The sequence below is a fragment of the Rhodopila globiformis genome (genome assembly GCF_002937115.1).
Lineage (GTDB): Bacteria > Pseudomonadota > Alphaproteobacteria > Acetobacterales > Acetobacteraceae > Rhodopila > Rhodopila globiformis.
On record NZ_NHRY01000276.1, the window covers coordinates 1 to 57,671 of the forward strand.

Annotated in this window: 46 protein-coding genes and 2 pseudogenes (1 of these 48 running past the window's edge); 20 read left to right on the forward strand and 28 right to left on the reverse strand. The window is 67.2% G+C overall.

Annotation, left to right across the window (positions count from 1 at the left end; genetic code table 11):
* The 4 genes and pseudogenes from CCS01_RS31690 to CCS01_RS31705 form a co-directional block, all read right to left on the reverse strand.
* Positions 1-1,795 (reverse strand): annotated as a pseudogene (locus tag CCS01_RS31690) (hypothetical protein); the annotation flags it as partial.
* A gap of 1,005 nt (positions 1,796-2,800) precedes the next feature.
* The gene (locus CCS01_RS31695; protein WP_104523189.1) at positions 2,801-4,411 is read right to left on the reverse strand and encodes an efflux transporter outer membrane subunit; all 1,611 of its coding nucleotides are present in this window, start codon (positions 4,409-4,411) and stop codon (positions 2,801-2,803) included.
* On the reverse strand, positions 4,412-5,983 hold the full coding sequence (locus tag CCS01_RS31700; RefSeq protein ID WP_104523191.1) for a DHA2 family efflux MFS transporter permease subunit: 1,572 nt from the start codon (positions 5,981-5,983) through the stop codon (positions 4,412-4,414).
* Positions 5,980-7,194 carry an HlyD family secretion protein gene (locus CCS01_RS31705; RefSeq protein WP_239992473.1) on the reverse strand — a complete coding sequence of 405 codons (1,215 nt, stop codon included), beginning with the start codon at positions 7,192-7,194 and terminating at the stop codon, positions 5,980-5,982. Before CCS01_RS31705 ends, CCS01_RS31700 begins: the two co-directional genes overlap by 4 nt.
* 597 nt (positions 7,195-7,791) lie before the next feature.
* On the opposite strand from CCS01_RS31705, the gene CCS01_RS31710 reads away from it, so the two are divergent.
* Positions 7,792-8,871 (forward strand): calcium:proton antiporter, encoded by a 1,080-nt coding sequence (locus CCS01_RS31710; RefSeq protein ID WP_104523193.1) that lies wholly within the window; start codon positions 7,792-7,794, stop codon positions 8,869-8,871.
* Positions 8,872-8,996: 125 nt separating this feature from the next.
* Here the strand turns inward: CCS01_RS31710 and CCS01_RS34870 are convergent, their stop codons facing one another.
* The gene (locus tag CCS01_RS34870; protein ID WP_204848495.1) at positions 8,997-10,130 is read right to left on the reverse strand and encodes a carbonic anhydrase; all 1,134 of its coding nucleotides are present in this window, start codon (positions 10,128-10,130) and stop codon (positions 8,997-8,999) included.
* A gap of 351 nt (positions 10,131-10,481) precedes the next feature.
* Between CCS01_RS34870 and pdhA the strand changes: the two genes are divergently transcribed.
* From pdhA to lpdA, 5 genes are all read left to right on the forward strand, one after another.
* Complete coding sequence (gene pdhA / locus CCS01_RS31720) at positions 10,482-11,492, forward strand: pyruvate dehydrogenase (acetyl-transferring) E1 component subunit alpha (RefSeq protein WP_104523195.1); 1,011 nt, start codon at positions 10,482-10,484, stop codon at positions 11,490-11,492.
* Between the two features lie 3 nt (positions 11,493-11,495).
* Complete coding sequence (locus tag CCS01_RS31725; protein ID WP_104523197.1) at positions 11,496-12,878, forward strand: pyruvate dehydrogenase complex E1 component subunit beta; 1,383 nt, start codon at positions 11,496-11,498, stop codon at positions 12,876-12,878.
* Between the two features lie 15 nt (positions 12,879-12,893).
* Positions 12,894-14,237 (forward strand): pyruvate dehydrogenase complex dihydrolipoamide acetyltransferase, encoded by a 1,344-nt coding sequence (locus tag CCS01_RS31730; RefSeq protein WP_104523199.1) that lies wholly within the window; start codon positions 12,894-12,896, stop codon positions 14,235-14,237.
* A 75-nt stretch (positions 14,238-14,312) separates the two neighbouring features.
* Entirely contained in the window at positions 14,313-14,798 is a 486-nt protein-coding gene (locus tag CCS01_RS31735; protein ID WP_104523201.1) for a GNAT family N-acetyltransferase, read from the forward strand.
* Between the two features lie 4 nt (positions 14,799-14,802).
* The gene (lpdA, locus tag CCS01_RS31740) at positions 14,803-16,203 is read left to right on the forward strand and encodes a dihydrolipoyl dehydrogenase (RefSeq protein WP_104523203.1); all 1,401 of its coding nucleotides are present in this window, start codon (positions 14,803-14,805) and stop codon (positions 16,201-16,203) included.
* A 212-nt stretch (positions 16,204-16,415) separates the two neighbouring features.
* Here the strand turns inward: lpdA and argB are convergent, their stop codons facing one another.
* From argB to CCS01_RS31795, 11 genes and pseudogenes are all read right to left on the reverse strand, one after another.
* The gene (argB, locus tag CCS01_RS31745) at positions 16,416-17,327 is read right to left on the reverse strand and encodes an acetylglutamate kinase (protein ID WP_104523205.1); all 912 of its coding nucleotides are present in this window, start codon (positions 17,325-17,327) and stop codon (positions 16,416-16,418) included.
* A gap of 45 nt (positions 17,328-17,372) precedes the next feature.
* Positions 17,373-17,743: pseudogene (locus CCS01_RS31750) on the reverse strand (DUF5615 family PIN-like protein).
* Positions 17,740-17,970, reverse strand: a complete 231-nt coding sequence (locus tag CCS01_RS31755; RefSeq protein ID WP_104523207.1) for a DUF433 domain-containing protein — start codon at positions 17,968-17,970, stop codon at positions 17,740-17,742. The pseudogene CCS01_RS31750 and the gene CCS01_RS31755 overlap by 4 nt, the downstream one beginning before the upstream one ends.
* 57 nt (positions 17,971-18,027) lie before the next feature.
* The gene (gene hpaB / locus CCS01_RS31760) at positions 18,028-19,476 is read right to left on the reverse strand and encodes a 4-hydroxyphenylacetate 3-monooxygenase, oxygenase component (protein WP_104523209.1); all 1,449 of its coding nucleotides are present in this window, start codon (positions 19,474-19,476) and stop codon (positions 18,028-18,030) included.
* Positions 19,477-20,111: 635 nt separating this feature from the next.
* On the reverse strand, positions 20,112-22,223 hold the full coding sequence (locus tag CCS01_RS31765) for a hypothetical protein (protein WP_104523211.1): 2,112 nt from the start codon (positions 22,221-22,223) through the stop codon (positions 20,112-20,114).
* 36 nt (positions 22,224-22,259) lie between these two features.
* Positions 22,260-22,931 carry a ribosome biogenesis GTP-binding protein YihA/YsxC gene (yihA, locus tag CCS01_RS31770; RefSeq protein ID WP_239992474.1) on the reverse strand — a complete coding sequence of 224 codons (672 nt, stop codon included), beginning with the start codon at positions 22,929-22,931 and terminating at the stop codon, positions 22,260-22,262.
* Positions 22,928-24,685 carry a membrane protein insertase YidC gene (gene yidC, locus CCS01_RS31775; protein WP_104523215.1) on the reverse strand — a complete coding sequence of 586 codons (1,758 nt, stop codon included), beginning with the start codon at positions 24,683-24,685 and terminating at the stop codon, positions 22,928-22,930. Before yidC ends, yihA begins: the two co-directional genes overlap by 4 nt.
* Complete coding sequence (gene yidD / locus CCS01_RS31780; RefSeq protein ID WP_104523217.1) at positions 24,685-24,927, reverse strand: membrane protein insertion efficiency factor YidD; 243 nt, start codon at positions 24,925-24,927, stop codon at positions 24,685-24,687. Before yidD ends, yidC begins: the two co-directional genes overlap by 1 nt.
* On the reverse strand, positions 24,924-25,289 hold the full coding sequence (gene rnpA, locus CCS01_RS31785; RefSeq protein WP_104523305.1) for a ribonuclease P protein component: 366 nt from the start codon (positions 25,287-25,289) through the stop codon (positions 24,924-24,926). The genes yidD and rnpA overlap by 4 nt, the downstream gene beginning before the upstream one ends.
* A 29-nt stretch (positions 25,290-25,318) precedes the next feature.
* Positions 25,319-25,453 carry a 50S ribosomal protein L34 gene (rpmH, locus tag CCS01_RS31790; protein ID WP_104523219.1) on the reverse strand — a complete coding sequence of 45 codons (135 nt, stop codon included), beginning with the start codon at positions 25,451-25,453 and terminating at the stop codon, positions 25,319-25,321.
* A 114-nt stretch (positions 25,454-25,567) separates the two neighbouring features.
* Positions 25,568-26,611: an alpha/beta fold hydrolase gene (locus tag CCS01_RS31795; protein ID WP_104523221.1), complete on the reverse strand. Its 1,044-nt coding sequence runs from the start codon at positions 26,609-26,611 to the stop codon at positions 25,568-25,570.
* Positions 26,612-26,920: 309 nt separating this feature from the next.
* Here CCS01_RS31795 and CCS01_RS31800 point away from each other — a divergent pair, with 309 nt between their 5' ends.
* From CCS01_RS31800 to CCS01_RS31825, 6 genes are all read left to right on the forward strand, one after another.
* Positions 26,921-27,190, forward strand: coding sequence for a BrnT family toxin (locus CCS01_RS31800; protein ID WP_104523223.1), 270 nt, complete (start codon positions 26,921-26,923; stop codon positions 27,188-27,190).
* A 29-nt stretch (positions 27,191-27,219) separates the two neighbouring features.
* Positions 27,220-27,543, forward strand: coding sequence for a helix-turn-helix domain-containing protein (locus CCS01_RS31805; protein ID WP_239992475.1), 324 nt, complete (start codon positions 27,220-27,222; stop codon positions 27,541-27,543).
* A gap of 144 nt (positions 27,544-27,687) precedes the next feature.
* Positions 27,688-27,837: a FitA-like ribbon-helix-helix domain-containing protein gene (locus tag CCS01_RS34495; RefSeq protein ID WP_193540187.1), complete on the forward strand. Its 150-nt coding sequence runs from the start codon at positions 27,688-27,690 to the stop codon at positions 27,835-27,837.
* Positions 27,838-28,145: 308 nt separating this feature from the next.
* A complete protein-coding gene (locus CCS01_RS31815) occupies positions 28,146-28,568 on the forward strand; it encodes a type II toxin-antitoxin system VapC family toxin (RefSeq protein WP_104523225.1) in 423 nt (140 codons plus the stop codon).
* 209 nt (positions 28,569-28,777) lie between these two features.
* Complete coding sequence (locus CCS01_RS31820) at positions 28,778-29,026, forward strand: FitA-like ribbon-helix-helix domain-containing protein (protein ID WP_104523227.1); 249 nt, start codon at positions 28,778-28,780, stop codon at positions 29,024-29,026.
* Positions 29,026-29,445 (forward strand): PIN domain-containing protein, encoded by a 420-nt coding sequence (locus tag CCS01_RS31825; RefSeq protein ID WP_275112990.1) that lies wholly within the window; start codon positions 29,026-29,028, stop codon positions 29,443-29,445. Before CCS01_RS31820 ends, CCS01_RS31825 begins: the two co-directional genes overlap by 1 nt.
* 177 nt (positions 29,446-29,622) lie before the next feature.
* Here CCS01_RS31825 and cydC read toward each other — a convergent pair whose 3' ends face one another.
* From cydC to CCS01_RS34105, 3 genes are read right to left on the reverse strand one after another with little or no spacing between them, the layout of a single operon-like run.
* Positions 29,623-31,248 carry a thiol reductant ABC exporter subunit CydC gene (gene cydC / locus CCS01_RS31830; RefSeq protein ID WP_104523309.1) on the reverse strand — a complete coding sequence of 542 codons (1,626 nt, stop codon included), beginning with the start codon at positions 31,246-31,248 and terminating at the stop codon, positions 29,623-29,625.
* On the reverse strand, positions 31,248-32,945 hold the full coding sequence (cydD, locus tag CCS01_RS31835) for a thiol reductant ABC exporter subunit CydD (protein ID WP_104523231.1): 1,698 nt from the start codon (positions 32,943-32,945) through the stop codon (positions 31,248-31,250). Before cydD ends, cydC begins: the two co-directional genes overlap by 1 nt.
* Before the next feature lie 11 nt (positions 32,946-32,956).
* Positions 32,957-33,124, reverse strand: coding sequence for a hypothetical protein (locus CCS01_RS34105; RefSeq protein ID WP_158258721.1), 168 nt, complete (start codon positions 33,122-33,124; stop codon positions 32,957-32,959).
* 391 nt (positions 33,125-33,515) lie between these two features.
* On the opposite strand from CCS01_RS34105, the gene CCS01_RS31840 reads away from it, so the two are divergent.
* Positions 33,516-34,763, forward strand: a complete 1,248-nt coding sequence (locus CCS01_RS31840) for an ATP-binding protein (RefSeq protein WP_104523233.1) — start codon at positions 33,516-33,518, stop codon at positions 34,761-34,763.
* Here the strand turns inward: CCS01_RS31840 and CCS01_RS31845 are convergent.
* A complete protein-coding gene (locus CCS01_RS31845) occupies positions 34,715-35,461 on the reverse strand; it encodes an SDR family NAD(P)-dependent oxidoreductase (protein WP_104523235.1) in 747 nt (248 codons plus the stop codon). The genes CCS01_RS31840 and CCS01_RS31845 overlap by 49 nt on opposite strands.
* A gap of 69 nt (positions 35,462-35,530) precedes the next feature.
* Between CCS01_RS31845 and panC the strand changes: the two genes are divergently transcribed.
* Positions 35,531-36,367, forward strand: a complete 837-nt coding sequence (gene panC, locus CCS01_RS31850) for a pantoate--beta-alanine ligase (RefSeq protein WP_104523237.1) — start codon at positions 35,531-35,533, stop codon at positions 36,365-36,367.
* Between the two features lie 194 nt (positions 36,368-36,561).
* Here the strand turns inward: panC and cysE are convergent, their stop codons facing one another.
* The 3 genes from cysE to CCS01_RS31865 form a co-directional block, all read right to left on the reverse strand.
* On the reverse strand, positions 36,562-37,425 hold the full coding sequence (gene cysE, locus CCS01_RS31855; RefSeq protein ID WP_104523239.1) for a serine O-acetyltransferase: 864 nt from the start codon (positions 37,423-37,425) through the stop codon (positions 36,562-36,564).
* A gap of 148 nt (positions 37,426-37,573) precedes the next feature.
* The gene (locus tag CCS01_RS31860) at positions 37,574-38,617 is read right to left on the reverse strand and encodes a YihY/virulence factor BrkB family protein (RefSeq protein ID WP_158258722.1); all 1,044 of its coding nucleotides are present in this window, start codon (positions 38,615-38,617) and stop codon (positions 37,574-37,576) included.
* Positions 38,618-38,744: 127 nt separating this feature from the next.
* Positions 38,745-39,419, reverse strand: coding sequence for an SOS response-associated peptidase (locus tag CCS01_RS31865; RefSeq protein ID WP_104523243.1), 675 nt, complete (start codon positions 39,417-39,419; stop codon positions 38,745-38,747).
* Between the two features lie 213 nt (positions 39,420-39,632).
* Between CCS01_RS31865 and CCS01_RS31870 the strand changes: the two genes are divergently transcribed.
* The 3 genes from CCS01_RS31870 to CCS01_RS31880 all read left to right on the forward strand — a co-directional run bounded on the left by CCS01_RS31870 (position 39,633) and on the right by CCS01_RS31880 (position 42,606).
* Positions 39,633-40,802 carry a zinc-dependent alcohol dehydrogenase gene (locus CCS01_RS31870; protein WP_104523245.1) on the forward strand — a complete coding sequence of 390 codons (1,170 nt, stop codon included), beginning with the start codon at positions 39,633-39,635 and terminating at the stop codon, positions 40,800-40,802.
* A 15-nt stretch (positions 40,803-40,817) separates the two neighbouring features.
* On the forward strand, positions 40,818-41,606 hold the full coding sequence (locus CCS01_RS31875; protein ID WP_104523247.1) for an SDR family NAD(P)-dependent oxidoreductase: 789 nt from the start codon (positions 40,818-40,820) through the stop codon (positions 41,604-41,606).
* Positions 41,607-42,036: 430 nt separating this feature from the next.
* On the forward strand, positions 42,037-42,606 hold the full coding sequence (locus CCS01_RS31880; protein ID WP_158258723.1) for a transglycosylase SLT domain-containing protein: 570 nt from the start codon (positions 42,037-42,039) through the stop codon (positions 42,604-42,606).
* Here CCS01_RS31880 and CCS01_RS31885 read toward each other — a convergent pair.
* From CCS01_RS31885 to CCS01_RS31895, 3 genes are all read right to left on the reverse strand, one after another.
* Positions 42,576-43,475 (reverse strand): glycerophosphodiester phosphodiesterase family protein, encoded by a 900-nt coding sequence (locus CCS01_RS31885; RefSeq protein ID WP_104523251.1) that lies wholly within the window; start codon positions 43,473-43,475, stop codon positions 42,576-42,578. The genes CCS01_RS31880 and CCS01_RS31885 overlap by 31 nt on opposite strands.
* A gap of 869 nt (positions 43,476-44,344) precedes the next feature.
* Positions 44,345-45,712, reverse strand: a complete 1,368-nt coding sequence (locus CCS01_RS31890) for an MFS transporter (RefSeq protein ID WP_104523253.1) — start codon at positions 45,710-45,712, stop codon at positions 44,345-44,347.
* Between the two features lie 1,088 nt (positions 45,713-46,800).
* Positions 46,801-47,514 (reverse strand): glutathione S-transferase family protein, encoded by a 714-nt coding sequence (locus tag CCS01_RS31895; protein WP_104523255.1) that lies wholly within the window; start codon positions 47,512-47,514, stop codon positions 46,801-46,803.
* A 228-nt stretch (positions 47,515-47,742) separates the two neighbouring features.
* Here CCS01_RS31895 and gltB point away from each other — a divergent pair, with 228 nt between their 5' ends.
* Entirely contained in the window at positions 47,743-52,386 is a 4,644-nt protein-coding gene (gene gltB / locus CCS01_RS31900; RefSeq protein WP_104523257.1) for a glutamate synthase large subunit, read from the forward strand.
* 263 nt (positions 52,387-52,649) lie between these two features.
* Positions 52,650-54,101, forward strand: a complete 1,452-nt coding sequence (locus tag CCS01_RS31905; protein ID WP_104523259.1) for a glutamate synthase subunit beta — start codon at positions 52,650-52,652, stop codon at positions 54,099-54,101.
* Between the two features lie 192 nt (positions 54,102-54,293).
* Here CCS01_RS31905 and CCS01_RS31910 read toward each other — a convergent pair whose 3' ends face one another.
* Positions 54,294-55,295, reverse strand: a complete 1,002-nt coding sequence (locus tag CCS01_RS31910) for a VOC family protein (protein ID WP_104523261.1) — start codon at positions 55,293-55,295, stop codon at positions 54,294-54,296.
* Positions 55,296-55,381: 86 nt separating this feature from the next.
* A complete protein-coding gene (locus CCS01_RS31915; RefSeq protein ID WP_158258724.1) occupies positions 55,382-55,765 on the reverse strand; it encodes a response regulator in 384 nt (127 codons plus the stop codon).
* 1,121 nt (positions 55,766-56,886) lie between these two features.
* Here CCS01_RS31915 and CCS01_RS31920 point away from each other — a divergent pair.
* Positions 56,887-57,671 carry the 5' portion of a phospholipase D-like domain-containing protein gene (locus CCS01_RS31920; RefSeq protein ID WP_146102064.1) on the forward strand. It continues 574 nt past the right edge of the window, so the window shows 785 of its 1,359 coding nt (coding positions 1-785); it begins with the start codon at positions 56,887-56,889; the stop codon falls past the right edge of the window.

Genomic DNA, 57,671 nt, shown 5'->3' on the forward strand with positions numbered 1-57,671 from the left:
ACCGGCGATGGGTTTCGTCGAGCCTGCGCCCGGAGGAAGGGCTGCCGTGGGACATGGGCGAGGCCGCGTGCGTGACCGGCGGACTGGGGTGCATGGCCGGCGGCGCGCCGGGATGGAACCCGCCGCCTTGGCCGGCGTGGCTCCACGTGCCGGGACCGGTCAGGCCGGTCCGGAAGCCTGATCCCGGCGGCTCGGGCCGGCGCATCGGCGCGGAGTGGAAATTCGATGCCGAGGGATTGGCGTGGCTTGCCGGAGCCGGACCGGACGCGCCGGGATGGACACCGGCTCCGGGCGCCCCGCCATGGAAGACCGGCCCGGCCCCGGGTGCAACGGCATGCACCCACCCGCCTGGCAAGAGATGCCAGCCCGGAGGGGCGCCGGCCGGGCGCGGGTGGGCCCAGGCCTCGGGCGGACCAGCATGCCGCGGCGGGCCAGAGCCGGCCGGGCCGGGGCCGAAGCCCGGACGCCAGGCGCTGTTCCGATAGCCCGGCAGGCCGCGGGCTTCGGGATGGAAGCGCTCCATATGGATGCGATAGGGCTCCGGCGCCGGCCGCCAGTGATGGAAGTGGTCGTAGTATCCCCAGCCGAGGCCGGCGGCGAACACCAGGAACACCGGCGCGGTGTCGATCACCGCCACCGGCGCGCCGGCGACATAGCGGATTCCGTCGACGCCATCGTCCCCGGGCGGCAGCCCATAGGGATAGGGTGCCGGGTCCGGCGGAGGCGGCGCCACGATCCGGACGGAGTCCGCAACGCTGAGCCAGTAGCCGCGGCGGTTGTTGATGGCGTCGGCCTGCTGCTGCCAGTAGGCGTCGGGCGAGTCCTGCGTGACCCGCGCCGCGCCGTTCGCCAGGGCGACCATGGCGACATCGGTGCCGTCGGGCAGCACGCAGGCCCAGCGGTCCGACCCGCCCTGCGGCGAGCAGGTCAGGGTGTCGCCGTGGGCGGCGATATAGTCCTGCAATTGGCTGGCATAATCGCCGCCGAGCCCGACGATTCCGTCCAGCCCATAGGCCCGGTCGTTGGCCAGCAACGTAGCGGTGTCGCGCACGACCGGATGCACGAGCGTGTCGGGCGGTGGCGGCAGGGTGGCCCAGATCCCGCGCCGCGCCGCCTGGGCGGCCTGTTCCTGCTCGCGATAGGAGTCCGGCGCCTCGGCGGTGACGCGGGCCGCGCCGTTGACCAGCGCCATCTGCGCGACGTCGCTGCCGTCCGGCGTCCGGCAGACGAAACCGGCGGCGCTCCGCGGACGGCAGGTGACCAGGTCGCCCTCGGTGGCGAGGAAGTCCTGCATCTGCCTGGCCGGCTCGCCGGTGAAGCCCTCGATGCCGAACAGGCTGACACGGGTATCGGCCGCTTCGAGCTGAGCGGTGTCGGCAACCCTGGCCTGGACCAGGGTGACCACCTCGGTCCCCGGGCCGGGGTCCGAGGCCGGGGTGGAGGGGCGGATGTCGTCGGGCGGCGGTCCGGCCAGCAGATCCGAACCCGGATTTGGCCCGGCCAGCACGTCGGGGCTGGAGTCGGCGGTCCTGATGCCGTGCGCGGTATCGGGGGCCTGCGTCGCCCGGGACGATGGGGCGGCCTCAGGCGGCGTGCGGTCCGAGGCTGGCGGCGAACTGGCGTCTGTCGGCGCGAATGCCGCCGTAAGCGGCGGCGGCGGGCTGGCCCCCGTGTCCGGCCCGCCGATCGGCGTCCGTGCCGTCGCGGCACCGCCGCACAATGACGCTGCCACCGCCGCTGCCACGGCCCAGGGCAGGCGATGCCGATATGCCTCGTTTCTGCGCTTTATCGACATGTTGGGGCCTCGGTTGTTACCTGCGTATGGATGGCTCCGGCATCGGGACGATCAGGAGGGCGCGAACCGGTGACAGCGGCAGCGGGCGCAGGATAGGCGTAAACAGCACGGCACGCGGGCATAACGGCCCTCTTCGGAGAGATTCGGTTAACGAACCGTAACTCTCCAGCAGGCGTCGTGCAACCGGCGCGGGTATGATACGACAGACGATCATCAGAATTTGCACGCCATGGCTGAGGCAGAGTCATTTCCGCTGACGACAGCAAACCGCAGGTCGGTTGGGACACAAAGTCGTTACCTTGTTGTCATGGCGGGCGCAGGCGCGCCGTCGGGCCGTCCCAACCTCCCTGCGATATGCTGTATCTTGCCTTCATCCGTTTTTGTTGCATACGCAAAGATGCACAAGCGTTTGCGGGAACCGTATGGCAGGCCGCCATCCGGCCGGACGGCGACGGGTGCTCCGGTATCGCGGCGTCTTGGCGTTGAACGGGAACGGCGCAACCGTACCCGGCGATGATGGGGGCGCAACATCGGTGGCTGGTGGGGTTGGTTCGACCGATAAAGCGCCAGGACGCCAAGTTCATGGCCATCAGGCCGCCGCCTGCCGCGATCGATGGCATGATACGGTTTCCGGGGAAAATTACCGGATCCCTCGCTCCTCAGGCCAACGCAGGCGGTACCCGCAGTCGCGGGAAAACGACCAACGTTTCTCGGGTGCCGTATTACACTGCGTTCGCACGGAATTCCGCAGAGTTTTTCGGGACGCCCGCAGCATGGTCGCCCCATTGGCGGCGTCCGATGATCCCCCGCGCTTCGCGCAAAGCGCAGTATCCGCTTTCTCTGCGCAACTCCGTGCAAACACCGTGGAACTCCGTGTTCGCTTGATTGCTGTCGGTGAAACCAGCACCGGCCATGACAGTATGAGCCACGGCTGCAGCGGATCGTTTCCAGGCCCCCGCATCCGGTAGAGCGAAATCCCGGCAGAACCGCCCGGCATGGGACATTCTACTGTGGCGGCGTCGCGGCCACGCTGTCCAGGGCCGCGGGCACGACCGGCGGCCTGGTGGCGACGGCCGGGGCGTTGATGTCGGCACTGTCCTCCTGCCAGCCGCCCCCCAGCGCGTTGTACAGCCCCACGACATCGTTGCTCAGCGCGACATCCGCCTGCACCAGTTGCTGGCGCGTGGCGGTCAGCGTGCGCTGCGCGTCCAGCACCTCGATGAAGTCAGCCAGGCCGTGGGAATAACGATCGCGCGCCAGGTATTGCGTCGTTTGCGCCGATTTCACCGCCACGCGGATGCGGTTGCGGGCCGCCCGGTCGGTGCGGTAGGCGACCAGGGCGTCCTCGACTTCCTGCAAGGCGTTCAGCACCGTGCTGCGATAGGCCAGCGCCGCCTGCGCTTCCTGGGCGCGGGCCAGGCGCAGGTTGGCGGTCAGCTGGCCGCCCTGGAAAATCGGCAGCGAGATGCTGGGGCCGAACGAATAGAAACTGCTCGCCCAGTTGGTCAGGTAGGCGCCGTCCAGCGCCCGCAGCCCGAAACTGCCGGTCAGCGACACATCCGGGTAGAAGCTGGCGGTGGCGACCCCGACATTGGCGGTGGCCGCGTGCAGTTGCGCCTCGGCCTGGCGGATATCGGGACGCCGCCGCGCCAGCGTGGAGGGGATGCCGATGCCGATCACCGCCGGCAGTTTCGGCAGCGGCGCGACGCGGCCGAGGGTCGCGTCAAGCGTGCCGGGCGGCTCGCCGACGAGCACGCTCAGGCGGTTCATCGCCTGCTCGCTCTGCTTCTCGTAGCCCGGCAACTGCGACTGGAAGTTGGCGAGCTGGGTGGTCGCCTGGTCGACGTCCAGTTCCGTCGTCAGGCCCTGGCGCTGCCGCATGCGCGTCAGGTCATAAGCTTCCTGCGCGACGCGGATGTTCTGCACCTGGCTGGTGGTCAACGCCTGGGCGCCACGCAACTGTATATACGCCTGTGCCACCTGCCCTTCCAGCATCACCAGCGCGTCGTTGGTGGCCTCGATCTGCGCCTCGGTGCTGGCGCGCGCCTGTTCCTCCGAACGCCGCACCCGGCCGAACAGGTCGAGTTCCCAGGACGAGTTCAGCCCGTACTGGAACAGGTTCACCGGCTGGCCAAACTGGTTCAGCGCGCCGATGATCGAGGAGGCGGCGCGGGTGCCGAGGCCCGGGCTGAACGTGTTCAGCGGCGACCCGGGCGCGCCGAGAGCCTCTGCCTGGCCATAGGTGCCCTGTGACAGCAGCAGGCCGCGCAGCCCAAGCTGCTCGCGCATGTAGCTGCCGCTGCCGTTGACGGAGGGCAGGCCGGCGGCGCGGGCGGCGACCTCGCCCTGGCGCGATTCCACCACGCGCAGCACCGCCTGCTGCAAATCCAGGTTGCCGCTGATGGCCCGATTGATCAGCCGCGTCAGGACGGGATCGTGGAAGCCCTGCCACCATGCCGGGTCGGGATTGGACTGCGGGGTGACCGGTGCGCGGGTGCGGTGCGCCGACGGATCCCTCCAACTGGCGATGCTGGGCGCCTTCGGCGGAACGAAATCCGGGCCGACCGTGCAGGCGGACAGGCCCAGGGCCAGAGCGCAGGCGATGGCCCGGCGCATTCAGTGGCCTCCGCCGCGCGATGACGTCTTCATCTCCGACATCAGCAGGGCGGTCGGGATCATGATGAACGCCCCCAGCGCCGTCAGCGCGAAAACGTCGTTGTAGGCCAGTATGGCGGATTGCTGCTGCAGCGTCTGGAACACCTGCCCTGGCGCCATCTGGGCCGCCTGCGCCGCCGAGTGGCCAATGTCGACCAGTCCCTGCTGCGTCTGCTGAAGAAGAACGTTGTACGGCTGGCTGGTCGGGCCGAGGTTGCGGACCATGTGCGCCTGGCTGCTCTGCGAATACTGGGTCACCATCGCAGTCGAGATCGAGATGCCGACGCCGCCGAACACGTTGCGCGCCGAGGTGAACAGGGCGGTCGCGTCACCATTCAGCCGTGGTGTCACAGTGGCATACGCAAGCGTGCTGATCGGCACGAACAGCAGCGCCAGCCCGGCCGTCTGCGCCGCGCGGTACAGCACCAGGTGGAAGAAATCCAGTTGCGGCACCAGGTTCGTCGAATACAGCAGCGCCATCCCGAGCGACAGGCCGCCCGCCGCAATGATGTATTTGGTCGGCACGTAGTTCATGATCCGCCCGGTCACCGGGATCAGCATCGCCAGCAGGACGGCGCCCGGCGCCAGCACCAGCCCCGCCCAGGTGGCGGTATAGCCAAGCTGAATCTGCGCGAACTGCGGGATCAGCACCGCGCTGGCGTAGAGCACGAACCCCATGATGCCGATCTGGATCGTGCCCATCGCAAGGTTGCGGTCCTTGAACACCCGCAGGTTGACCACCGGGTTGCGGGCATACAGCAGGTAGAAGGTGCCGAAGACGAAGCCGCACAGCGACAGCAGCAGGGTGACGCGGATGAAGGTCGAGCCCAGCCAGTCGTAGTCCTCGCCACGGTCCACGCCGACTTCCAGGCAGCCCAGGGCGAGCGCGATGAATCCGACGCCGATATAGTCGAACGGCGGCGCCGTGCGCTTCTCCTGCTGCACCAGCGGCGGGTCCTCGACCAGTTGCATCACGCCGAAGAAGGTCAGGATGCCGACCGGGATATTGATCAGGAAGATCAGGTGCCAGCTGTAGGTTTCGGTCAGGTAGCCGCCGAGCACCGGCCCCACGACAGGCGCGATGATGATCGCGATGGCGGTCAGCGAGAACGCCTGCTGACGTTTCTCCGGCGGAAAGTAGTCGAGGATGATCGACTGCTGCGTCGGCTGCAGCCCGCCGCCGAAGAACCCTTGCAGCGCGCGGAACAGCAGCAGTTCCGTGAACCGGTCAGCCGTGCCGCAGGCAAACGAGGCCGCGGTGAAGGCGCCGATGCAGATCAGGAAATAGCGCTTCCGGCCGATGCGGCGGCTGAGCGCGCCCGAGATGGTCAGCACGATGCCGTTGGCGACCAGGTACGTGGTCAGCGCCCAGGCCGCCTCGTCGGAACTGACCGACAGGCTGCCGGCGATGTGCGGCAAAGAAACGTTCACGATTGTGGTGTCCAGCACCTCCATGAAGGCCGCGAGCGTCACCGCGACGGCGACCACCCAGGGGTTCGCGTTCGGCTGCCAGCGCTGCTGCGCGCCGCTCATTGCGGCGTCACCGTCACCGTCGGCTCCACCGACAGGCCGAGCGGCAGGGTCTGGCGGGGCGCCAGCCCGTGGTCGATGATGATCTTCACCGGCACGCGGCGGACGATCTTGACGAAGTTGCCGGTGGCGTTCTCGGCCGGGAACGCCGAGAACCGCGCGCCGCTGCCTTGCTGGATGCTGTCCACGTGGCCGCGCAGGTTCAGGCTTGGGTAGGCATCGACGCTGATCGACACCGGCTCGCCGGGATGGATGTCGGCCAGCTGGGTCTCCTTGAAATTGGCGGTCACCCAGACCTCGGGCTGCACGATGTAGAACACCTGCTGCCCGGGCTGGAGGAAGGTGCCGAGATCGACGTTGCGCCGCGTGATGGTGCCGTCGGTCGGCGCGGTCAGGTTGGTGTAGGACAGGTTGACCTCGGCCTGCTCCAGGTTGGCCTCGGCCTGGCGCACCTGGGCGTCGCGCTGTTTGACCGTGTCCTCGACGGCCTGGATGGTCTGCTGCACCAGGGAGGCGATCTTCACCTGGGCGTCGGCATTGCTGACCGCGGCGTTGGCGGACAGCATCTGCGCGTTGGCCTGGTCGATGCTGGTCTGCGTCGTCGCGCGTGGATCGACGCTGTGCTGGCGTTTGTAGTCACGCTCCGCCTGCACCTGGTTGGCCTTGGCCTGCTGCAACTGCGCCTGCGCCTGCGCCTGGTTGGCCGGCGCACGGACGCGGGCGACCTCGAGATCGACCTGCGCGCTGGACAGCTGCGCCCTGGCCAGCCCAAGGGCCGCACGCGCCTGGTCGCGCGTGGCGATGTAGTCGCGTGGATCGATCCGCAGCAGCAGGTCGCCTTTGTGGACGAACATGTTGTCGTCGACATTGAGCTGGGTGACGTAGCCCGCGACCTTGGGCGCGAAGGCGGTGGCGTTGCCTTCCGTATAGGCGTCGTCGGTGGTTTCCTCGTTGCGGGTCATCAGCCAGTAGACGACGGCGAGGATCACCACCGCCACGACGACGATGGCGAGGATGATCAGCGGCCAGCGCCGCTTCGGCTTCTGCTCGCCGTTGCGGTCGTCGTCGTGATCGCTGCGATCCTGCTGGTTGGCGGGCTTGCCTGGTCTGGGCTCGGGCTGGTCGGCTCGCACTGGCTGGCGGTCGCGCCGGTCGTGCGGGGCTGCCTCCTGCCGATCGGCCTGATCGGCATTGCCGACTGTGTCACCCGCCAAATGCTGCCCCTTTGCCGCTGTGCAGCAGGAACGCGGACGGCGGTCGAAGTTACGTTCATTTTACGGTGAGGTCATGTGACCGGACGACGCGCGTGAGGTCGTTGGCGTTCGGTCATGGTAGGCGCAGGCCCACCATCTATGTCTTCTGCCGATACCCGCACCGCAAGGCGTTGATGGCGGCCCGGAGCCTGTGCCCGGGCTTGTCCCTACGCAATGCACACATCCTGGAAACGAGTCGGAAATGACCGTAAAATCAAGTGCTTGTCTGGGCGCCAAGAGCGTTCCCCCATCGTCATGGCCCGGCTTGTCCGGGCCACCTGTCGCGGCACAAGTGCTGGAATAGGTGGCCCGGACAAGCCGGGCCATGACGAAAGGGAAACGCAGCGGCGGACCGTTTCCGAGATGTGTGCATCCCGTAGGGCTTGTCCCGGGTAGCCGCCATGACGATTGGGAGCGCTGCGGCCGCCGTGACGACAGCGCGAAGCGGCCAGCACGGCCGGCCGCCTGTGCACCGTACCTGTGCACCGTATTCCAGGCGGCCGGCGACGATCGACATAACGGATTGCCATCGAGCCGAGGACGCCGGAGACTGGGGGCATGGCTGGCGCTCCGACTGATCGAATCCCCGTCCTAACGATCCTGCTGCCCGTGCTCGGCGTGGCGATCTGGTTCCTCATCGGCAAGGTGGGGCTGGAAGTGCTGGCGCTGGTGCCCGCGGTGGCGCTGCTCGGCAACGTGGTGGCCGCCGTGCACCATGCCGAGGTGGTCGCCCTGCGGGTGGGCGAGCCGTTCGGCACACTGGTGCTGGCGCTGTCGGTCACGGTCATCGAGACGGGCCTGATCATTTCGATGATGCTGGGCGCGGAGCCGAACCCGGCGCTGCTGCGGGACTCGATCCATGCGGTGGTGATGCTGGTGCTGCATGGGCTCGCCGGCTTGTGCATCGTCGTCGCCGCGGTCCGCCAGCGCGAGGCCGAGTTCCGGGTCGAGGGGGCGAATGCCCTGCTCGCCGTTCTGCTGCCGATGTCGGTGCTGGTCCTGGTCCTGCCGAACCATCTCGTTACGGTGCCCGGGCCGTTCTATTCGACGCGGCAACTGGCGTTCGTCTCGGCCGCCTGTCTTGGGCTCTATGTCGCCTTCCTGTTCATCCAGACCAACTGGCACCGGGTCTATTTCCTGCCGGTCGGCGAGGCGGAGACGTTGGCGCATGACCGGCCGAGCGGGCGGATCACCATCGCCTCGCTGGGCCTGTTGCTGGTCGCCCTGCTGTCCGTCGTGCTGCTGGCGAAGAGCCTGGCGCCGGCGCTGGAAGGCGGGGTGCAGGCGGCCGGGGCGCCAGCCGCCATCGTCGGCGTGATTATCGCGGCCATTGTGCTGCTGCCGGAGACGGCGGCCGCGGTACGGGCCGCGGCGCGCAACCGGCTGCAGGCGAGCATCAACCTCTCGCTCGGCAGCGGGGTCGCCTCGATAGGGCTGACCGTGCCCGCGGTGGCGCTGGTGGCATCCTGGATCGGCCGGCCGCTCGAGCTTGGCATTACCGAAGGCGCCACCGTGCTGATGACGCTGGGGTTTATCGTCGCGGTGATCACCTACGGGACCGGGCGGACGAACCTGCTGTCGGGCATCGTTCACCTGGTGCTGCTGGCGACCTACATCTTTACCGTGTTCGTGCCCTGAGCCGATGGTGCGGGCTGCTCGCGGTCGAGATCGGGAACGGCCTGTGCGGAACGGCGCCGACGCCGGATGGCTGGGACCGATTGCGTCGGGCACTGTGTTCCGGCGTGGGCAGCCGGCCGGGAGAACTACCCCAGCATCTGCACCATGCCGGTGGCGAGATCATAATATCCGGCTGTAATGCTCAGCTTCTTCTGTCTCACGAGATCGCTGAGCACAGGCGAGGAGTCACGCAGCAAGGCCGCCTGGTTGAGCGCATTGTCCTTTTCCGCGGCAACCAGGTTGCCGTTCGCCTGATCGACCGCCGGGCGGATCAGCCGGTAGAGCGTGCTGATCTGGCCGGGAACCGGCTTGCCCTCGACCGCCGCCTTCACCGCGCCGCAACCCGAATGGCCCAGGACCATGATCGTCCTGGTCCCCAGCACGGCCGCGCCGTATTCCAGGCTGGCGATGATTTCAGCAGTAACGACATTGCCGGCGACGCGGGTGACGAATACTTTGCCGATACTCTGGTCGAAGACCAGTTCAACCGGCACGCGCGAATCGGCGCACGACAGCACCGCCGCGAAAGGCTCCTGCTTGCCGGCCGTTTGCTGCTTCAGCACAGCCAGGTCCTCCTGGAAGGAGATCAGCTGTTTCGAAACGAAGCGCTTGTTGCCGTCGAGCAGCGCCTGAAGCGCGGCGTCGGGTGTCATCGCGGTCTGTGCCCGGGCCGCTCCACCAGGGCCGATCAGGGTGATGATGCCGCCGGCAAAGGCGGACAGCGCGGTTCGCCGACCGATTGGAAAGAAGCCGGTGCAGCACTCACAGGCGCTCGGCCCATGTCGGACCGGGCTATGGAAACGTTCATCCGGCATATGCAGCTCCATGAACTTCCGGCGCATGGCTGGGGTGGCAACCGCGGGCCGCGGATCATACTGCAACTGGTGACGTAGAACAGGAAGGCTTTGGCGCCCGGGGCAGCTGGAGGTCACTTCACTTCGGCCGGACGGCGCGATCGGCCACGATCGCTCCCGGCCGCGCTGGCCTTCGTTGTCCTGGGCCCAGGGCGGCGCCGAGGCCCGCTTATGCGTGCCAGGGCACGCCTGATTCCAGGAAACGATGCGGTTTCCATGACACGCTTCTCCGTGGCGCTCCATGGAGTCTTCGTTCCCTCCGTGTTGAAACGCCGAGGGCAATGCGCCCCCGACCTGGCCGCATCGGCACCGCCGGCACAGGCTGGCTCCCCGGACGCCCCGGACCCGGTCAGGCAGGGGCGACAATGGCCGTGGCCGCGGCGCCCGGTGCGACAGGGTCGGCATGACGTGATCCCTCGTGACCCCGGCATGGCGCAACCGTGACACCCACGCACAGTTCAATCAGCAACCGGCAAGCTCTCTGCGAATTGTGCCAGACGCGCGAAATATTCTGTCGCAGCAGCCGCCTGAGGCGAAATCGCGCCACCGGCTGCCCGGACGGTATCACGACCACGCAAGCGGTTAACCAAAATCCGGTTAATTCAAACTATTGCATTGCATCAACAGCATTTTCTCACCTGCACCGCTTGTCGAGCCTGCCTATATGCCGCTAGGTCAAAGCGAAGCGAGCCGGCAACCAGAGCGGGAGACGCACCCATGGCGCAAGCGGCTGAAACGAGAAAGCGCGGCAGGACGAAGGAAAAGACCGTCGATCACGACCTTCTTCTGAAGGCGTATCGCAGCATGCTGCTGATCCGCCGCTTCGAGGAGAAGGCCGGTCAACTCTACGGCATGGGCCTGATTGGCGGATTCTGCCACCTCTACATCGGCCAGGAGGCCGTCGTCGTCGGCATGCAGTTGGCCATCTCCGACGGCGACCAGGTCATCACCTCCTACCGCGACCACGGCCACATGCTCGCCACCGGCATGGAGGCGCGCGGCGTGATGGCGGAACTGACCGGGCGCTCGGGCGGCTATTCGCACGGTAAGGGCGGCTCGATGCACATGTTCAGCAAGGAGAAGGCCTTCTTCGGCGGGCACGGCATCGTCGGCGCGCAGGTCAGCCTGGGCAATGGCCTCGCGTTCAGCAACTGGTACCGCGGCAACGACCGGGTGTCGCTGACCTATTTCGGCGAGGGCGCCTCCAACCAGGGCCAGGTCTACGAAAGCTTCAACATGGCGGCGCTGATGAAGCTGCCGACGGTGTTCATCATCGAGAACAACAAATACGGCATGGGCACCTCGGTCGAGCGCGCCTCGGCCAGCCAGGACCTGTCGAAGAACGGCGCGCCTTGGGGCATCCCGGGCATGCAGGTGGACGGCATGGACGTACTGGCGGTGAAGGAGGCCGGCGACCAGGCGGTGGCGCACTGCCGCGCCGGCAAGGGGCCGTTCCTGCTGGAGATGAAGACCTACCGCTACCGCGGCCACTCGATGTCGGACCCGGCGAAATACCGCACGCGGGAAGAAGTGCAGATGATGCGCACGCAGAACGACTGCATCGAGAACGCCCGCCACCGGCTGGAGGAGGCCGGCGTCGAGGACAAGGCGATCAAGGCGATCGACGACGAGGTGAAGGCGACCATCCAGGACGCCGCCGACTTCGCGCAGAGCAGCCCGGAGCCGGATCCCTCGGAACTCTACACCGACGTGCTGCTGGAGGCGTAAGCGATGGCCACACAGATCCTGATGCCGGCCCTGTCGCCCACCATGACCGAGGGCAAGCTGGCGAAATGGCTGAAAGGCGTCGGCGACGAGGTGAAGGCCGGCGACGTCATCGCCGAGATCGAGACCGACAAGGCGACCATGGAAGTGGAAGCGGTGGACGAGGGCAAGCTGGCCCGCATCCTGGTCGACGAGGGCACCGAAGGCGTCGCGGTGAACACCCCGATCGCCATGCTGACCAGCAACGGCGAGGATGTCTCGGCCGTTGCGGCGCCCGCGCCCAAGGCGGAGGCCCCGATGCCGAAGGTCGCGGCCGAGGGCGCCGACGCCAAGGCAATCGCCGAGCAGGGCGCCAAGGGCCAGCGCGCGGCGGCTCTGGAAGCCGCCCCGGCGCCGGAGAAGGACTGGGGGCCGACCAAGCCGATCACGGTGCGCGAGGCGCTGCGCGACGCCATGGCTCTGGAGATGCGGCGCGACGGCGACGTCTTCCTGCTGGGCGAGGAAGTCGCGCAGTACCAGGGCGCCTACAAGATCAGCCAGGGCCTGCTGGACGAGTTCGGGCCGAAGCGGATCATCGACACGCCGATCACCGAGCACGGCTTCGCCGGCCTGGCCGTCGGCGCGGCGCTGAACGGGCTGAAGCCGATTGTCGAGTTCATGACGTTCAATTTCGCCATGCAGGCGATGGACCAGATCATCAACTCGGCCGCCAAGACGCTGTACATGTCGGGCGGACAGATGGGCTGCCCGATCGTGTTCCGAGGCCCGAACGGTGCCGCTTCCCGCGTCGCGGCGCAGCACTCGCAGTGCTACGCGAGCTGGTACGCGCACGTACCGGGGCTGAAGGTGGTGGCGCCGTGGTCGTCGGCCGACGCCAAGGGGTTGCTGCGGGCGGCGATCCGCGACCCGAACCCGGTGATCGTGCTGGAGAACGAGATCCTCTACGGCCACACCTTCGACTGCCCGGTGGACGACGACTTCATCGTCCCCATCGGCAAGGCCAAGATCGAGCGGGCCGGCAGCCACGTCACCCTCGTCGCCTTCAGCATCATGGTCGGCGTGGCGATGAAGGCGGCCGAGACACTGGCGGAACAGGGGATCGAGGCCGAGGTGATCAACCTGCGCAGCCTGCGCCCGCTGGACACCGCCGCGATCGTCGCGTCCGTGAAGAAGACCAACCGGCTGGTGACGGTGGAGGAAGGCTGGCCCTACGCCGGCATCGGCGCCGAGATCGCCATGCAGGTGATTGAGCACGCGTTCGACTGGCTGGACGCCCCGCCGGTGCGCGTCCACGGCATTGACGTGCCGCTTCCCTACGCCGCGAATCTGGAGAAACTGGCGCTGCCGCAGCCCGAATGGGTGATCGACGCGGTGAAGAAGATCATCTGACGGGGAGCGTTGACCATGGCGACCAATATCCTGATGCCGGCCCTGAGCCCGACGATGACGGAAGGCACGCTGGCACGCTGGCTGAAGAAGGAAGGCGACAGCATCAAGGCCGGCGACGTCATCGCTGAAATCGAAACCGACAAGGCGACCATGGAGGTCGAGGCGGTCGACGAGGGCGTGCTGGGCAAGATTCTCGTTGCCGACGGCTCGGCCAACATCGCGGTGAACGAGCCGATTGCCATCCTGGTGGAGGAAGGCGAGGCGGTGCCGGCCGCGCCGGCCGCAGCCCCGGCGCCGCAGCCACCCGCACAGAAGCAGGCGCCGCAGAAAACGGAGGTGGCATCGCCCACGCCGAAGACCGAGCCAGCACCCGGGCCGAAGGCTCCGGCACCGGCGGGCAACGGGCATGACACCTCGGGCGAGCGCATCTTCGCCTCGCCGCTGGCACGGCGCATGGCGCGGCAGGCGGGGATCGACCTGCGCAGCCTGAAGGGCAGCGGGCCGAACGGACGGATCATCCGGGCGGATATCGAGGCGGCGCGGAAGGGCGGCGTCGCACCCGCGGCCGAGGCTCGTGCGCCTGCCGCGCCGGCCGTGGCTCCGGCGGTCGCGCCGCCTTCGGCTCCGCCGCTGGGACAGGCGGCAGCACCGGCGATCACGGCGCCGCACAAGCTGGTGCCGCATACCTCGATGCGGAAGGTGATCGCGCGGCGGCTGAGCGAGGCGAAGGCGACGATCCCGCATTTCTACGTCTCGATGGACATCGAGATCGACGCGCTGATCGACCTGATGAAGCAGTTGAACGCCAAGGCGCCGAAGGAAGGCCCGGGGGCGTATGCGATCACCATCAACGACCTGGTGATCAAGGCCGCCGCCGCGACGCTGCGGGAGATGCCGACGGTCAACGCCAGTTGGACCGACGACGGCATGGTCTTCTACGACGACGTCGACGTCAGCGTGGCGGTGGCGATCCCGGACGGGCTGATTACGCCGATAATTCGGAAAGCGGATCAGAAAGGACTGGCAACGATCAGCCGGGAGATGAAGGATCTGGCCGGCCGGGCGCGGGCCGGGAAGCTGAAGCCCGAGGAATTCCAGGGCGGTGGGTTCTCGATCTCCAACATGGGCATGTTCGGGGTGACCGAGTTCGCGGCGGTCATCAACCCGCCGCAGGGGGCGATCCTGGCGGTGGCGGCGGGGCAGAAGCGGCCGGTGGTGAAGAACGACGCGCTGGCGATCGCGACGGTGATGACCTGCACGCTCTCGGTGGACCACCGGGTGGTGGACGGCGCGCTGGGGGCGCAATGGCTGCGCGCGTTCAAGCGGCTGGTGGAGGATCCGCTGGGGCTGCTGCTGTAGGGTGATGGGACGGCGCTGTTGGCCGGTAGCGAGGCCGCACCGGCCCCTCCCGCCGGGGCCGGGACACGCACAGCCATGACGGATGGTGCGACACTTCGTCCGGCCACCCCGGCCGATCTGCCGGAAATCGTGCGGCTGATCCGCGCGCTGGCGGAGTACGAACACCTGCTGCACGAAACGACCGTTACTGACGACGACCTGCGCGAGCCGCTGTTCGGCCCCCTGCCCCGCGCCCATGCCATCCTGGCCGAAGCCGATGGACGACCCGTCGGCCTCGCACTGTTCTACTACACCTTCAGCACCTTCAAGGCCCGTTCCAACATCTTCCTGGAAGACCTGTTCGTCGAGCCCGCGCATCGCGGCGCCGGCATCGGGCTGGCGCTGATGCGCCACGTCGCGCGGCGGGCCGTGGCGGAGAACTGCGCGCGCCTGGAATGGCGCGTGCTCAACTGGAACCAGCCCTCGATCGATTTCTACCAGCGCATCGGCGCGGAAACGATGCAGGACTGGCACACACGACAACTTGGCGGCGAGGCACTCCTCGCCCTGGCGGAAGGATAGTCCCATGGCGGAGCAAGCATTCGATCTGGTCGTCGTCGGCGGTGGTCCCGGCGGCTACGTGGCCGCGATCCGGGCGGCGCAGCTCGGCATGAAGACCGCGGTGGTGGAGCGCGAGCACCTGGGCGGCATCTGCCTCAACTGGGGCTGCATCCCGACCAAGGCGCTGTTGCGCACCAGCGAGATCAACCACCTGCTGCATCACCTGCCGGATTTCGGTTTCGCGGCGGTGGAATCCCGTTTCGATCTCGACAAGGTGGTGCAGCGGTCGCGCGCGGTGGCGAAGCAGCTTTCGTCCGGAGTGGCGCATCTGTTACGCAAGAATAAGGTCACCGTGTTCGACGGCAGCGGCAAGCTGGCCGGCAAGCAGACGCTGGCAGTCAGCAAGGACGGCAAGGACGTCGCGACGCTGAAGTCGCCGCACATCATCCTCGCCACCGGCGCCCGCGCCCGGCAGCTTCCGGGGATCGAGGCCGACGGCAAGCTGATCTGGTCCTACAAGGAAGCGATGGTGCCGGCCAGCTTCCCGAAATCGCTGCTGGTCATTGGCTCCGGCGCCATCGGCATCGAATTCGCCAGCTTCTACCTGAACATGGGCGCGCAGGTGACGGTGGTCGAACTGCTGCCGCGCATCCTGCCGGTCGAGGACGAGGAAATCTCGGCCTTCGCCCACAAGGCGTTCGAGAAGCAGGGCATGAAGATCATGGTCAACGCCTCGGTGAAGAGCGTCAGGAAGGGCGAGGACAACGTCGCCGCAACGGTCGAGGCGGGCGGAAAAACCCGGGAGATCACCGTCGATCGGGTGATCTCCGCCGTCGGCATCGTCGGCAACGTTGAGAACATCGGCCTGGAAGGCACCGGCGTGAAGGTCGATCGCACGCACGTCGTGATCGACGAATACTGCCGCACCGGGGAACCCGGCGTCTATGCCATCGGCGACCTGACCGGACCGCCCTGGCTGGCGCACAAGGCCAGCCATGAGGGCGTGATCTGCGTCGAGAAGATCGCCGGCCTGAACGACGTTCATCCAATCAACGTGCAGAACATCCCCGGCTGCACCTATTGCCGCCCGCAGGTCGCCTCGGTTGGCCTGACCGAAACGAAAGCCAGGGAAGCCGGACACGAACTGAAGGTCGGCCGGTTTCCTTTTATAGGAAACGGCAAGGCGATCGCGATGGGCGAGCCTGAGGGCATGGTCAAGACCGTGTTCGACGCCAGGACCGGAGAACTGCTCGGCGCGCACATGATCGGCGCTGAAGTAACGGAAATGATCCAGGGCTACACCATCGCCCGCACCCTGGAGACGACGGAAACCGACCTGATGCACACGGTGTTCCCGCATCCCACGGTCAGCGAAACGATGCACGAGGCGGTGCTGGACGCCTACAAGCGGGCTATTCATTTCTGAACCGTAGCGGTGGCGGCACCGTGCCGCGGTCCGCGCCCCATCGTCATGGCCGGGCATGTCCCGGCCATCCACCCCCCGCCGTCGAAGCGCAGATGGCCGGGACACGCCCGGCCATGACGGAAAGATAACGGACCAGCCGCCTGATCCTTTCTACGCCTTGTCCTGTATACGTATGGGAACACGCCCAGCCGAGGGAGAAGGAACGATCGCCCCTACCGCCGGATCAGCGTGCCCGGCCCGGCCTCGGTGAACAACTCCAGCAGGCAGGCGTGCGGCACGCGGCCATCCAGGATCACCGCGCCCTTGACGCCCTGGCGCACCGCCTCGACACAGTTCTCCACCTTCGGGATCATGCCGCCGGTGATAGTGCCGTCCTCGATCCGTTCCTGCACCTCGTGCAGGCTCATCGACTGGATCAGCTTCTTCTCCTTGTCGAGCACGCCCGACACGTCCGTCAACATCAGCAGCCGCGTCGCGTTCAGCGCGCCGGCAACGGCGGCGGCCACGGTGTCGGCGTTGATGTTGTAGGTCTCGCCATCGGCGCCGACGCCCACCGGCGCGATCACCGGCACCAGCCCGCCGCCGGTCAACGCATGGATCACCCGCACGTCAACGCCGATCGGCTCACCGACGAAGCCCAGGTCGAGCACCTTCTCGATGTTGCTGTCCGGGTCCTTCGCGGTGCGGGCCAGCTTGCGGGCGCGGATCATGGCGCCGTCCTTGCCACAGATGCCCACCGCCAGCGCGCCGGCGCGGGTGATCAGGCCGGCGACGTATTTGTTGACCGTGCCGGCCAGCACCATCTCCACCACCTCGACCATCGCGGCGTCGGTAACGCGCAGCCCATCGACGAATGTGGACTGGATCTTCAGCCGGTTGAGCATGGCGTTGATCTGCGGCCCGCCGCCATGCACCACCACCGGGTTGATGCCGACCTGCTTGAGCAGGGCGATGTCGTTGCCGAACTGCTGGGCGAGGTGTTCCTCACCCATGGCGTGGCCGCCGTATTTCACCACCACGGTCGCCCCGGCGTAGCGGCGCAGGAACGGCAGGGCGTGGGCCAGGACCTCGGCCTGCTGGGTGGCCGCGGCGATGTCGATGGCTTGGGTGCTTGGCTCGCTCATGCCGCGCGTGTAGGGCCGTGAGGGCCGGAGGGTCAAGCTGCGAGCCTATGACCGTTGCAAAGGTAGAAGCCTGATCCGCATGCGGTCCGGCTCGATGGTCAACAGGGCGCCGGCTTCCAGTTCGGCCGCCATTTGCCGCAGGGCCGCAACCATGTGTAGCCCGATCGCAGCGATACCGACGTCCTCCGCCCGGATCTGCACAACACTCGGCCCGCCGCCACCTGTCGCTGCGAGGATCGCGCTGAAGTCGAGATCGTGGGTCAGCACCACGTAACCATGCGTGCCGGCATACCGCATGATCTCCGATCGGAGGCATCTGGCGCGCCGACGGTGGACCAATGCACAGCTTCCGTCCCGGCCTCCGTCAGCGTGCCAACCCACCGCGGCGACAGATTCATGTCAACGAGCAGTTTCATGCTCCGGCGATGGCAACCTCACGCTCTTCCGCACGCCACGCCGCGTAGCGTAGTGCCTGAAGGATGTCCTCGTGCTCAAGATATGGGTAGTCTGCCAGGATCTCCTCGATCGAGCGCCCGGCGCCGATCTGGCCGACGATCATGCCGACGGTGACACGCATGCCGCGAATGCAGGCCTTGCCGCCCATGACGCCTGGCTGTTGGGTAATACGGTCGAGTTGGTCCATGCACTGCCTCCCTGCGGCGACGGCCCTCGATACCACAACGAAGCCGCCGACGCAGCGTTACGCCCGCCCCAGGAAGTCCAGCACCCGGTCGGTGACCACCTTCTTCGGGAACATCCCTGCCAGCGCCCGCGCCCGGGTCAGCGGATCGCTGGCGAAGAAGCGCTCATACAGCACCTGCCGACTGCCGAACGAGCTGCACGCAATGTCCCAGGCCAGGTGGAACAGCTTCACCCGGTCCAGCGCCGTGCTGCCGTCGGTCGCCAGGTACTGCTCGATGTCTCCGCGCAGCGGCGTGGCGAAATCCGCCTGTGTCGGCAGGATCATCAGGCTGGAGGAACCCAGCAGCTGCAGGATCTCCACCATCCGCGGATACGCCGTCATGAACAGGTTGCGCGTCGTCTCGGCCGGCAGCTGCGACGGGCACATCACGCCCCATTCGTCCGGTTCGGCATCCGCCTCGGCGGCGCGCATGCAGGCGCGCATCAGTTCGGTGTACATCACCAGCTCGCCGATGCGTTCCTCGGCATGCGGCAGGTGGCCGTTGCCCAGCGTCTCGGTCATCAGCAGCGCGACGCCCAGCACCAGCTCGCATTTCGCCAGGTTCTTGGCACAGCCCTGGTGCGCGCTGTGCGCCGAGGAATGCGTCACCGCCGCGGTGTTGTTCAGCAGCCCGACGTCGCCGTGGATGAACACCCGCTCCCACGGCACCAGCACGTCGTCGAAGAACACGATGCTGTCCATTTCCTCGAACCGCGAGCCCAACGGATGGTCGAAATGCGACTTTCCCTGGTCGAAACTGTCGCGGCAGAGGAAGCGCAGGCCGGGCGTGTCGCACGGGATGGCGAAGCTCAGCGCGAACGGGCTGTAATGATCCAGGTGCTGCGCCAGGCGCGGGGCGTAGACGGCGATCTCGTCCGCCAGCGGCCCCAGTGTCGCCAGCACCCGCGCGCCGCGCACCACCAGCCCGGCCGAGGTTTCCTTCACCACCTGCAAGGCCGTGCCTTCCTGCAGGTTGAACATGCCGCTGACGTTGCGGCTGCGCTGCAGGTTGATCAGCGCATGCGTCAGCGTCAGGTCGTTTTCGGCGATGTAACGGTAGTAGCGCCGCATGTTCTCGGCGAATTCCGGCCGGCCGCGGCCGAAATAGTCCGCCGAACCCGCCCAGCAGGCAAACGTCACGTTCATGAAGTCCGGCGAGCGGCCCATCATGCCGCAGGTCGTTCGCGCCCAGCGCAGCATCATCTCCCGCCGCCGCACGAGGTCGTCCTGCGTGCGCGGGATGATGAACGACAGGCCCAGCGTGTCGCCGGTGTCCGGGCAGGTGAACGTCATCGCCGCGCGCTGCGCCGGGTCGGTTTGCAGATCGTACAGGGAGGCGATGGCGCGTGCCCCGTTCGCCAGGCCGGAATGCGTGGTGACGTCGGCCACGCGTTCCCCACGCAGCCACACCTCGGTTTTGCGCTGCCGCAGACCCGCCAGATACTGCGTGCCGTTGCGTGCCGGCATGGCTCCCTCCCGCTCTTGCTTATCGCGGGACTTTCCGGCCCGTCTGCCCGTGGGTCAAGCGCGGGTGCCGATGGGCGCCGATGATTGCGCGGCGCGAGGTCGCCGTTCCATCGTCATGGCCGGGCGTGTCCCTACCGGATGCACACACCTCGGCAACGACCACAAAACCAGAGGCTTGCCCGACGGCTGGGACCAGGCGCTCGCCGCCATGGCCCGGACGCGCGCGGCCGCCTGTCATGCCTTTGGTTGCGGCAGGTAGCGGGTTGGCGGCCATGAACTTGGCGTCTTGGCGTCTTATCGACGTTCTCTACCGCACGGACCGCCGATGTAGCGCACCCATCCCCGCCCGGTGCGGCAGCATGGTTCCCGTTCAACGCCAAGACGCCAAGATACCGGGGTACAAAGCGCCGTCCGGGCGGGCGGATGATTGCATTATCACGCCCTCGCTCGCCGCTGGTGGGGCATCGTTTCCGAGATCTGTGCATGCGGTAGGGCATGTCCTGGCCATCTACGCTTCGACGGCGGGGGGTGGATGGCCGGGACCCGCCCGGCCATGACGATAGGGCAACAGCCGCGCAACAGCTCCGACGGCCGCGGCCATCGTCCACCAGCACGGAGCCGGCGCCGCCGGCCGGCTACCAGCCGCCTTCCAGGTACGCGCGCACCGTCTGTGCCGCGATCAGGCCCATCACCGGGATGACTTCCAGCGGATCATCCTCCAGCAGCGCATGCGCCACCACCGCAAGATCCGCGGTCCGGTCGCGATACTTCGCCTCGGTGCTGGCTTGCGCCCACAGCGCCATCAGCAGAAAGCGCTCGCCCCAGGCAGCCCGCTCCGGCGGCAGGATCTCCGCCATCACCCGCTGCATCATCCCCTTGCGGTCCGAGCGAGGCAGCCCCGCCAGGAGCTTGCTGATCTCCGGCCCGTCCTCGAACCACGAGCCGATGATCGGGTCCTCCTCCATCCAGCGCAATCCGTGCTCATGCAGCGCCGCGATCCCGCCTTCCGGCGCCTCGTCCAGTTTCAGCTCATGGAACAGCCGCTCGGCCTCGGCTTTCGGATCGAGGCGGCGGTCCTTCCATTCGCTGCCGCCGGCGACCTCGGCGACCTGCAGCAGCGGCTCCGGCGGCACGGCATTGTGCTCGATCCCGGTGGCGATGGCGTGCTGGATCGTGGCGTCGACGTAGCTCTTGTCCACCCGCGTGAAGATGCCGCCCATCTGGGCGTCCTTCAGCAGCCGGTTGACCTTGCTGCGCCCCAGGTCGACGTCGATCCAGGCATCCATCACGCCAGTGCCGTGCCGCAGCAGAACGCCGCCGAACACTCCCTTCTTGCCGCCGCGGCTGAGCGTCAGGACGCTCTGCGCGCCCGAGCCGTCGATCATCGTGGCGTAATACTCGATGTCGGCTGGAGCCTCCGGCCACGAGCCGATTTGCACCCCCGCCACCCGCGCCTTGCGCACCGCGCTGTCCACCGCCGGCCGATCGGCCGGGGGAATCCAGCTGCGGACGGCGATGATGCGGCGGAGCGCGTCGGGCGACAGCGTATCCGGACGCGCCGCCTGCTCCAGCGCCCGGGCGGCATCGCGGCGGACAGCCGAATCGTCGTCCAGCAGCATCAGCGGCACCGCGTCGCGCAGCATCGGCTGCGACGACAGCGCCAGCTCGGTCGCCAGGAAGCCGCGCAGCGTCGCCGGCATCAGCGCGCTGGAGCGCCGCAACGTCTCGACCACCTCGAACGGCGAGGTCAGCATGTTCGCCAGCTCGTCCAGGAACCCCCGCAGCATGCCCTGCATGTCGGCGGTCGGCTCCAGCTCCTGCAGCGTGAAGCCGGCGGTGGCCAGGGCGGTCTGCATCTCCTCCGACACCGGCACCCGCGCCTCGGTCAGGGCCGAGGCCATCAGGAACCAGTCTTCCTGCGGCAGCGTCTTCGCCTCGCCCAGCTTGATCAGGGTCTGCTGGTAGTCGTCCAGCATGCGCTCCGCCCAGTCCCAGCCGCGGTCCAGCCGGTAGCGGACGAATTCAAGCTGCAGCGACAGCATCTGCATGTAGCTGGTGACCAGCTTGTCGTCCCGCTGCTTGCCATCGGTCGATGCGGCCTCGATCAGGCCTTCCGTGATCACCGGCAGCGTCTGCGGCATCTGTTCCAGCCAGGTGCGATCCTCGATCGTCAGCTCCCCGTCGCGGCTGCGGGCCAGCTTCCTGGCGATCGCCTTGATGCGGCTGCGCTCGGTGCCGGTTGCCGGCGGCGGTTCGGTCGGGTCGTCACCGATCAGCGGGGCCTCGTCCTCGTCCTCCAATGCCCCCAGCAGATCTTCCATCTCCTCGTCATCGAGGTCGGGGCCTTCCAGCTCGTCCAGCAGGTCGTCGACCACGGCCTCGATCTCGTCCTTGCTGCCGGAACGGGAAACCACCTTGGCCTGCTGCAGCGTCTCGTGCTCGAAGCTCCACAGGCCCTCCACGGTCATGGCGAAGGCATTGTAGGCGGCCGAGACGCGGAACGCCGTCCAGGTCTTCAGCGCCTCGATCCGCACGTCGCAGTCGCCGTCGATCAGCTCGAACGTCTCCTCGTTCAGCACGAGGCTTTCGTTGCCGGCCAGCTTGGCGGCGGACAGCCGAGTCTTGTACTCCTCCTCGGTATCCGGATCGAAGAAGTAGTCGGCCAGCACACTCTCGGCCAGCGCGATCAGCAGTCCGTCCGTCGGGTCCGGCCTGGCCTTGCGCGGCGCGGCGGGTCGTTTGGCCATGGTGCATGCTCCCCTGTTCCGTCGGGACGGGTGCCGTCAGGTCCTGGCCGCTTCCGCCAGCGTGGCCAGGTCTGCCCTGAGCGCGGCGATTCCCTCTCCGGTTTCACTGCTCGTCGACAGTATGCGCGGATACGCCGCCGCATGCGAGCGGGCAAGCCGCCCGGCCTCCTGGATCTTACGCGCCAGGGCGGCCGGCTTGAGGCCGTCGGTCTTGGTCAGAACGATCTGGAACGTTACCGCGGCGCGATCGAGCAAAGCCATGACGTCGTGATCCGCCTGCTTCACTTCAATGCGGGCATCGAGCAGCAGCATGACCCGCCGCAAGGTCGGGCGGCCGCGCAGGTAGTCGAACATCATGCCCTGCCAGTCGGCCTTGATGTCCTTCGACGCCCGCGCATACCCATACCCCGGCATATCGACCAAGGTCAGCCGATCGGCGAGGTTGAAGAAATTGAGCTGGCGGGTGCGGCCGGGCTCCTGGGAAACCCGGGCCAGCGCCTTGCGCCCGGTCAGCGCATTCAGCAGCGACGACTTGCCGACATTCGATCGGCCGGCGAACGCAATCTCGGGGCCCGCCGGCGGCGGCAGTTGCGCCAGTTGCTGGGCCCCGAAAAAGAACGTGCAGTCCCCGGCGAACAGCAGGCGCCCGGCCTCGAGCGCCGCCTCGTCCGGGGCGGCGTCGGCGAAAGCCGGCGCCTCCGCCGTCACGTGCGCGCCAGCGAGGGCTTGGTCAGCCGCGTCTGCCGCTGGATCAGCCATTGCTGCGCGATCGAGAGGGTGTTGTTCCAGCTCCAGTAGATGATCAGCCCGGCGGGGAAGCTCGCCATCATGAAGGTGAAGACGATCGGCATGAACTGGAACAGGCGCGCCTGCGTCGGGTCCGGCGGCGGCGGGTTCATCTTCTGCTGCAGGAACATGGTGATGCCCATGATCAGCGGCCAGGCGCCCAGGTGCAGCAGCGGGAGATAGTGCGCCGGATTGAACGGGATCAGCCCGAACAGGTTGAACACGTTCGTCGGGTCCACCTGCGACAGGTCGTGGATCCAGCCGAAGAACGGCGCCTGCCGCATCTCGATGGTGACGAAAATCACCTTATACAGCGAGAAGAACACCGGGATCTGCACCAGCATCGGCAGGCAGCCCGAGGCCGGGTTGACCTTCTCCGCCTTGTACAGCCCCATCATCTCCTGCTGCATCTTCTGCGGGTCGTCCTTGAACCGCTCGCGGATCGCCGTCATCTTCGGCGACAGCAGCTTCATCTTGCTCATGGAGCGGTAGGAGTAGTTCGCCAGCGGGAAGAACAGCCCCTTGACCAGCACGGTGAACACCAGGATGGCGACGCCGAAGTTGCCGAACAGCCGGTTGAGGAAGTCCAGCGCGAAGAAAATCGGCTTGGTCAGGAAATAGAACCAGCCGAAATCCACCGCCTTGTCGAAGCTGGGGATGTGGTACTGGCTCTCGTACTGGTCCAGCAGCGACACCACCTTGGCGCCGGCGAACGTATGCGTGGTCAGCTCCGCCGAACCGCCTGCCGGGACGGTCTGCGGATCCTGGGTGATGTAGTCCGCCTGGTAATGATTGCCGTTATCGTCCTGATAGTAGAACTTCACCTTCGACGGCACCGACTGGTCGGGGATCAGCGAGGTCAGCCAGTACTTGTCGGTGATGCCCGCCCAGCCGCCCGTTGCATCGGCCTCGTAGGCGATGCCGTTCTTCTTCTCGCCCTCGCTCTTGGCCTTGCTGTAGGTGGTTTCCTGCAAGGTGCCGTCCACGACGCCCAGCAGGCCCTTGAACAGCACATAGTAGCCGGCGACCTTGGGTTCGTAGTCGCGGCGGATGCGCGACCAGGGGAACAGCTTCACCGCCTGGCCGGTGGCGTTCTTCACCGTCTGCTGGACCGAGAACATGTAGTGGTCGTCGATCGACAGCTCGATCTGGAACGTCAGCCCGGCGCCGTTGTCCCACGACAGGGTCACCGGCGTGGCCGGCGTCAGCGTCTCGGTCGAGGCGGCCCAGACCGTGTCGTTGCCGGGCAGCTTCACGTCCTCGCCCGCCGGCGCGGTCCAGCCGTACTGGATGTAGTACGGATGATCCTCCGACCGGGGCTCCAGCAGGCGCACCAGGGGCGACGAGGGGCTGATTTCCTCGTGGTAGTCCTTCAGCACCAGGTCATCCAGCCGCGCGCCCAGCAGGCTGATCGAGCCTTCGACCTGCGGCGCGTCGATCTTCACGCGCGGCACGTTGCGCGGCACCGCGGCCTGGGATGGCGTTTCGGTGGCCGGGGATGGCGCCGCGCCGGCATCGGGCGCGCCTTCGCGCGGCGTCGTCACCGGATGCTGTACGTTCGCCACGTGGCTGGTGGGCGGCATCTGCTTCGCCACGTGCGGCGCCACCAGCAACTGGAAGCCCAGCAGGATCGCCAGCGATGCCGCAATCGCCAGGAAGAGCCGTTTTTGGTCCATCAATGCCCCATCTGTCCGTCGCTCCCGGGGACGGGATCGACGCCACCTTCATGCCACGGATTGCAGCGCAGGATGCGCTTCGCCGCCAAAACCGAGCCGCGCGCCGCGCCGTGGATGCGCAGCGCCTCCACCGCATACTCGCTGCAGCTTGGCCAGAACCGGCAGTTTGCCCCGATCAGGGGGCGCACCGTCCACTGGTAGACGCGCACCGCCCCGATGCCCACGCGCGCCGCCGGGGTCATGTTACCCCGGTCCGGTTCAGCGCGCGCCGGATATCATCTTGCAGAACCATGAAATCTCGTTTGCGTGTGCTGTCGCGGCCAATCAGCACCAGGTCCACGCCGGTGACCGGACGGTCCTTCAGCACCAGCCTGGCCGCTTCCTTGAGCCGCCGCCGCGTGCGGTTGCGCACCACGGCGTTGCCGATTTTCTTCGTCACGGTGAAACCGAGCCGCGCCGGCTGGACGTCCGCACGCGCCAGGGCCTGCAGCACGACGCCGCCCACCGCTGCCTTCCGCCCGGAGGCGGCGGCGCGCAGAAACTCCGCCCGGCGCTTTAGTCGTCCCGGCTTCAAGCCGGGCGGCGCCGCGGGCTGGGCTGGCATGATTGGCATACCAGCGTACGCGTTCCGGGTCAGGCGGACAGACGCTTGCGGCCCTTGGCGCGGCGGTTGGCCAGGACCTTGCGGCCACCCACGGTCGCCATGCGGGCGCGGAATCCGTGGCGATGCTTGCGGACCAGCTTCGAGGGTTGATAGGTACGCTTCACGACGACTCTCCGAAAAACCAAGGGCACGGCGACCTGACGTCCCGTGCCTGTGCAAGCATGCCGGCGGGTGCGCCCGTTGCAGCGACCCGTCGGGGGGAGGGGCGGCTTATAGGGTCACGGCCGCACCCCGTCAATCTTTGCGCTCGAATCGGCGGCCAGCCAGTCGAGCAGCACCGTGTGGAAGCGCGCCGGCGCCTGGATCTGCGGCGCGTGGCCGAGGTCGGGGAATTCGACCAGCTTGGCGTTCGGGATCGCCGCGGCGGCTTCGTGGCCAAGCGCCGGGTAATTGCCCAGGGTCGGCCGGACCGAAGCGGGCGCGAGCGCCTTGCCGATGGCGGTGGTATCCTTGTCGCCGATGACCAGCAGCACCGGCATGGCGAGGTGCGGCAGCTCATATACCACCGGCTGGGTGTAGATCATGTCGTAGAGCAGCGCCGAGTTCCAGGCGACGACGTCTCGCCCGGGGCCGCGGTACATCCCGGCCAGCATTTGCACCCAGGTCTCGTAGGCGGGCTGCCAGGCGCCCGCGTAGTAGGTCGTGCATTCGTAGTCGCGGATGCGGTCCGCCGTGGTGTTGAGCTCCTGCCGGTACCAGGCGTCGACGCTCTGCCAGGGGACGCCCTTGGCTTTCCAGTCCTCCAGGCCGATTGGATCAACCAGCACCAGGCGGTCCGTGTCCTGCGAATACATCAGCCCATAGCGGATCGCCAGCATGCCGCCGGTGGAGTGCCCGGTGATCGTCGCCTTGCCGATGTGCAGCGAGTCCAGCAGCGCGTGCGTGTTCGCGGCCAGTTGCTGGAAGCTGTACTGGTAGTGCGCCGGCTTGGTGGACTTGCAGAAGCCGATCTGGTCGGGGGCGACGACGCGGAAGCCGGCTCGCGTGAGGACGGTGATGGTGGCCTGCCAGGTGGCGGCGCAGAAGTTCTTGCCGTGCAGCAGCACGACGGTGCGGCCGTTCGGGTGCGCCGGCGCGACGTCCATATATGCCATGTCCAGCGCTTCGCCCTGCGAGGTGAAGCGGTAATGGCTGACGGGCCAGGGGTAGTCGAAGCCTTGCAGGTCAGGGCCATAGGCGGGCGCGTCCGCGGCCCGGGCGGACAGTGGCAGCAGCAGGGCGGCGATCAGGCCGAGCAGCGGCAGCAGGGGAAAGAGGCGCATGACCGGGCTTTCGTGCAGCAGGTTGCGAGAACGCCGGGTCCAGTCGTCCGGTTTGCTGGACCGGCAACCGGCGACGCGGAGGTATCAGGACCTGGCGAAATGGTACAGGAGCCGTGATCAAACGCAGGGTCAATCCATCCGCCCCGGGCGGGAGGGCAAACCAGCAAATGGCCGCACGGCAGATCATCAAGAAGACCTTGGGACGAGCCTATACAAAGGGGGGACGATCAGGCCGAATAGGTCAGTCAGACGGTTGGCTGTACGGCATTCTTGTTGACATCTATCCGTCATTGACGGATAGATGTCATTGTGGAGATTGAGTTCGATCCGGCCAAGAATGAAGAAAACGCCCGGCGGCACGGCGTGTCGCTGGCATTTGGTGCGGTGGTGTTGGCGGCACGCGTCGGTGAGAGCGAGGATCGGCGGACCGATTACAGCGAGGTCAGGATCAAAGCTTTCGCCGACATTGAAGGACAGTGGTTCGCTTGCGTGTACACCATGCGCAGCGAGGTCTGTAGCATTATCTTCGGCCACCCTGTACGCCCAAAGGAGGTCAGAAAGTGGCTCGAAATGCGGTGAAGCCGACCCGGATGACAATGACCCCTGAAATGCTCGACAAAATCAAGCGAAGCGGCGTGGATTGGCAGCGGATTCGCAGGATGACCGAAGCTGAGATTGAACAGGCCATCGCTTCCGACCCGGATGCGGCTTCCCCGATGACGGACGCGAAAATCACCGCGGCACGCGTCCAATGGGTCAGACGGCGAACCGGCCTGTCGCAGTCCCAGTTCGCTGCGGCCTTCAGGATTCCGCTGCGGACACTCCAGGAATGGGAACAGGCGCGTCGCGAGCCGGACGCAACTGCGCTGGCCTATCTGACTGTTATTGAGCGTGACCCCCCGGCGGTGCAACGTGCCCTGGAGACAGCCTGACGCGATTGAGACCGGGCTAACGTCGATCACTCCGACTTGCGTAATGCAACCTCTTGCGGCCTGCCCCGCTGGACCGCGTCCGGGGTGATGCGGAAAGCCACTGTTTTGCCAATCCGGCGTGGCACCGATGGTGATGAGATGTCGTTGCTCGCCGTCGTTGCCGGCAAACCGTCAATTTGCCAGCATGCTGGCACAATTCGGGAGGCTTTGCCCATGGCAACCTTGCTCATCCGCAATATCGGGGACGATCTGCATATCCGCCTGAAGGCGCAAGCCGCCGCTCACAGGCGCTGAATGGAGGAGGAAACCCCATTTGCGTTAAAATTGGGCTGGCTGTTGCCTCCTCGTCATGGCCCGGACAAGCCGGGCCATGACGGAATGGCAAGCATCGTGCCGCCGCCACGCGATTTTAACGCCAATGGGAGGAAGCCCGCCATCTGCTCCGCCAGGCATGGCGGTCGCGCCGAGTGAGGCGCCACAGCGCTTCGGCCAAGCCATGCGCGCGATCTTCGAGCCCCTCGGCGGCATGGAGATCCCGGACATTCCGCGGGAGATGCCCCGCCAGCCGCCGGATTTCTCGGGCCGGCGTGGGATCCACCCGTGTGATCGTGCTTGACACCAACGTCATTTCCGAACTGGCGAGGCCGCAAGCAGATCCAGCTGTGATCGCCTGGGCTGACGGTCAGCCCATCGCGACGCTGTATGCAACGGCAATCAGCGAAGCCGAGATGCTCCATGGCATTGCGCTTCTTCCACCCGGCGGCCGCCGCGAGGCTCTTCATCGCGCCGTCACGACGACGTTTGCGATCTTGTTGGCTGGACGCATGCTTCCGTTCGACAGCGCCGCCGCCGCGTTCGCCGACTGGGCAGCCGATCGGCGGCGGGTGGGGAAACCGGTTCGGACGGCGGATCTTCAGATCGCTGCGATCACGCAATCACGCGGCGCGGCGGCTATCGCCACACGCAACACCCAAGACTTTGCCGGGTGCGGCGCGCCCCTGATCGATCCCTGGCGAGGCTGCTGACGATCAGATCGCTCCCATGACGCAAATCGCTGCTGCCATGGCATAAATGGGTTTCCGAGGTCCACATGGCAGGGTCACCACCGCGAATCCGACAGCACTGAGGCACGCCGTGACAACGTCCGGAGCAGCGGCGCCATGGCGTCAGGCATTGACGGCGATGCAATCATTGATGACAGTGCAATCATACTGCCTGGAGAGCTACTGCCCCAATGAGCAGCATCACGATCCGCAACCTTGATCCGGCGATCAAGGAACGGCTGCGCATCCGCGCCGCAGAGCATGGCCATTCGATGGAGGCTGAAGCACACCGCATCCTGCAGGCCGCCCTGCAGGCCTCGCCCCGGAGGCGCGCGCGTAGCTTCTATGACCGCATCCATGACCGCTTCGCGGCTCTCGGCGGTATCGACCTGGAGTTGCCTCCCCGCGAGCCCGGCCGCGAGCCGCCCCGGTTCGATTGATGTTCATCCTCGATACGTACATCCTGTCCGCGATGATGCGCCTTGATCGTGTCCCGGAGGTTGCCGCCTGGATGGAGGCACAGGACGAGCGGCGGTTGTTCACTGCGACTATCTCGCAGGCGGAATTCTTCGCGGGTCTTGCCGTCATGGCGGACGGCCGCCGCCGCCGCGACCTCGAGAAGACCGCGCGTGAGATGTTCGACGAATTCGAGGAGCGCCTCCTGCCGTTCGACCAAGGCGCGGCGATGGCATACGCCGCGCTGTTCGCTTTTCGTCGGCAGGCCGGCCGCCCGGCCGCCCCGCACGACCTCATGATCGCCGCAATCGCGCGGGCGACCGGGGCGTACATGGTTACCCGCGATGTCGAAGGCTTCGCAGGTTGCGGCGTGACCGTCATCAATCCCTGGGCGCCGGCATGACCGGTGCGGTGGTTGTCGCCCCCGCCATGGAGCCGCCACTCGTGCCGCCGCTCGGCGCGGTCGCGGCCGTTCTCTCTCCGTCATGGCCGGGCGCCAGTCCCGGCCATCTGCGCTTCGACAGCGGCGGGTAGATGGCCGGGACACGCCCGGCCATGACGATAAGAAGACGACCCTGTCCTATGCCGCCGCCGCGACCGCCTTCCCGCCGGACAGCCGGAAGATCCGGTCCAGCCGCTCGACCCCGGTCAGCCGGTGGGTGATCAGGATGATCGTCCGTCCCGCCGCCGTGTCGTTCAGAGTCTCCAGGAACGCCCGCTCGGTCTCCGCGTCCAGCCCGGCGCACGGCTCGTCCAGGATCAGGATCGGCGCCGGCGACAGCAGCGCCCGGGCCAGCGCCAGGCGGCGTCCCTGGCCGCCGGAGAAGCGCGTGCCGCCCTCGCCCACCCAGGTCTCCAGCTTGTCCGGCAGCGCCCGCACCACGTCGCCGATGCGCGCCGAGTCCAGCGCCGCCCACAGCGACACCTCGTCGGCGTCGGGCCGGGCCAGCAGCAGGTTGGCACGGATCGTGTCGTCGAACAGGTGCGTGGTCTGCCCCAGCCAGCCGATACGGGCACGCACCAGCGCCGCCGGCAGGAAGGCGATGTCGGTGCCGCCCAGGGTAACCTGCCCGGAGCGCGGCGCCACCACCTTCAGCGCCAGCGCCGCCAGGGTGGATTTCCCCGCGCCCGACGGACCAAGCAGCGCCACGCGGGCGCCTTCCGGCACCTCCAGCGTCAGGCCGTCGAACACCAGGGGCCGATCGGGAGACCAGCGGAACTGCACGCCTTCGAAGCGCAGGGTCGTGCGTTCGGGCATCGCCACCGGATCGGCCGGATCGGGCACCGGCACCGGCGCGTCGGCCGCCTCCATCACCCGATGCGCCGCGGCGGCGGCATGGCCGGCGGCGGCGCCGGCGCGCGGCAGGCCACTGATCGCCTCGAACGCCGCCACTACCAGGAAGGCGGCCGCGACCGCCGCCGCCGGATGGGCGCCGGCCTCGGACAGCACCGCCAGCACGGCCAACTGGGCACACAGGAAGGCGCCGGCGCTGGCCAAGGCAAGGCGGCCCGCCATCGCCTTCTGCGCGGCGAACAGCTTGGCCTCCTTGCTCTGCACCGCCGCCAGCATGCGGCCCTCGGCGGCAAAGGCGCGAACCTCGCGCAGGCCGGTCAGGGCGTCCAGCGCGGCGATGCGCAGCGCGCCGGCCTCCACCGCCAGGCCGGTGCCGGTGCGCATCGACACGCGCGCCGCGATCCAGGGCAGCACGAAGGCGGCAATGGCGAACAGCACGCCGACCTCGATCGACAGCGCCGCCGAACGGTGCCCGATCAGCAGCACGATCGCCGGCAGCAGCAGCATCGCGCCCATCAGCGGCAGGATGATGCGTAGGTACAAGCCGTCCAGCGCCTCCACGTCACCCACCAGGCGCGCCAGCATGTCGCCGGCCTGGCGGAAGCCCAGGCCCCCTGCCCCGGTCCGCGCCAGCGACTGGAAGAACCACACCCGCAGATCGGCCAGCGCGCGGAACGTGGCGCTGTGGGTCACCACCCGTTCCAGGTAGCGCAGCACCACGCGGCTGACGCCCAGGAAGCGCAGCACGAACGGCAGCGTCACCACGCCGGCCGCCGCGGCGCCGATGGCATAGCCCGAGACGGTCATCAGGCCGACGCCGGCCTCCAGCGCCGCCAGGGAGATGATCACACCGATCGCCAGCCAGATGAACTGGCCGCCCCAGATCAGCAGAATTCGTGTCAGGGGAGCCATCATGCCACACCTCGCGCCGAGACGGCCTTGCCATGCCGCAGATCCAGCCGCCGTCCGCCGAAGCCGTGCGCGGCGGAGGAATGGCTTGCCAGGATCACCGTCCGGCCGATGGCCAGGCGGCTGAGGCTTTCGAACACGTCCTTCTCCGTCGCCGGGTCCAGGTGCGCCGTCGGCTCATCCAGCAGCAGCAGCGGCGCATTCTTGAGGTAGGCGCGGGCGATCGCCACCCGCTGCGCCTGGCCGCCGGACAGGCCGTAGCCGCCCTCGCCGATCATCGTATCCAGCCCCCGCGGCAGGCCGGAGACGAAGGAGTCCAGCTTGGCGGCGCGGGCGGCGTCGGCGACTTCCTCGGCCGTCGCCTCGGGCCGCGCGAACAGGATGTTGTCGCGGATCGAGCCGGCGAACAGCACCGGGCGCTGGCCGATCCAGGCCGTCAGCCGCGACAGCGCCTGCGGCACGAGGTCGGTGATGTCGGCGCCGTTGAGGGTGACGCGGCCGCTGTCGGGGTGCACGAAGCCCAGCAGGATCTCGATCACCGAGGACTTGCCCGACCCCGACGGGCCGGCCAGCACCAGCGTCTCCCCGGCCGCGAGGCGGAAGGACAGCTCGTCCAGCGCCGGGCCGCGGGCGGGGTCCCAGGTCAGGGTGACGTTGTCGAACGCGACGGTGACGCCGCGGGCGTTGACGGTGCGGATTTCCGCCGGCGGCACCGGCTGCGGCAGCGGCGGCAGGTCAACCAGGGATTCCGCCGCGCCGGTGGCATGCAGGCGGTCCTGGTAGGCGGCCGAGTAGGTCCGCAGCGGCGCGAAGAACTCCGGCGTCAGCAGCAGCACGGCCAGGGCTGGCCACAGGTCCGCGGTGAAGGCGGCGTCGCCGCTGTTGCGCAGGGTGAAGAAATAATGAATCGCCAGCACCACCATGGCGCCCGCGGCGGCGATGTCCAGCACCATCGAGGACAGGAACGCCACCCGCAGCACTCGCATGGTGCGGATGCGCAGTTCCTTTGCCGCCCGCGCCAGCGCCTGCGCCTCGTCCTGGGCGCGGCCATACAGAACGATGGTGGCGATGCCGCGGACGCGGTCGAGGAACCGGGCCTGCAGCCGGGCCAGCGCCAGGAACTGGGTGCGCGAGGCCGCCGCGGCGCCGATGCCGGCGACCGCCATGCCCACCGGCACCAGCAGCCCGAACCCCGCCACGATCAGCGCGGCCCGGGGATCGGCGTACAGCACCGCCAGCAGCACGATGACCGGGCCGGCCATGGCGAAGGTTTCCGCCGGGACGTAGCGGGAGAACAGGCCGTCCAGCGCCTCCACCCGGTCGACCACGATGGTGGCGAGGTCGCCGGAGTGCCGGCTGCGCAGCAAGGCGGGACCGGCATGCAGCAGGCGCGTCAACGCGTCGCTGCGCAGCCGCCGCCTGGCCGCGGCGCCGGCGGAGAACGCCGCCTGCTCGGTCAGGTAGGACAGCACGGCCCGCACCAGCGCCAATGTGCCGAAGACGGCCAGGGCCAACAGCGGGATCTCGCCGCCGGCGAAGGCCCGGGCGAGAACCGTGGCGGCGGCGAACGCCTGCCCGATCGCCAGAACCTGACCGATGACATGCAAGACGAGCACGGGACGCGCCGCGCGGACACCCGCGCGTTGTTCCCGCCGCAGCCATGACCTCGCGGCTGCCTTGGTGGTATCTGCCTGCGCCATGATGGGGCGACTTAACCCAGCCGGACGGCGAAAGACAGCCCGCCGTGGCCATAGAGCCGGTTAAAAAGCCGCAAAGGTACCGTCATGCGGGCCGGCACCCGGGGCGCTTGCGTTGCCTTGACCCGCGCCGCGGGAATGGCCCGTTGGCAGGACCATTTATTTGCAGAAATCACTTTCATGACATCTCCTTCCACGTGCATATCTGAAAATGTGCAACTTATCTCAATAAAATCACAATATGTTGAAAGCTATTGCCCCGGGGAGAACCCCCGGCTCTGCCGGGGTGGCTGTCAGAGTTCGACATTTCCGGGAGTATGTTCTTCGCCGTTGGGGCGCATGTCGCTCGCGTCTGCGCAGCGGCACTCTCTTGCGCCTTGGCCGGTTGCGAAAAGGCCCCTTTGAGGGGCCCGCAACCGAAAAGCCTCCGGCTCTGCCGGAGGATTTTTACTTTGATACATGTGCATGAACGTATCATTTGGTATAACGGTGCGAAGCTCACCGGGTGTCCAAATGATGCAACAGATCGACTGCGCACCGGCCTGCCGATCGGCCGAAATGGCAGAGGATGGGATGCACCGACGGATAAGCGAGGCGGGACAGGCGATCACGGTGCTCTGCCGCTCCCCGCCGGCGCTGGAAGCCCAACTCGCGGCTGCCCAGCGGGACTGCGCGCGCTACAAGGCCGCCTGGCTCGCCGCCCAGCGGCTGGAGACGCTCGGCTTGCTGGCCGGCGGCATGGCGCATGATTTCAACAATGTGCTGCAGGCGGTCCTGACGGTCGCATCGCTGCTGCGCCGTCACCCGGCGGATCATGACCGGGTGCTGCGCCAGGCCGCGATGCTGGAGCGCGCCACCGAACGCGGCATGGCCATCACCAGCCGCCTGCTGGCGCACAGCCGCGTCCAGGAGGCGGGGATCGAGACAGTCGATCCGAATATCCTGTTGCCGCACGTGCGTGACTCCCTGCTGGCGGCGATGCCGGACCTTGCCATCGCGGTTGACGCCATTGCCGATCTGCCGTCGTTGAAGACGGATCGCGCCCAGTTGGAAATGACGCTGATCAACCTGGCCAACAATGCGCGCGACGCGATGATCGGCATGTCCGGGCGGATCAGCCTGTCGGCCAGATGGACAACCGAGGTCCCTCACCAACCGGACCTGGCCTGTCCGCATGGCTTCGTCTGTTTCGCCGTGCAGGACGCCGGCACCGGCATGGACGCGGAAATGGTGGCGCGCGCGACCGAGCCGTTCTTCACCACCAAGCCGGCGGGCAAGGGCACCGGCCTCGGCCTGGCCCTGGCGCATCGCTTTGCCCGCCAGTCCGGCGGCGCGCTGGCCATCGACAGCCGCCCGGGCGAGGGCACCACGGTACGGCTGTACCTGCCGGCCCGGCAGGAGACGTGCGCCTCGGCCGCCGGGTCCGGGACCTGCTTCGCCGTGCCGGGTCCGGTCGTGCTGCTGGCCGGGGACGAACCCGTGGAGCGTGACGGGCTGCGCACCAGCCTGCTGGCCCGCGGCTTCCGCGTGATGGATGCCGACTGCGCCGAAGATGGCATGCAACCCGACCTGCTGGTGGCGGACCTGTCGCCGGACCGGCAGCCGGCGGCGGTTTGCGCCTGGCGACGCCGCCTGCCGGGCTTGCCCGTGGTGGCCCTGTTCGATGACGGCGCGCCGCAGCCCGCGCTTGACGGCGCCGTCATCCGCCTGGCCCGGCCGATCGCGCCGCCCGAGGTTGCCGCGGCGGCGGCGCGGTTGCTGGCCGAGACCGGTCAGTACATCACGTCCCCGCCGTTGGGCGAGAGGGTCGCGCCGACATAGAAGCCGCCCTCCGGCCCGGCCAGCAGCAGGGCGGTGGCGGCGATTTCCTCCGGCCGCCCGAACCGACCCGCCGGCAGTGCCCGGATGAATGCCTGCCGATCGGCCGGGTCCATGGTGGCGGTCAGGTCGGTGTCGATGGGGCCGGGGGCGATGGCGTTGACGCGGATGCCGCGCGGCGCGGCCTCCCATGACAGGGCGCGGGTGAAGCCGATGATCCCGGCCTTGGCGGCGGCATACGGCGCGGCATTGGCGGCACCCTTCAGCCCGCGCTGCGAGGCGACGTTGATGATGCAGCCCCGTCCGCGCGCCAGCATCGCCGGCCAGACCGCCTGCGCCATGAAGAACATGCCCTTCAGGTGGACCGACAGGATGCGGTCGAACTCGGCCTCGGTGTAGGCTTCGAACGGCTTGCGGATGTTCATCCCGGCGTTGTTGAACAGGATGTCGATCGGCCCGAGTTCGGCGGCCGCCGAGTCGGCGAAGGCCCGCGCCGCGGCGATGTCGGCGACGTCGACCGAGCGGTGCAGGACACGCCGGCCGAGCGCGCGGATCTCGGCTTCCGTGGCGTCGGCCTGCGCCGCGTCATCCAGGTGGCAGAAAGCGATGTCGGCGCCCTCCTGCGCGAACAGCAGGGCTGTCGCCCGGCCGATGCCACGTGATCCACCCGTGACCAATGCGATCTGGCCTTGTAATTTCATTGCCTCGCCTTCCTTTAAGGTCGCGGCATGTTGCCGGTGACCACAGCCTGAACCAAGGTCTGTTTCCCGATGCTGATTGCCCGCACTCTTCCTGACCTGCGTGACGCCTGCATGCGCCTGCGCCGACACGCCGGCTCCCTGGCCCTGGTGCCGACAATGGGGGCGCTGCACGAGGGCCATCGGACGCTGGTGCGCCGCGCCGTTGCGTCCGGGGCGGCGGCGGTGGCGTCGGTGTTCGTCAACCCGCTGCAGTTCGGGCCGAACGAGGACCTTGCGCTGTATCCGCGCGACGAGGCGGGCGACCTGGCGGCACTGGAGGCCGAGGGCTGCGCGCTGGCTTGGTTGCCGGACGTGGCGACGATGTATCCGGACGATGCGGAGACCACGGTGGTCGTTGCCGGCCCGGCCGAGCGGTGGGAAGGCGACGCCCGCCCCGGCCATTTCCGCGGCGTGGCGACGGTGTGCGCCAAGCTGTTCGGCCAGGTGCGGCCGGACCGCGCCTATTTCGGCGAGAAGGACTGGCAGCAGCTTCAGGTGGTGAAGCGGATGGCCGCCGACTTGCTGCTGCCGCTGGAGATCGTTGGGGTGGAGACGGTGCGGGAGGCCGACGGGCTGGCGCTGTCGTCCCGCAACCGGTTCCTCTCGGCGGCGGAGCGGACGGTGGCCCCGCGGCTGAATGCCGCCTTGCGGGCGGCCGCGGCACGGATCGCGGCCGGTGAAGCCGCGGACGCGCCGCTGGCGGAGGCTCGGGCCGACCTGGGCGCTGCCGGCTTTCTGGTCAACTATTTCGCGCTGGTGGATGGGCCAAGCCTGACGCCGATTGCCGCCGCGGCGCCGGACGCGCGCCTGATCGCGGCGGCGAAGCTGGGCGCCGTGCGGCTGCTGGACAACATCCCCGTTCGCTGAGGCGGCTGGCAGAACCGCGCACACGGCCGCCCGCCTGGGTTGGCGCGCCGCGCCGCCCATCGCCGCCGTGGTACACATCTACCATCGCCGGCATGCCGCGCCCCATCGTCATGGCTGGGCGTGTCCCGGCCGTGACGCTAGGGAGACGATCTTGAGGGTGACGATGAGGCGACGCGGGTGCGATGCCCCCGGTATCAGATTGTGTAGTTGAACGACTGGTACGCCAGGTCGCTCAGCGTCTGGTTCATCGACCGGGACGGTTCGTCGGTCTCGGCAATCCGCACCACCTTGGCGGGAACGCCTGCCATCGTCGCGTGCGGGGGTACCGGCTTCAGCACCACCGACCCGGCGGCGATGCGGGCATGCTCGCCGACTTCGATGTTGCCCAGGATGGCCGCGCCGGCGCCGATGACCACGCCGTGCCGCACTTTCGGATGCCGATCGCCATGCTCCTTGCCGCTGCCGCCCAGGGTGACGTGGTGCAGCATCGAGACGTTGTCGCCGAGCGTGGCGGTCTCTCCCACCACAAGGCCGGTGGCGTGATCCAGGAAGATGCCATGCCCGAACCGCGCCGCCGGATGGATGTCGGTCTGGAACACCTCGGACGAGCGGCTTTGCAGGTACAGGGCGAAATCCCGCTCCCCGTGGCTCCACAGCCAGTGGTTCAGCCGGTGCGCCTGGATCGCGTGGAAGCCCTTGAAATACAACAAAGGCTCGATCAGCCGATCGCAGGCCGGATCGCGTTCCAGCACCGCGGCGATGTCGGCCTTGGCGGCCTCGACGATGCAGGGGTCGTCGGCGCACGCCTTGGCGAAGGCCTGCACGATCAGCGGCAGGGAGACGACGTCGTTGCGCAGGCGCGCGGCGACGCGGTGGAACACCGCCGTCTCGAAACTGGGCTGGTTGAGGATCGAGTCGAAGAACAACGGCGCCAGCTTGGGCTCCCGCTCATAGGCTTCCTCGGCTTCGCGCCGCAGGCGGGCCCACAGGGCGTCGGTGACAGCCGCCGTATCGTCCTGAGGAACCAGGGTCAGGCGGCAGGGGTTCGGGCGCTGCATGGTGGTTCCCGATCAAGAGTTGCTGCCGCCCTGTTATAGAGCGGTTTCCCTTCATGTTCGGATCAAACCCGCGTTCGTCAACACCTCGGGCGAAAAACAGTCACCGGCCGCAGGGACGGCCCCCCGAACCGTCAGGCTGGCGTCCGCGTCAGCCCGGCGTTTTGCCCACTGTGTCCGCGGCATAGGCGTCACGCGCGCCCAGCGGCTTGGCATGTCCCTCGGTCGAATCCGCCACCGTCTGCCGCTCGGCCTGGGCATTGATCACCGCGCCGAGCAGGGCGACGAAGGCCGAGAGATACAGCCAGGTCAGCATCACGACCACCCCGCCGAGCGCGCCGTAGGTCTTGTTGTAGCTGTTGAAGTGGCTGACGTAGACGGAAAAGCCGATGGAGCCGACGATCCACAGCACCGTGGCAACGATGGCGCCCGGCGTCACCCAGCGCCAGCGCGCCTCCTTGCGGTCCGGCGCGTAGCGATACAGCACCGCCAGGCCGGTCATCACCACGACGATCAGCAGCGGCCATTCCAGCCCCAGCACCGCCCACTGCCCCACCACGCCCAGCCCGATCCAGCCGACCATCGCCGGCAGGACGCCGACCAGGGCGATGGTGATGACGCCGCCGATCAGCGTCAGGATGGTCAGGCCGATGGCGATCAGGTTGAACCTGAAGAAGCTGCGGGTCTCCTTCTGCTGGTAGGCGATATCCAGGGCGGTGATCAGTCCGCTCATGCCGCGCGAGGCGCTCCAGAGCGCGAACAGCAGCGTCACCACGGCGCTGAGGCCGAGCGTTCCGCTGGAAGCGCTGACCAGGCTGTGCAGTTCGTTGCCGATCATCTCGGCGGTTTGCGGCGGCAGCACGGTCGAAAGCGAGGCGACCTGCTGCTCGACCTGCTTCGGGTCCAGCAGCAGCCCATAGATCGAAACCAGGGCGGCCAGGCCCGGGAACAGCGCCAGGATAATGGCGTAGGTCACGCCGCCAGAAACCAGGAAGAGGTTGCTCTCCTGGACCTCGCCCCACGTCCGCACCAGGATGTCGCGCCAACCGCGCGGAGGGATCTGCGTCGGTTCCTCGGCACCGCGGCCGCGGCTCGCCGATGGGCCGGTCTGCGGCTGGGGATCCGTGGTGGCTTGCCGGGGCGCCAGTTCCCCCAGGTCGTCCTTCAGTTTGTTCAGCCGCTCCGACGCTCCCATGCGATGGCTCCCCTGCTGATCAGGCGGTGAACGGACGCAGGACGAACAGGTTGCGGCGCGCCGACGATTTCCGCGTCGCAATCTGTCACCCGCGTGCCCGGTCCGGCGTGCAGCCGTGGCGAACGGATCAAACGAGGGATGCCGCCGGCTCCAGCAGGTCCGGCCCGTCGTTGCGCACGTTGCCGACGCGCTTGTCCACCGGCCAGAGCCGCAGCACATCCTCGGGCGACGGGCGCAGCAGTGCCTGCGGATCGCCCTCGGCCTCGCCCAGCCAGACCGGCCAGTCGGCCGGCTCCAGGATCACCGGCATGCGCTCGTGCAAGGCCGCCATCTGCCGGTTGGCGTGCGTCGTCAGGATGGCGAAGCTGCGCAGGATCTCGCCGTCCGGCGCGCGCCAGCCTTCCCAGATGCCGGCGAAGGCCATCGGCTCGCCATCCGCGCGGGCGATCGCGAACGGTGTCTTGCCGCCGGGATCGGCTCGCCACTCATAGAAGGCCGCCGCCGGCACAAGACAGCGGCGTTTGGCGAAGGCGGCGCGGAACATGCCGGAGGACGCGACGGTCTCCGCCCGCGCGTTGATCGGGCGGCGGGCCGTCTTGAGGTCCTTGGTGAACGCCGGCACGAAGCCCCAGTTCAGCAGGTCCAGATGGCGTTCGCCGGTGTCGGGGTGCCGGCGTACCACGGGCGCGTCCATGCGCGGCGCCATGTTCCACGTCGGCTTCAGGTTCGGCAGTGGATTGGTAGTCCCGAACAGCCGGGCGATCAGGTCCGGAGGCAGGAAACTAGCATAGCGTCCGCACATGCTGGGTACAGTGCGACAAACCGCGCGGTTGGGGAAGCCTCTGTCGCTGTCGTGACAGTGGGGCGAGGACCCGGCGCCAAATTCTTCTCCGTCCACCACGTTGGCCTGACGCGGGTGGGACGAGTCCTCCCGCTCGCGCCGTTATGAGGGAACGCCGCCCCGGCCACGCCATTCCGACAGGATGGACAGGATGGAACGGCAAAGGACGGACGCATGAAGGCACTTGCATGGCACGGCAAAGGCAGCATGCGCTGCGATACCGTTCCGGACCCGAAAATCGAGCATCCGCGCGACGCGATCATCAAGGTGACCGCCTGCGCGATCTGCGGCTCCGACCTGCACATCTACGACGGTGTCATTCCGTCGATGCAGCACGGCGATATCCTCGGCCACGAAACAATGGGCGAGGTCGTCGAACTCGGCTCCGAAACGAAGAACCTGAGGATCGGCGACCGCGTGGTGGTGCCGTTCACCATTTCGTGCGGCGAGTGCTTCTTCTGCAGGCGCGGCTTCTACTCGGGCTGCGAGCGGACCAATCCGGACAAGTTGAAAGCCGAGAAACTGTGGGGACATTCGCCGGCCGGACTGTTCGGCTATTCGCACCTGCTGGGCGGCTATGCTGGCGGACAGGCCGAATACTTACGCGTGCCATACGCCGATGTGGGGCCGATCAAGGTGCCGGACGGGCTGACGGATGAACAGGTGCTGTTCCTGTCGGACATTTTCCCGACCGGCTACATGGCTGCGGATTTCTGCAACATCCAGCACGGCGACACCATCGCCATCTGGGGCTGCGGCCCCGTCGGCCAGTTCGCCATCCGCAGCGCGTTCCTGCTGGGCGCCGGCCGGGTGATCGCGATCGATACGGTGCCGGAGCGGCTGGCGATGGCGCGCGAAACCGGGGCGCTGACGATCGATTTCAAGGCCGAGGATGTCTATGACCGCATCCAGGACCTGACCGCCGGCCGCGGCGCGGACGCCTGTATCGACGCGGTCGGCACCGAGGCGGATGCCACCGGCAGCGCCGACTCCCTCGTCGACCGCGTCAAGGTCGCCACCTTCATGGGCACCGACCGGCCGCACGTGCTGCGTCAGGCGATTCATTGCTGCCGCAACTTCGGCACCGTTTCGGTTGTCGGCGTCTATGGCGGCTTCCTCGACAAGGTGCCGATGGGCTCGGCGATCAACCGCGGGCTGACCTTCCGCATGGCGCAGACGCCGGTGCAGCACTACCTGCCGAAGCTGATGGAGCGCATCCAGAAGGGCGAGATCGATCCGTCGTTCGTCATCACCCACCGGGCTAAGCTCGAGGACGGGCCGGAGCTGTACAGGACGTTCCGGGACAAGCAGGACGGCTGCATCAAGGTCGTCATGAAACCCTGACAGCGGAGCATCATCATGGCCTCGGACACAAGCGCGCTGGCAGTCGTCACCGGCGCCTCCAGCGGCATCGGCCTGGAACTGGCGAAATGCTGCGCAAGAAACGGATTCGACCTGCTGATCGTTGCGGATGAGCCGGAGATAGAGCAGGCCGCTTCCACCCTGCGCCACCTCGGCGTCAAGGTCGATGCGATCGAGGCGGACCTGTCCACGATCGAAGGCGTCGACAAGCTGTATCTGGCGATCGGCAACCGCCCGGTAGAGGCGCTGCTGGCCAATGCCGGACGGGGCCTGGGGAAAGCCTACCTTGACCAGGATTTCGCGGCGGCGCGCAAGGTTGTCGACACCAACATCATCGGCACGATCTACCTGATCCACAGGGTTGGCCGCGACATGCGTGACCGCAGGCGCGGCCGCATCCTGATCACCGGCTCGATCGCCGGGTTCATGCCGGGCGCGTATCAGGCGGTGTACAACGCCACCAAGGCCTTCCTCGACTCGTTCTCGTTCGCCCTGCGGCACGAGGTCGCGGGCGACGGCATCACCGTCACCTGCCTGATGCCCGGCGCCACCGAGACGGATTTCTTTGAACGCGCCGATCTGACGGATACCAGGATGGGCGCGGTCCGCAAGGACGATCCGGCGATGGTGGCCGAACAGGGCTTCGCTGCGATGATGCAGGGCCAGGGCGATGTCGTCACCGGCTGGCACAACAAGCTGATGACGGCGATCGCGTCGGTGACGCCGTCCGACCTGCTGGCGAGGGCGCACAAGGCGATGGCGCAGCCCGGAACGGCGAAGCGGTGACCGTTTTGCCAGGATAAGGGAAGACAGGGCGCGATCACCAGCGGGGACGCTTGTCAATCCCGGGGCTTGTCTTGCTATGCTCATTGTGACAGACCTCGACCGGAGACGTTTTGGCGCGATATAGGAGCTGAAACGATATAAATAGGTGCCGGGGATGCCGTCGTTTGCTCGCGGTTTCATGAGTGCACGCGGGATGCTGCTTGGTTGCCTGGTTCTTACCACGGCACAGGCGGGGCCATTGGCTCCGCCGACCGAGGCCGCCCATCCCCGCCCCGAGCCGACGGTCAGGATCAAGAAGCACGGTTCCGCTCATGCCCGGCGTTCCGTCAAAGCCGCCCATTCGTTCCACAATAGAAACAGAGCCGCGCCGCGACGGCAAACTGACGCCAACCGGGCCGAAGTCAACCGGGCCGACGTCAACCGGGAGGTCATGCGCGCCATTCGTGTTGCGGAACGGAAAGCCAAGGCCGATCCGGCGGTCCTGACGGTGATCGCCTGGCAGGAAAGCCGCTTCGATCCGAAGGCACGCAACCAGCACTCCTCGGCACGCGGGCTGCTTCAGTTCACTACGGTAACATGGCTGACGGTCGTCCGAGACTTCGGCGCGCGGCACGGACTTGCGCGTTATGCCGCGGCGATCAAGACTGGCCGCGACGGCCGGCTGACGGTCACGCCGCATGCGCTGCGCCGGAAGATCCTGGCGCTGCGCGACAACCCCGAGCTGGCGGCGATCATGGCGGCGGAACGGCTGCAGCAGGAGCGCGGCGCGCTCGAGGCGCAGCTCGGGCGGCCGGCAAGACCGGCTGACCTGTACATGCTGCATTTCCTCGGCCCGACCGGCGCGCGGGAATTCCTGACCGCGCTGGCACGGAGTCCGAACAAGCCGAGCATCGACGTCGTCGGGCGCGTCGCCGAGCCGAACCGCAGCCTGTTCATCCGCGACGGCCACGTGCTGACGGTCGCCGATACCTACAATATGATAGAGGCCGCGCTGCGGTAGCCGGACACGGCGCCCGGCTGCCCGGGGCCGACGCAGGACAGCGCAAGGTCGGGACGGTCGGAAATCAGCCCGTCCACGTCCCAGGCAACCAGCCGAACCATGTCAGCCGGCGTGTTGACCGTCCAGGGCAGCACCGAGAGACCCACGGCGTGGGCCTCCCGCACCTGCGCCTCGGTCAGATCGGCTGCGTCCGGCGCCCAGACCGGACCGCCTTCCGCGGCCACGCAGGCCGGGATCGACGCGACGTCGACGATGCCGTCCCACCACAGGGCGGACTCCCGCACCGTCTCCGCCCGCGTCAGCCAGGCGAGCCGGACGTCCGGCCGCCGCCGGCGGACATGGCGCTGCACCCGCCAGTCGAAGGATTCGATCGTGACGCGGGCGGCCGCGCCGGCGGCGTCGATCACCGCCAGCGTGGCGTCGGCCAGGACGGTCGGCGGCGCGGTCCGCTCCGGATGGCGCGGGTCGCTCTTGACCTCGATGGTGAAGCGCGCCGCCGGCAGGGCCGCCAGCACGGCGGCAAGGGTCGGGATGCGTGCGCCGTCGATCGGGCGCTGGCCGGGAAACAAGGCCGCGGTCGGCGATCCGGGACGCAGCCGGCCGACGTCATAAGCTTGCAGTTCCTGGCAGGTCAGTGAGCGGAGCAGCGGGCCCGGACCCTCCAGCCACGCACCGGCGGTGCCGCGGACGAGGTCCGGGTTCAGCGCGGGGTCATGGCAGACCACCACGATACCGTCCGCGGTCATGCCGACGTCCAGTTCGAACGCCGTCACGCCGAGAGCGGCGGCGGCCAGGAAACCTTCCAGTGTGCTTTCCGGGAACAGGCCGCGCGCGCCGCGATGCCCTTGTATGTCGATCTGTCGTGTCATCTGACGCCCGAGCCAACCCTGTGAAACAGAAGCGGCATGAATAGCCAGGAAATCACCGCCAGGCTCAAGCAGCACGAAGCCGTGCCTCGCCATCCAGGACGCCACCTACGCCGCCCTGTTCGACTCTCGCGCCCGCGGTAATGCCCGTCCCGACAGCGACACGGACATCATGATTGAACTGGATCCCGCAGCGCCGGTTTGGGGGCTGGGACTGTGTTGGGATCAAGGAGTACATTGAAGGCTTGTTCGAGGAATAGGTCGGTGTTGTTAATCTTACTGTGTCAAAAGTTGCAGGAAAGTCAATATTATCAATGGCTTATGGTAAACCACACCGCGTAAGAAAACCGCGCAATTTCAATATGTTAGACAGAAATTGACACAGTAAGATTAATCGCGACGGGCCAAGCGATACGTGCGCCCAATGGCTCTTGCCGATGTCATCGATGCCTTCTGATACCGGCTCGACGCACCGCTGGCTGTTTCGCATCAGGCATCACATGGTGATGGCCAAGAGTTTTGTGGCCGGCATCGATTATGATCAGTAAAAATGCTGGCATCGGTCAACCGAAGGGCGGAGCTATTGCCGCCCATCGGGGTGATACGCCGCCCATGACCAGCGCAACCCAAGAACGCCAACCGGCGCTGGCCGCCGCTGTAATTTATAACGGCGGCGGACGGCCGCTTAGGGCCTAAGGCAGAATAAATGCTCCGCTTGTCGCACGGACGCTCCAACCGTCATGGCCGGCGCAGGCCGGCCATCCACGCCTTTTGCCCCGATCAGCAGCGCAAGGCATGTGTGGCGGCCCTGCGGGCGCCATGACGCGGAAGGGCCAGTGCGCCGCGGTGGAGCGGTATTTTGGCTCAAGCCGTTAGCCGATCGTGGTGCGCGCTGTGGCCGGGCTGAGCGTGGCTGCGTGCTCCTCCGAAATATCGCGATTGGTGTAGTCAGGCAGGAACATCACGACGACAGCGCTGACCAGCCCGCAGAGGACAAGATAGGCGCCGACCGCATAGCCCGACCCGAACGTCGCCAGCAGGGCAGTGGCGATCAGCGGCGCAGGACCGCCGGCAACGATCGAGGCGGCCTGGTAGCCGAGCGAGGCGCCGCTGTAGCGCAGCCGCGGCGTGAAGCATTCCGCGATCAGCGCCGCCTGCGGGCCATATACCATCGAGTGCGGTACCATCGAGAGCACGATGGCGATGAAGATGATCGTCGGATTAGCCGTGTTCAACAGCGGGAAATAGACCACGGCATACGCGGCCGTGGCCAGCGCGCCGATGAAATACATGCGCCGGCGCCCGATCCGGTCCGAGAGGGATCCGAATACCGAGATCAGCATCATGTCCACCGCCGCCGCCACCACCACCGCGATCAGCAGGAAATTCCGCGAGGCGTGGAGCACGTTCAGGCCGTAGGTAAAGACGAAGGCAAAATAGATATACGCTGGCGCCTGCTCGGCCATGCGGACCAGCGCTGTGAGCACGATCTCCTTCGGTTGGCGCTTCACCACTTCGAGCACCGGCACGCGCTCGATGCGGTTCTCCGCAGCAATTCGCTGGAAGGTAGGCGTCTCGAGAATGCCGAGCCGGATCCAGAGCCCAATCCCCACCATGACGATGCTAAGGAAAAATGGCACGCGCCAGCCCCAGGCGAGGAACGCCTCGGTTGACATCGACGCGCTGAATACGAGCACCGCGACATTCGCCAGCAACAGGCCGCCGGGCCCACCCAGCTGCGGAAACGACGCGATCAGCCCGCGATTGTGGTTGCCCTTCGCCCATTCCATCGCCAGCAGCACCGAGCCGCCCCACTCACCGCCTACCCCGACGCCCTGGATGAAGCGAAGGACGGTCAGGATCACACCGCCCCAGATGCCGATGCTCGCATAGGTCGGCACCAGGCCCACGGCGAAGGTGGCCATGCCGCTGATGAGCAAGGTGGCGATGAGCGTCGCCTTGCGGCCGATGCGGTCGCCGTAGTGGCCGAAGATCGCCGCGCCGATCGGACGCGCGATGAAGCCGACGGCGAAGGTGGCAAACGCTGCCAGCGTGCCAACCAGCGGATCCTCTTTCGGGAAGTACAGCTTGGCGAACACGAGAGCGGCGACCTGGCCGTACAGCAGGAAGTCGTACCACTCGATGGTCGTTCCCACCACGCTTGCGAGCGCTGCCCGCCGCAGTTGCCGGTCATGGTCGCCCACGTAATCTGCATCCATCGGCTTGCCGATGCCGCTCATCTGAACGTTCTCCCAGGTTCTTGGCGTGCAGCTTGTTTTTTTGCGTGCAACTTATTTGGCGTGCAGTTTATTTGATATGTAACGGCATGGGAAGCAGCAGCTCCAACTGCGAATGAGTTGTGATCGCGATGACTGGGGTGGGTCCTGGATGCAATGGTTGGGTTGAACCCGCTCACCGGCGGCCCATAGGAAATTCGCAGCAGGTCCGGGATGCGCTTCGGTGCCCGCATGCGCTCACTCGGTGCCCTGCTTGGATCATGGCTACAGCAGACCGCAGGTCGGTTGGGACACTGAGGCCCCCTGTCCTCATCGTCATGGCCGGGCTTGTCCGAACCATGACGATGAGGGAGCGCCGTCGCCCTGTCTCAATCGCCCTGCGGCCTGCTGTAGTACCGCCGCCGGAGATCCGGAGGCCGTCGCTTCAGCTCTTGTGGCCCGTGGTGGGCCGAAAGGCGAAGGGCCTTCCGCCACCTACAGTTTGATGGCGCTCCCGGCGTACGGCATTGGCGTCGCAGTCATCGCAGGTAGGTCCAGGCGGCGGCGGAGCCTGGATTGGCTATCGCTCGTTAACACAGCCGTCCAGCCCGCCCGCGGGCACCACGATGGATGAAAATGCGCGAGATCGGTGCCATCCCGTCATGTGGGCGCAGGCCCACCATCCACGCCTTCTGCCGATACCAGCAGCGCAAGGCGTGGATGGCGGCCGCCATGACGGGGAGGCGATGACCCTGCGAGACCGGATTTTCGAAGCAGTCCCCTTGGCCGCGCGCGGCCACCACGATGGATGAAAATGGGCGAGGCCGAAGCCTCTCCGTCATGGCCGGACGTGTCCCGGCTATCTACCCTTGTCGAAGCGCGGATAGCCGGGACACGCCCGGCCATGACGATAGAGAGACGACCAGCGCCTGCAAGGCCACAATTTCATAGAAGTTGCCCATGCGGCTTTCCGTGCTCGGACAGGAACTGCCGCCATCTTATCTCACGCCTCCGGAACAGTTCGGATAAAGAGGCAGCAAACTGGACGAGGCACCCCGTCGATTGCCGCCGCGGCAAGCCGCCTGTGCCGCCTCCCGGCTCCCTGGCAGTTCTCAGGCGGTTGCGTACTCCCCTCGCCCGAACATCCGGTCCAGCGCCACCGGCGCCGCCTTGTCGAACGGCGTGGTTTGCGCCCGCACCGCGTCGACCGCGGCCAGCGCCTTCTTCACCGCGGGACGGTCGTTGATCGCCGCCACCCAGCGGGCGATGTTGGGCAGCTTCGCCGCCGCCTCCTGCCCCGGCAGCGTCGGCAACAGGCGCAGCCACGGATACGTCGCGACATCCGCGACCGAGTAGTCACTGCCGCCCAGGTACGGCACGGCCGCCAGCCGGCGGTCGATCACCTCGCAGACCCGATGCACCTGCGTGGCATAGCGGCTGCGGGAATACTCGTTTCCCGGCGGCGCGAAGCGGAAGAAATGCACGTACTGCCCGAACATCGGCCCGACCGTGGACATCTGCGTCATCAGCCACTGGACCACGTCGAACCGCGCCGCCCTGTCCGCCGGCAGCAGCTTCCCGGTCTTCTCGGCCAGGTAGAGCAGGATCGCCCCCGACTCGAACACCGTGTACGGCTTGCCGCCCGGCCCATCGGAGTCGACGATGACCGGCGCCTTGGCATTGGGGTTCAGCGCCAGGAACGCCGCGTCGAACTGCTTGCCGGCGAACACGTCCACCGGTTGCACCGTATAGGCAAGCGCCAGTTCTTCCAGGGCGACAAACACCTTGACGACGTTGGGGCTGCCCATGCCATAGAGCGTTATCATCGTTTGTTCCTCCCGCTGGATTGGCGCCGGCAGTCTGGCATGATACCAGCGCGTCAGGAAGCCGCACCGTGCTTCCGCCCGGTTTTGCGCCCTTGCAGGGGAAAACGCAGATAGATACGCTGCGTTGCGGCAGGATCATTGCCATTTTTCGGCCCACAGGGCAAAAGGGCCACTCGTGCGCCGTGCGCGCCCAGCCGGCAAAGTGTTTCGCCAAGGAAGTTTGTTGCAATGCATGAGGTTATGAGACAGGGCCTGTACGATCCCCGGAACGAGCACGATTCGTGCGGCGTGGGCTTCGTGGTGAACATCAAGGGCCGAAAGTCTCATGATATTATCGCCCAGGGCCTGAAAATCCTGGAGAACCTGGATCACCGCGGCGCCGTCGGCGCGGATCCGCTGATGGGCGACGGCGCCGGCATCCTGATCCAGATGCCCGACGCGCTGCTGAACGACTGGGCCCGCGCCAAGGGCAAGTCGCTGCCAGCCGTCGGCCGCTACGCCGTCGCTATGTGCTTCCTGCCGCGCGACCCCGAGGCGCGTGACTTCGCCATCCAGTTCTTCGAGCAGGTCGTCCACAAGGAAGGCCAGTCCATGGTCGGCTGGCGCGACGTGCCGACCGACCTGACCGGTCTGGGCCAGACCGTCATCGACACGATGCCGGTGATCCGCCAGGCGATCGTCGCCTCCAGCCTGTCGATCCGCGACCAGAACGCGTTCGAGCGCAAGATCCTCGCCATCCGCAAGCAGATCCTGAACAATCTGAAGAAGATGGCCGACAAGAAGGACCTGCCGGGGCTGAGGGAGCTGTACATGCCCTCCTTCTCCACCCGGACCATCGTCTACAAGGGCCTGCTGCTGGCCAACCAGGTCGGCTCGTTCTACCACGACCTGCGCAACAACCTGACGGTGTCGGCGCTGGCGCTGGTGCACCAGCGGTTCTCGACCAACACCTTCCCGTCCTGGAAGCTGGCGCACCCGTACCGGTTCCTCGCCCACAACGGTGAGATCAACACCGTCCGCGGCAACGTCAACTGGATGTACTCGCGGCGGCGGTCGATGGAATCCGACCTGCTCGGGCCGGACCTGAACAAGATGTGGCCGCTGATCCCGCACGGGCAGTCGGACACCGCGTGCATCGACAACGCGCTGGAACTGCTGGTCGCCGGCGGCTACTCGCTGGCGCACGGCATGATGATGCTGATCCCGGAAGCCTGGGGCGACCCGCTGATGGATCCCGAGCGCAAGGCGTTCTACGAGTACTACGCCGCGCTGATGGAACCCTGGGACGGCCCGGCTGCCATCGCCTTCACCGACGGCCGCCAGATCGGCGCCACGCTCGACCGCAACGGCCTGCGCCCGGCACGCTACTGCGTCACCGACGATGACTATGTGATCATGGCCTCGGAAGCCGGCGTGCTGCCGGTGCCGGAGGAGAAGATCGTCAAGAAGTGGCGCCTGCAGCCCGGCAAGATGCTGCTGATCGACCTCGAGGAAGGCCGCATCATCGACGACGAGGAGATCAAGCGGAAGCTCGCCCACAAGCATCCCTACGCGGAATGGCTGAAGCAGAGCCAGTTCAAGCTGGAGGAACTGCCGGAGAGCGAGGAGCATCGCCCGGTCACGCGGCCGAACGACCCCGAGGCCTTCCTGCGCCTGCAGCAGTGCTTCGGCTACACGCAGGAGGACATCCAGTTCTTCCTGGAGCCGATGGCGGTGCAGGGCGACGACCCCGTCGGCTCGATGGGCACCGACACGCCGCTGGCGGTGCTGTCCGACAAGCCGAAGCTGCTGTTCAACTACTTCAAGCAGAACTTCGCCCAGGTCACCAACCCGCCGATCGACCCGATCCGCGAGGAACTGGTGATGTCGCTGGTCTCGATCATCGGGCCGCGGCCGAACCTGCTCGGCCACCACGCCGGCAACCACTACCGGCTGGAAGTATCGCAGCCGATCCTGACGAATACGGACCTGGAGAAGATCCGCGACATCGACAACCTGGCCGGCGGCGCGTTCCGCACCCAGACGATCGACACCACCTGGCCCGCCGAGGAAGGCGCGGAAGGGATGGAAAAGGCGGTCGCGCGCATCTGCCAGGAAGCGACCGAGGCGACGCTCGCCGATTTCACCATCCTGATCCTGTCCGACCGCGCGGCCGGCCCGGACCGGATTCCGGTGCCGTCGCTGCTCGCCACCGCCGCGGTGCATAACCACCTGATCCGCCAGGGCCTGCGCATGAGCACCGGCATCGTGGTGGAGACCGGCGAAGCGCGCGAGGTGCACCACTTCTGCGTCCTGGCCGGCTACGGCGCCGAGGCGATCAACCCGTACCTGGCGTTCGAGACGCTGGAGCAGATCCGCGTCCAGTCGAAGCTCACCAAGACCGCGTATGAGGTAAAGAAGAACTACCTCAAGGCCGTCGGCAAGGGCATCATGAAGGTGATGTCCAAGATGGGCATCTCGACCTACCAATCGTACTGCGGCGCGCAGATCTTCGACGCGGTCGGCCTGTCCTCGGCGTTCGTGGACAGGTGCTTCACCGGCACCGCGAGCACGATCGAGGGCGTCGGCTACCTGGAGATCGCCAAGGAAGCGGTCGCCCGGCACCAGGCGGCGTATGGCGACAACCCGATCTATGCCGGCATGCTGGACGTCGGCGGCGACTACGCCTTCCGCCTGCGCGGCGAGGCGCATGCCTGGACGCCGGAATCAGTCGCGAAGCTGCAGCACGCCGTCCGCGGCAACCTGCCGGCCGAGTTCCACGCCTTCAGCAAGCTGATCAACGACCAGAGCGAGCGGCTGCTGACCATCCGCGGCCTGATGGAGTTCAAGCTCGCCCCGACCCCGGTGCCGCTGGAGGAGGTCGAGCCCGCCTCGGCCATCGTCAAGCGCTTCGCCACCGGCGCGATGAGCTTCGGCTCGATCTCCCGCGAGGCGCACACCACCCTGGCGGTGGCGATGAACCGCATCGGCGGCAAGTCGAACACCGGCGAGGGCGGCGAGGAATCGCAGCGCTTCAAGCCCCTGCCGAACGGCGACTCGCAGCGGTCCGCCATCAAGCAGGTGGCGTCCGGCCGGTTCGGCGTCACCACCGAGTACCTGGTCAACGCCGACGACATCCAGATCAAGATGGCGCAGGGCGCGAAGCCGGGTGAAGGCGGACAGCTGCCCGGGCACAAGGTGGACAAGCACATCGCCAAGGTGCGCTACTCCACCCCGGGCGTCGGCCTGATCTCGCCGCCGCCGCACCACGACATCTACTCGATCGAGGACCTGGCGCAGCTCATCCACGACCTCAAGAATGTCAACCCGCAGGCCCGCATCTCGGTGAAGCTGGTCTCCGAGGTCGGCGTCGGCACGGTCGCGGCGGGCGTGTCGAAGGCGCGGGCGGACCATGTGACGATCGCCGGCTTCGACGGCGGCACCGGCGCCAGCCCGCTGACGTCGCTGACGCACGCCGGCTCGCCGTGGGAAATCGGCCTGGCCGAGACCCAGCAGACCCTGGTGCTGAACGCACTGCGCAGCCGCATCGCGGTCCAGGTCGATGGCGGCCTGCGCACCGGCCGTGACGTGGTGGTCGCCGCCCTGCTCGGCGCCGAGGAGTTCGGCTTCGCCACCGCGCCGCTGATCGCCGCCGGCTGCATCATGATGCGCAAGTGCCACCTGAACACCTGCCCCGTCGGTGTGGCGACTCAGGACCCGGTGCTGCGCAAGCGCTTCACCGGCACGCCGGAGCACGTCATCAACTACTTCTTCTTCGTCGCCGAGGAAGTCCGGCAGTTGATGTCCCAGCTCGGCTTCCGCACGGTCAACGAGATGGTCGGCCAGGTCCACAAGCTCGACACCCGCAAGGCGATCGCGCACTGGAAGGCGCATGGGGTGGACCTGACGCGCATCCTGTACCAGCCGGAAATCAAGCCCGGCGTCGGCATCTACCAGTACGAGTTCCAGAACCATCACCTCGACAAGGCGCTGGACCAGGAGCTGATCAAGGAAGCCAAGCCGGCCCTGGAGTCCCAGACTCCGGTGCGGATCGAGACGCAGATCCGCAATGTCCACCGCACCGTCGGCGCCATGCTGTCGGGCGAGGTGGCGCGCCGCTACGGCCATGCCGGCCTGCCGGACGACACGATCTCGATCTCGCTGTCCGGCAATGCCGGGCAGAGCTTCGGGGCGTTCCTGTCGCGCGGCGTGTCGCTGTACCTCAACGGCGATGCCAACGACTATGTCGGCAAGGGCCTGTCCGGCGGGCGCGTGGTGGTGCGGCAGCCGGCGGTTGCCCCGCGCAATCCGTCCGAGAACATCATCGTCGGCAACACGGTGCTGTATGGCGCGATCGCGGGCGAGGCTTACTTCCACGGCGTTGCCGGTGAACGCTTTGCCGTGCGCAACTCCGGCGCCGTCGCGGTGGTGGAAGGCTGCGGCGACCACGGCTGCGAATACATGACCGGCGGCGTGGTCGTCGTGCTGGGTGAGACCGGCCGCAACTTCGCCGCTGGCATGTCGGGCGGCATCGCGTATGTGTACGATGAGCATGGCATGTTCCGGAAGCTGTGCAACACCGCCGCCGTGGACCTGGAGCAGGTGGGCGTGGCCGAGCTTGGCCTGGCCGACGAGCCCGGCCGCCCGCGGCAGCGCGGCACCAGCGTCGACGACAACGGCATGGGCGATCCGCTGAAGTTCGACGCCGAGCGTCTGCGCATCCTGGTAGAGAAGCACCTGCTGTTCACCGGCAGCCAGCGCGCCCGCGCCCTGCTGGACGACTGGGACGCGGCGCTGTCCCGCTTCGTCAAGGTCCTGCCGCGCGACTACAAGCGCGCGCTGCTGGAACTGCGGACGGAAGAGAAGATCGCCGCCACCGCCGCCGCTGAATAAGGGCCTGATGCAGAATAACCGCTTCCACCGTCGCACGGACGGTCCACCCGTCATGGCGGCCGCAGGGCCGCCATCCACGCCTTACGGTGCTGGTATCAGCAAAGGGCGTGGATGGTGGGCCTGCGCCCATCATGACGTGGAGCGGCCTTTGCGCCGGTTCCGGCAGATCGGTTATTTCGCCTCGAGTCCTAAGACCTGCATTTGAAAGGGCAAGGCCACCGGTCCCGGGAAGGGACCGGTCCGGCTGCCATCTGGAGACGAGTATGGGTAAGGTTACCGGCTTCCTCGAAATCGAGCGCCACGACCGCGGCTACGAAAAGCCCGAAGCCCGGCTGAAGACCTATAAGGAATTCATCAAGCCGCTGACGGCGGAGGAACTGAACGGCCAGGCGGCACGCTGCATGGATTGCGGCATCCCGTTCTGTCACAACGGCTGCCCGGTCAACAACCAGATCCCCGACTGGAACAACCTGGTGTACCGGGAGCAGTGGCAGCAGGCGGTGGTGAACCTGCACTCCACCAACAATTTCCCCGAGTTCACCGGCCGCGTCTGCCCCGCCCCTTGCGAGGCCGCCTGCACGCTGAACATCGACGACAACCCCGTTACCATCAAGACGATCGAGTGCGCCATCGTCGATCGCGGCTGGGAGGAAGGCTGGATCAAGCCGGTCGTCCCGGCGCACAGGACCGGCAAGACGGTGGCCATCGTCGGCTCCGGCCCCGCCGGCCTGGCCTGCGCGCAGCAGCTTGCCCGCGTCGGCCACGCCGTGACGGTGATCGAGAAGCAGGACCGTATCGGCGGGCTGCTGCGCTACGGCATCCCCGACTTCAAGATGGAAAAGCACCTGATCGACCGCCGCGTCGAGCAGATGAAGGGCGAAGGCGTGAAGTTCCAGACCGGCACCGAAGTCGGCAAGGACATCACGGTCGATGACCTGCTGGCGCAGTTCGACGCCGTCGTCCTGGCCGGCGGCGCCGAGTGGCCGCGCAACCTGGACGTCGAAGGCCGCGACCTGGACGGCATCCACTTCGCCATGGACTTCCTGACGCAGCAGAACAGGCGCGACGCCGGCGACGCCGAGCACGTCGCCGCCCCGGGCGGCACGATCAGCGCCAGGGGCAAGCACGTCGTGGTCATCGGCGGCGGCGACACCGGCTCCGACTGCATCGGCACCTCGGCCCGCCAGGGCGCCGCCTCGATCATGCAGATCGAGATCCTGCCCAAGCCGCCGGTGAAGGAAGACAAGGCCCTGGTGTGGCCCGACTGGCCGACCAGGCTGCGCTCCTCGCACGCGCACGAGGAAGGCTGCGACCGCGACTGGGCGGTGCTGACCAAGAGCGCCACCGGCAAGAACGGCCACGTCACCGCCCTGAACTGCGTCCGCGTCGAGTGGGAGAAGACCCCCGACGGTCGCATGACGATGAAGGAAGTCCCCGGCAGCGACTTCCAGCTCAAGGCCGATCTGGTGCTGCTGGCGATGGGCTTCCTGGGCCCGCGGCGCGGCGCCCTGCTCGACCAGGCCAACGTCACGCTGGACCCCCGCGGCAACGTCAAGGCCGACACCGTCCAGTACCAGACGTCCCGCGACAAGCTGTTCACCGCCGGCGACATGCGCCGCGGCCAGTCCCTGATTGTCTGGGCCATCCGAGAAGGCCGCCAATGCGCCCGCGCCGTGGACCTGCACCTGATGGGCGTGAGCACCCTGCCGCGGTAAGGAAAGGCCAGGGCTCCGCCCTGGACCCGCCAAGGGCCGACGGCCCTTGGAACCCGGTAATGACGGATGAACAGGAGGGGGGCGACCGTGCCGTTGCAACGGCTGTGTTGCCCCCCTCCTGTTCATCCGCCGTCATGGGATCAAAGGGGCGTCGCCCCTTTGCGGGGTCGAGGGGCGGAGCCCCCGCCTTCCCTACCCCCGGCCGGTGATCGCGTCCCACCAGGGGCAGGCGCCCGGTTGCTGGACGTAGGTGTTCTGCAGGACGTGCAGGGGGCGGCGTTCGCCTGCGGCGGCGGCCTTGAGCCGCAGGGCGCGGGCGTGCGCGCGCTGGTCGTCGGGCAGCCAAGTGCGGTCGTGGCCCCACAGGCTGGGGCCGACGGTGACTTCCGTGGGCGTCCAGTTGCCGGGGGTGACGTCGCGGCCGCCCCAGCCGTATTCCAGCATGAAGCCGGACGGCGAACGCAGGTAGTAGGACGTCACCGCGTCGTTCGGGTGGCGGCCGAGGGTGGTGGCGATCTTCTCCGGCTCGCCCAGGGCGATGTCGTAGCCCTGCCCGACGTCGTCCAGCGAGAACAGCTCGACCATCAGGTGGTGCAGATCCTGCCGGCCGGTCTCGATCAGCGCGACCGAGTGGTGGCGCGGGTTGACGTGCAGGAAATAGGCGCGGAACGGCGTGGTGATGTAGTCGCTGACCGCGAAGCCGAGCAGGTCGCAGTAGAAGCCCAGCAGGTCGTCGATATTCCTGACGTGGAACACGACGTGGCCCATGCCGAGCGGACCGGTGCGGAAGCCCGAGATCGCGCGGCCGGGCTGGAACGGCGTGTCGGCGATGGCGGGGCCGTGGAAGGCTTCCAGGTGATTGCCGCCCGGGTCGTCGAAGCTGATCAGATCCCTGACGCAGCGCTGGTCAGCAAGATGGGCAGGTTCGCGGCGGACCTTCACGCCGGCGGCGTCGAGCCGGGCGGCGAGCGTATCCAGCGCGGTTGCGTCAGCGACCTCGAAGCCGAAATAGCGCTCTCCCTCGGCCAGGGAGCGATCGATCACCAGGCGCTGCTGGCGGTCGTCCATGCGGAAGGCGCGGATTGTGTTGCCGCGCTCGATCATCTGCATGCCCAGCCAGCCGGAGGCGAAACTCGTCCAGTCGGACAGGTTGGACCCGCCAACGCCGACATAGCCCAGACCACGGATTTCCATGGCTTGTTCCTCCCGTTGCGGTCGTGTCTTTCGACCCGGCCTGCGAATCTAGCAGCCGATGGGCGGGAGGCAAGAACGGACGGCGGTCAGGCTGGCGGGGGCCGTTGGATCAGGGCGGTGATCTGCTCGATCAGGCGGTCGCCCTCGACCGGCTTGCGCAGGACGTGGCAATTCCCGCCCGGGATCGCGGCGACCGATGTCGTCTCATCCGCGTAGCCGGTCAGCAGGATCGCCGGCAGGTTCGGCTGGACCTGCCGGGCCTGGTGGATGAGGCTGATGCCGTCCTCGCCCGGCATGGCCAGGTCGGTCACCAGGACATCGAATCCCGGGCCATGGCGCAGCAATGTCATAGCCTCCGCGGCACTCGGAGCCTGGGCGGTCTCGAACCCCTCCACCTCCAGCAGATCGGCCAGCGTCTCCCGCACCGGATCGCTGTCATCGACCAGCAGGATGCGCCTGGGTCCGGTCACGACGTCCTCTGCCGGGATGGCGGCTTGGCGAAGGCCGTCGTCGCGACAGGACGGGCCGGGTATGGATCCACAACATGCATCCGGGTTCGGCGACGTGGCCGGCGGCTCAGCCGCCTGGACAGCAAGATGCTGGCTGATGCACAGGTCATTCATGCGGATCTCCGTTTCCGCGTGTGGCCGTGATAGAAGCGCCGTCCGGAAAGCATATCGTTACAGAAACTTGTAGCATGGCGGCCCACACACGTGATGGTTGAACAGGATATGCCAGTCTAGACCAATAATAATGCAAGTCCTCACGGTATCGCGAAATTGGCACGCCACAAGGAGAAACTTCGTTGTATGAAACATGTTTCATAATGAAACAATATAAATTAAATTTATTGTCAGTGCGCGGCTAATCGTGAGAACTCAACGCTTTGTGATGCAACTGCCTATGTCGCATCGTGCACCGCACAATTCTGGAACAGGGAGTGATCGTCAGCCTCCGGCATGTCGTTCTGAAGCCAAACCATAATTGCCGGGAGCCATCCCGCCTCGCCCTCGCAACAGACGGGCCGTGCCGCTGGTCGCCGGGCATTATTGTCCTGTACAAGGTTGGCCGTGGCATAATATTGCAACGCCGATGCCGAGGCAGGGGCGTTATACTGATACACAACGCTTCCCGGCCAGGTTGTATTCAATGACAGGCCGGCTACAGCAGACCGCAGGTCGGTCGGGACAAGACCTCGGGTGGGGCGATCTGCCCCCATCGTCATGGCGGCTACCCGGGACAAGAGCCCGGGCACAGGCTCCGGGCCGCCATCCACGCCTTTGCACGGCCGCGACACCGCCAGGCGTGGATGGCGAGCCTGCGCCCGCCATGACGATGAAGGAACGCCGTCGTCCTGTCCCAACCGACGTGCGGTCTGCTGTAACACGGTTGTCGCCTCCGTCGCTTTTTGTTGCGATATTGTATAAAGCGCGCTTCCGCCCGGGTTGGCACGAGGACCATCATACCACCGGGAAAAGGCTTGTCCGCTGCGCAGGCTTAACCGCCATGGATATCAAATCGGCTTGCCTCCGCGGTGAAACCGCCGGGCGGGTGCGCATATCGTCCGCAGCCAGATTGATCGGATGTGCTGTTGCCTACGCTTCCACCGCGGACATTGCGCCGCAGGCAGGCCGCGACCCTCGCTGCCGCAACCGTCCTCAGCCGCTGTACCGCCGTGCCGCATATCACCGGGCTGACCGGTCACGATGTCGCCCTGCCCGGCCATCGGCAACCACGCGATCCAGGTCCGCTGGACGAGAGCGCCGCCTTGCTGGAGGAATTCAACCTGCAGCGCGCCCTGTCCGCGGCGCCGATCGTCATCGGCAACAAGGTCACGCTGCTGCCCGGCGGGGCGCAGGCATTCGCGGCCATGTTCCAGGCCCTGGGCGCGGCCAAGGACAGCATCAACCTGGAGTATTTCATCCTGGCCGACATCGAGTCCGGCGGCGTCCATCTGTCGGAGATCCTGCTCGATCGGCTGAACGCCGGCGTCAGGATGAACATCATCTACGACAGCTACGGCTCGCGCAACACACCCGCTGCCTTCTTCGACAGCCTGAAGCGCGCGGGCGCCAAAATGCTGGACTTCCACCCGATCGACCCGCTCAAGGCCGGCCTGAAGTGGGCACCGAACGACCGCGATCACCGCAAGATCATGGTGGTCGACGGCCGCGTCGGCTTCACCGGCGGCATCAACCTGGACAAGGCGTATGAGAACCCGCCCAGCGCCGGCATCCCGCCCGACGGCAACACCGCGCACGCCTACTGGCTGGACACCGCGGTGCGCATCGAAGGCCCGGCGGTGGCCGAGCTGCAGAAGCTGTTCTTCGGCACATGGCAGGAGCAGAAGGCCCCTGCCCCGGATCCGGCCGATTA

Excerpts from the sequence above, each read along its gene's own strand:
- CCS01_RS31695 (WP_104523189.1), bottom strand. The coding sequence starts at position 4,411 with ATGCGCCGGGCCATCGCCTGCGCTCTGGCCCTGGGCCTGTCCGCCTGC.
- CCS01_RS31700 (WP_104523191.1), bottom strand. The coding sequence starts at position 5,983 with ATGAGCGGCGCGCAGCAGCGCTGGCAGCCGAACGCGAACCCCTGGGTG.
- CCS01_RS31710 (WP_104523193.1), top strand. The coding sequence starts at position 7,792 with ATGGCTGGCGCTCCGACTGATCGAATCCCCGTCCTAACGATCCTGCTG.
- pdhA (WP_104523195.1), top strand. The coding sequence starts at position 10,482 with ATGGCGCAAGCGGCTGAAACGAGAAAGCGCGGCAGGACGAAGGAAAAG.
- CCS01_RS31725 (WP_104523197.1), top strand. The coding sequence starts at position 11,496 with ATGGCCACACAGATCCTGATGCCGGCCCTGTCGCCCACCATGACCGAG.
- CCS01_RS31730 (WP_104523199.1), top strand. The coding sequence starts at position 12,894 with ATGGCGACCAATATCCTGATGCCGGCCCTGAGCCCGACGATGACGGAA.
- CCS01_RS31735 (WP_104523201.1), top strand. The coding sequence starts at position 14,313 with ATGACGGATGGTGCGACACTTCGTCCGGCCACCCCGGCCGATCTGCCG.
- lpdA (WP_104523203.1), top strand. The coding sequence starts at position 14,803 with ATGGCGGAGCAAGCATTCGATCTGGTCGTCGTCGGCGGTGGTCCCGGC.
- argB (WP_104523205.1), bottom strand. The coding sequence starts at position 17,327 with ATGAGCGAGCCAAGCACCCAAGCCATCGACATCGCCGCGGCCACCCAG.
- CCS01_RS31755 (WP_104523207.1), bottom strand. The coding sequence starts at position 17,970 with ATGGACCAACTCGACCGTATTACCCAACAGCCAGGCGTCATGGGCGGC.
- hpaB (WP_104523209.1), bottom strand. The coding sequence starts at position 19,476 with ATGCCGGCACGCAACGGCACGCAGTATCTGGCGGGTCTGCGGCAGCGC.
- CCS01_RS31765 (WP_104523211.1), bottom strand. The coding sequence starts at position 22,223 with ATGGCCAAACGACCCGCCGCGCCGCGCAAGGCCAGGCCGGACCCGACG.
- yidC (WP_104523215.1), bottom strand. The coding sequence starts at position 24,685 with ATGGACCAAAAACGGCTCTTCCTGGCGATTGCGGCATCGCTGGCGATC.
- yidD (WP_104523217.1), bottom strand. The coding sequence starts at position 24,927 with ATGACCCCGGCGGCGCGCGTGGGCATCGGGGCGGTGCGCGTCTACCAG.
- rnpA (WP_104523305.1), bottom strand. The coding sequence starts at position 25,289 with ATGCCAGCCCAGCCCGCGGCGCCGCCCGGCTTGAAGCCGGGACGACTA.
- CCS01_RS31795 (WP_104523221.1), bottom strand. The coding sequence starts at position 26,611 with ATGCGCCTCTTTCCCCTGCTGCCGCTGCTCGGCCTGATCGCCGCCCTG.
- CCS01_RS31805 (WP_239992475.1), top strand. The coding sequence starts at position 27,220 with ATGCTCGACAAAATCAAGCGAAGCGGCGTGGATTGGCAGCGGATTCGC.
- CCS01_RS31820 (WP_104523227.1), top strand. The coding sequence starts at position 28,778 with ATGAGCAGCATCACGATCCGCAACCTTGATCCGGCGATCAAGGAACGG.
- CCS01_RS31825 (WP_275112990.1), top strand. The coding sequence starts at position 29,026 with ATGTTCATCCTCGATACGTACATCCTGTCCGCGATGATGCGCCTTGAT.
- cydC (WP_104523309.1), bottom strand. The coding sequence starts at position 31,248 with ATGGCTCCCCTGACACGAATTCTGCTGATCTGGGGCGGCCAGTTCATC.
- cydD (WP_104523231.1), bottom strand. The coding sequence starts at position 32,945 with ATGGCGCAGGCAGATACCACCAAGGCAGCCGCGAGGTCATGGCTGCGG.
- CCS01_RS34105 (WP_158258721.1), bottom strand. The coding sequence starts at position 33,124 with ATGAAAGTGATTTCTGCAAATAAATGGTCCTGCCAACGGGCCATTCCC.
- CCS01_RS31840 (WP_104523233.1), top strand. The coding sequence starts at position 33,516 with ATGCACCGACGGATAAGCGAGGCGGGACAGGCGATCACGGTGCTCTGC.
- CCS01_RS31845 (WP_104523235.1), bottom strand. The coding sequence starts at position 35,461 with ATGAAATTACAAGGCCAGATCGCATTGGTCACGGGTGGATCACGTGGC.
- panC (WP_104523237.1), top strand. The coding sequence starts at position 35,531 with ATGCTGATTGCCCGCACTCTTCCTGACCTGCGTGACGCCTGCATGCGC.
- cysE (WP_104523239.1), bottom strand. The coding sequence starts at position 37,425 with ATGCAGCGCCCGAACCCCTGCCGCCTGACCCTGGTTCCTCAGGACGAT.
- CCS01_RS31860 (WP_158258722.1), bottom strand. The coding sequence starts at position 38,617 with ATGGGAGCGTCGGAGCGGCTGAACAAACTGAAGGACGACCTGGGGGAA.
- CCS01_RS31865 (WP_104523243.1), bottom strand. The coding sequence starts at position 39,419 with ATGTGCGGACGCTATGCTAGTTTCCTGCCTCCGGACCTGATCGCCCGG.
- CCS01_RS31870 (WP_104523245.1), top strand. The coding sequence starts at position 39,633 with ATGAAGGCACTTGCATGGCACGGCAAAGGCAGCATGCGCTGCGATACC.
- CCS01_RS31875 (WP_104523247.1), top strand. The coding sequence starts at position 40,818 with ATGGCCTCGGACACAAGCGCGCTGGCAGTCGTCACCGGCGCCTCCAGC.
- CCS01_RS31880 (WP_158258723.1), top strand. The coding sequence starts at position 42,037 with ATGCGCGCCATTCGTGTTGCGGAACGGAAAGCCAAGGCCGATCCGGCG.
- CCS01_RS31885 (WP_104523251.1), bottom strand. The coding sequence starts at position 43,475 with ATGACACGACAGATCGACATACAAGGGCATCGCGGCGCGCGCGGCCTG.
- CCS01_RS31890 (WP_104523253.1), bottom strand. The coding sequence starts at position 45,712 with ATGAGCGGCATCGGCAAGCCGATGGATGCAGATTACGTGGGCGACCAT.
- CCS01_RS31895 (WP_104523255.1), bottom strand. The coding sequence starts at position 47,514 with ATGATAACGCTCTATGGCATGGGCAGCCCCAACGTCGTCAAGGTGTTT.
- gltB (WP_104523257.1), top strand. The coding sequence starts at position 47,743 with ATGCATGAGGTTATGAGACAGGGCCTGTACGATCCCCGGAACGAGCAC.
- CCS01_RS31905 (WP_104523259.1), top strand. The coding sequence starts at position 52,650 with ATGGGTAAGGTTACCGGCTTCCTCGAAATCGAGCGCCACGACCGCGGC.
- CCS01_RS31910 (WP_104523261.1), bottom strand. The coding sequence starts at position 55,295 with ATGGAAATCCGTGGTCTGGGCTATGTCGGCGTTGGCGGGTCCAACCTG.